The sequence below is a fragment of the Paenibacillus sp. J22P277 genome, assembly GCF_059383675.1.
Genome location: NZ_JBXENS010000007.1, coordinates 230,686 through 288,356, shown reverse-complemented (window position 1 = coordinate 288,356; position 57,671 = coordinate 230,686). Strand labels below are relative to the sequence as shown.

Here is a 57,671-nt window from a genome sequence, read left to right as displayed (position 1 = left end):
CGCTGGGATTTCAGCGGACTGACGAATTTCCGCAAAGCCTTGATCGATCCCAAGGTCGGGCTCATCGTCGCCAATACGGTCTTGTTCGTCGTATCGACCTTGGTGATCCAGATCGGCTGGGGCTTCGTCATTGCAGTGACGACGACCCACTATGTTCGCAATCAAACGGTCGGCTCCGTGTTCAGAACGATCTGGCTGCTCCCCCGCGTATCGCCGGGCGTAGTCGAAGCGCTGCTCTGGACCTGGATTCTGAGCCCGAGTAAATATGGCGTATTGAATACGCTCATGCATGCGTGGTACGGCGCGGAGCCCGTGGCCTGGCTGGATAAATATCCGCTGCTGATCAACATTCTGCTGTCCGGGGTCATGGGCTCCACCCTGTCCATGATCGTCTTCTCCTCCGCGCTGCAGGCCGTGGACAAATCGTATTTCTACGTCGCCCGCGTGGACGGCGCGACCGAATGGAGCATGCTGTGGAAGCTGATCATCCCGTTCCTCCGCTGGCCGCTGACCTTTCTGGCCGTCTGGCAGGGACTCGGCCTGCTGACCAGCTATGAATCCATTCTGCTGCTGACCGACGGCGGGCCGGACAACCACTCGGAAACCTGGGCGCTGTATGCGTTCCATACGGCATTCTTCACGCTGGATTTCGGCTATGGCTCGGCCATCTCGCTGTTTATTCTGCCGATCATCGTCATTGCCATGGTCGTGTCGTACCGGTTGTTCGGCTTCCGCAAACTAATGGGAGGCGCCCGTTGACGGGCCGCGAAGGGAGGGAAGTGCATCATGCTTAGCAAAACGGTTGAAGCCGACACGCTGCCGGCTCGTCCGGTCCGATCGGCGAGCTATACGCCGCCAGCGCGCAGCGGCCGTCTCAAGGGATTGCCCAATCTATTGTCGATCGTACTCTTGACCGTCATAACCCTGCCGCTGCTGTTTATTTACGTCTGGCTCATTCTGATCTCGTTCGGCGACGAGATGGTAAACGGCATTCTGCCGCATGGATTCACCTTCCAGAACTGGAGCTTTCTCTGGTCGGAGCTCAGGGTCAACGGCATGGTTTACCCGAGCATCTGGGGCATATTCGGCAATACGCTCATCATCGCCGTCGGCTCCTCCGTGCTGGAGGTGTCCGCAGGCTTAATGGCGGGGTATGTCGTATCCCGCAGCAATTTCCCGGGAAGAAACGGGCTGCTGCATTCCACGATGCTCACCCATGCTTTCCCTGCCGTGACGTCGCTCATCGCCGCCTTCTATATCCTCAACGAGCTGGGGCTCATCAATACGCTCGGCGGCATCATTCTGCTCAAAGGCTTTGCCGGGCTCGGCATGTCGACCTGGATCATCAAGGGCTTCTTCGACGAGGTGCCCAAAGAGCTCGAATGGGCCTCCAGCGTGGACGGCAGCAGCCGGATCAAGACGTTCGTCGCGGTCTATCTGCCGCTCGTCTGGCCGGGCATCGTGGCGGTCTCCCTGTTCGCTTTCCTGAGCGGCTGGAGCGAGTATATCATGGTCTCGGTATTCCTGTTCGACGACAATATCAATACGCTCTCGCTGATCGTCCGAAGCCTGTTCTCGGAAACGTCCACGGCCAGCTACGGCGTCGTGATGGCGGTGGGCAGCTTCTACATGCTGCCGTGTCTGATTCTGTACTTCTTCTCCCAGCGCGCGCTGATGAGAATGAAAATGTAAAGGAGGCTTCGTCATGCGCATTGAACTGCAGCATGTGTCCAAACGCTACGATGCGGAAGCGCCGTCCGTCAAGGATTTGAGCCTATCGGTTCAGGACGGCGAGCTGATGACGATTCTCGGCCCGAGCGGCTGCGGCAAGTCCACCACGCTGCTCATGATCGCGGGCATCTTCCCGCCTTCGCAGGGCGATATCCTGTTCGACGGGCACCGCGTGAACAACGTGCTGCCGAAGGATCGGCGAATCGGCATGGTGTTCCAGAATTCCGCACTCTATCCGAATTTGAACGTTTCCAAAAACATACAGTTTCCTCTGAAAAATATGGGCGTCGGCCGCAAAGAGCGGATCGAGCGCTCCGAAGAAGCGGCGCGCATGGTGCAGATGAGCGATTATTTGCGCCGCAAGCCTAGCCAGCTTTCCGGCGGACAGCGCCAGCGCGTGGCCATCGCCCGCGCGGTCGTGAAGCGGCCGGGGCTGCTCCTGCTCGACGAGCCGCTGTCCAGCCTGGACGCCAACCTGCGGGGAAATATGCGCGAGGAAATCCGGCGGCTGCAGAAAGAGCTCGGCATTACGACCGTCATGGTGACGCATGATCAGGAAGAAGCGCTCTCCATGTCCGACAAAATCGCCGTGATGAACGCCGGCCAATTGCAGCAGATCGGAACGCCGCTGGAGCTGTACAACGCGCCGGCCAACTGGTTCGTCGCGAATTTCCTCGGCATGCCCGCAATGAACGACCTGGCTTGCACTTGGCGCACCGACGGCTGTCTGCTGATCACGGAGACCGGCCAGGCGATTCCCGTGAACGGCGGCTCCGGCTTCAGCGCGCTGCGTCAGGATCAACCGATGCGGCTTGCCTTTCGCCCCCATCAGGTTTCCTTGATTACGTCCGCCGACCAGTATCGGGACACCGATGTAAGAGGACGCGTCGCATCGGTTGAATTTACCGGAAGAGAACGGCTCGTCCATATCCGGATCGGCAATACGGCCATCAAGTTGTATGCCGATATGACCGAAGCGCTCGATGAACAACAAGAAATCGCTCTCCGGTTGAACGTCGATTATTATTTGTTCGACCGGGAATCGGGCGAGAACCTCCGGCTTTTCGCCGCGAGCGGTCAGCCGAGATCAAGCGAAACAGGAGATATGTCCTTTGTTAAACAAGCAGCCTACTCCCTCTAATCAACAGAGCACCCCGATCCGCTGGATCGTCTCCGATCTGGACGGTACGCTTCTGGATTCCAAACAACAAATTCCGCCCGAGCTCGTTCGGCGCATCGCCCGTTTCACGGAATCGGGCGGACGCTTCACGTTCGCGACGGGAAGAACATTAAGCGCGGCTCAACCGTTCATCTCGCTGCTTCATATCACTTCGCCCGTCATCCTGTTTAACGGCGCCCGCATCTACGATCCGGTCACGGGCGCGTATCTGTCGGAACATTATCTTGATTCTGCCTCGGTCCGCCATGTGATGCGCATGTACGAGGAGGCCGACAACGCCGGGCAGCTCGATCTGCTGCTGTTCCATCGGGAGGGCATCTTTAGCTTCAGCGAGGTGCTCTCCGAGCAAGTAAAAAAGCAAATGCATAAGGACGGAGTCGTGATCGAGACAGCTCCGCCGCAGTGGATGGATTCCGTCTCCGACAAAGTGACCAAGCTCATGCTGCTTGGACCCGAAGCGGACCTTATCCGCTTCCAGCAAGCCGCCGCCGCGGTTCCGCTGAACACCGTGCGCTCCGAAAGCGAGCTGCTGGAGGTGCTGCCTCCCGGAATCAACAAGAGCATCGCGTTATCGGCGATGATCCGGCTGCTCGATGCTGAAGCGGACGGCTTCGCCGTCGTAGGCGATAATTTGAACGATCTGGAGATGATCGGCTCTGTGCGTAACGGCTTTGCCGTCGCGAATGCCAATCCGGTCGTCAAGGCCGCCGCCGCGCATGTGCTCGCCCGCAGCAACGAGAAATCGGCGCTGCTCGACGTAATCGATTTCGTAGAGTCCACCTGGCCGCCGGGACACGGTTGGCCAAGCACGAAATAATACTAACGAATACTCAAGTTCAAGGAGATGCGACAATGATGATCAATAAAACCGATGCTGCGATTTTGCCCGACTATGTGCTGCCGCCGGGAACGATTTTCCCCAGCTCCGCTCCGCGCTACCCCAATATCTGGGTGCTGGTGCACGAGTCGCTGGCGCTAAGCTACCGCGCTGCGATTACGCTCGTGATGCAGCAGCTTGAAGCCTGCACCGACATGTACAACGACTTCGGCTATGCGCATTCGGCAGAGGGCTGCGACGCCTTCGCCCGCCGACGCGGCCTTCAGCCGGTGCGCCTCGGTCCGGACGGCTCCAGAAGCCACGATCACTGCGTGCATCTGCGGTTTTATTACGCGCCGCTGCACGCCGGCAATCCCGTCGAAACCTCGGAAGGCCGCTATTACCAAGTGGCCGCCAGCGTGCATTATGAGGTCGACCGTCCCAAGCAGTTCCATCCGTATATCGACGAATGTCCGTATTGCGGATGCACCGGCGAATACGAAGCCTATATGGGCGGCACCATTCGGGATAAGAACGAGAAGGTTCACGATCCGATCGGCGTGGAGCTGATTTTGCACGGCACTATCCGGGGCGAAGCTATCGTCGCTTTCGACGGGCTGAACCGTCTGGCCGACATGTACGACGTCCGCATGAACGAATACGTGCCGGGTCCGGATCGGGCCGACATCACGACCGCCAAGGTCGGCGTTGTTTTTCTAAGACCGCAACAATAATTGCTCCGCATCAAGCTGCAGGAATGGAGGATATCGATGAGTACGCTTCGTTATGGAATTATCGGGATCGGGAATATGGGCGCAGGACATATCAAGCTGCTGATGGCAGGCAAGATTAAAGGAGCCGTCCTGACGGCCGTATGCGACGTGTTCGAGTCCAAACGCGACTTGGCCCGCGCGCAGCTGCCGAACGTGCAGGTGTTCGAGGATGCGGCGGCGATGATCGATTCCGGTCTCGTGGATGCCGTCATCGTGGCTACGCCGCATTACGACCATCCGACGGAAGCGATTCGCGCTTTCGGCAGAGGCATGCATGTGCTGGTCGAGAAGCCGGCCGGCGTCTACGTCAAACAGGTACGCGAAATGAACGAGGCGGCCGCGAAGAGCGGCACCAAGTTCGGCATCGTCTATAATCAGCGGATGAACCCGCTCTATCGGAAGCTCCGCGACTTGGTCGCTTCCGGCGAGCTGGGGGAAATCCGCCGCACCAATTGGATCATTACCAACTGGTACCGCTCGCAGGCTTATTACAATTCCGGCACCTGGCGCGCGACCTGGGGCGGTGAGGGCGGCGGCGTCCTGATCAATCAATGTCCCCACCAGCTGGATCTGTGGCACTGGACCATCGGCATGATGCCCAAGCGGATTCGCGCTTTCTGCCAGATCGGCAAACACCGCGACATCGAGGTCGAGAATGAAGTGACCGCCTACGCGGAATACGCGAACGGCGCAACGGGCGTGTTCGTCACGTCGACGTCGGAAGCGCCGGGCACGAACCGGCTCGAAGTGTCGGGCGACCGCGGCAAGATCGTCATCGCGGACGAGAAAATGACCTTTTGGCGGCTGCGCGAATCGGAGCGCGATTTCAATGCGCGCAACACCCGCCCCTTCGGCGCGCCGGAGGTCTGGAAGATCGAGCTGCCCGATCAAGGGCCGAGCCCGGAGCATGCAGGTCTCGTACAGAATTTCACGGATGCGGTGTTGCACGGCGCTGAACTCGTCGCTCCCGGCGAAGAAGGGATCCATGGGCTTACCCTCTCCAACGCCATGCATCTGTCCACCTGGCTGGATGACTGGGTCGAGCTGCCCTTCGACGAGAATCTGCACAAGGCAGAGCTGGACAAACGTATCGCGGAATCCCGCTTTCAACCAAATCAAGCTTAGGAGTGTTTCCCATATGAAAAAGAACCAAATCGCCGCGCAGCTCTATACCGTGCGCAGCTTTACGAAAACCGCCGAGGATCTGGACGCAACGCTGCAAAAGATCAAGGCGATCGGTTACGATGCGGTACAAGTGTCGGGAATCGGTCCGATCGCGCCGGAGACCGTACTGGAAATGTGCCAGCGACACGGACTGACGATCTGCGCGACGCATGTTCCGTTTGACTGGCTCATGCAGGATTTGGACAATGTGATTAAGGTTCATCATTCGTGGGGTAGCCGTTATGTCGGCATCGGGTCGATGCCTCCGGCCTATCGTACCGGCCTCAGCGGCTATCAAGTGATGGCCCGGACGCTGTCCGAAATCGGCGCAAAGCTGTCGGCGGCAGGTCTTACGCTGATCTATCACAACCATAAGTTCGAATTCGAGAAAATGGCGGGCAAAACCGGTCTGGAATGGCTATTGGACGAGACGGACGCCGCGCATGTCGGCTTCGAGCTGGACCTGTTCTGGGTGCAAGCCGGAGGCGCTAATCCGGTGAACTGGGTTCGCAAGGTCGACGGACGGATGAAGGTCGTTCATCTGAAGGATATGGCGATCGTGAATGATACGAATACGTTCGCGGAGATCGGCGAGGGCAATCTGGACTGGCCGGCCATTCTGGAAGCCTGCCGCGAGACCGGCGTGGAGTGGTACGTGGTAGAGCAGGACGTATGCCCGGGAGATCCGTTCGACAGCTTGGCGATCAGCTATCGCGCGCTCAGCGACTGGGCCGATTAAGCGCCGTCCATTCGTCCTGAATGCAGGGATTGTCCCGAAAGCATTCAACCGACAAAGGAAACTGCCCGATGTGGGCGCAAAAGGACCTCGATTTCCACTGCAACGTGGAAGTCGAGGTCCTTTTCTCATCGCAATTCGTTTGTCATTCGGTCGAAAAAAATCTCGAATCGACTTTCGGGACAGCCCTTAGCCCCTGCGCGAGGTCCCGTTTCCGTGTTTCGTCAGATCACGGACTTCAGGCGCCGTCCGCGATAACCGGCATCACCGTCACTTGATCGACGGCGAGGCTGACGGACGCGCCGACGCTCTTGAGCGCAAACCCGATCCCGCCGCTCGTCAATGACGCATCGCCGAAGGTCGCGGCCTCGACTCCGTCGATGGTCAGCGTGAATTGGCTGCCGACCGCCGTCAGGTTGTAGAGGTGCTCCTCCGTCATATCGAAGCCCGGAATCGCGGCGCCGATGTCGATGGTCGCTCCGACCTGCGCGGGCGTCGAGGAATTCGGATACTTCCACATCTCGACGTTCTTCGTATCCTTGAACTCGAGGAAATAGTAGCTCGTCGAAGAGCTGTACCGGAACATCGTCCGGAAACGGTTGGAAGCCGCGTCGAACGACAGGCTGAAATCCTGCGTGCCGTACGGAAGCGCGCTCGACTTGACGACGGCCCGCTGCGGTCCCGTCAGCGTCGTGGATCCGGTTAGCTTGGCCGCGGCTCCGCTGCCCTGCGCCGTCCAGGCCGTGCTGCCGAAGAGGTCCCAATTGCCGAGTCCGGCGGCGAAGCTCTCTTGGAACAACGGCTGTACCGCTACCGTAACCGTGCAGGATGCCGTGAACGACCCGTCCGCCGTCGTCGCGGTGATGACTGCGGTGCCCGGACCGGCCCCCGTCACTTTGCCGGTCGCGTCGACGGACGCCACCGCCGGCGCGCTCGAGGTCCATGCGACGGTCTTGTTCGTCGCGTTCACCGGCTGGAAGTTCGCGATCAGGTTCGCGGATTGGCCGGCCGAGAGCGACAGCGACGCGCTGTTCAGAGCGACGCCCGTTACCGGTACCGGTCCGGTATCGTTGCTGCTCGTCACCGTCCAGTTCGCGAAATCATAGGCCAACTGCTCGCCGCCGCGCGTGGCCGTGAAGAGATCCGAATTCTGATCCTGCTGCAGCCACGGCGTGTCGAACAGCTTGAACGACGCGTAGTCGATCGGCGTGCCGTTGATTTTGTGCGTGCCGGCGTAGGAGCCGGAGGCCTGGTCGAACGTCAGGTCCATCGTGTCCCCGCCGAGGCTCGTGTAGACCAGGCGCGGGTTGGCTTCGTCGATGTGCGTGCTGTCGACCGACGTCGTCGTGAGCACCGCGTTCTTGAAGCTCGCGAAGTCCGCATAGTCCGAAGCGTCCGCCGTCTCCAGCACCCAGCCGTTCTTGTCCGCGCGGCTGCGCAAAATATTATAGTCGTTGTACAGGCTGGCCGTCGGATGCGTCGACGCGTTCGTCTTGACCTTGTTGCCCGGGTCGGTCGTCGACTGGTGGTACCAGGTATACGGCTTGATCATCTTGAATGCGAAATACATCGAACCCGTATCGTTGAACACCCAGCCGGACTGTTCCTGGCGCGTCGCGATCGAGCCGGTGTCCGGGAACAGGGCGTTCAAATAATTGTCGGTCGCGTTCGCGCCGCCGAGCGACTTGTAGACGGCGATCGCGGCGCTGCCGTCCTGCATGACGCGGTGACTCTCGGGCTGATCGTAGTTACCGATCGCGCTGCCGTTCTGGTCGGCGTTGACCCGGAACAGCGCGTCCGGCTGCGGCGACTGCCAGCGCAGGACGGCCTGCATGTTCTCGATCCAGTTGTCGACGCGGTTATACGTCACTTCCGTTGCGAGGCCCCACGCCGGCTTCACGAATGCCTGACGGTATACCTTCATGCCGCGCCCGCTCGAGTTCTGCAGGTTCGTCTTGCGCGACGAATAATCCTTGCTCGTGTCGCGGCCGATCTCGAGCGCCATGTCCGGCGGCGAATAGGTCATCGACGGCGCGACCACGAGGCCGATGTATTCCAGGAACGGCCGGTACGCTGCCGGCACGAGGCTATCGGATTCCCCGATGCCCTGCTGCGCCCGATTCTGGCCGAAATACATCCAGGACAAGGCGGAATGGTCCGCGCCCCGCCACGTCGGGCCGCTTGCCGAGCTGCCGTCGCCTTTGGAGCGGCTCGTCGACGACAGAATCGTGCCCGCGTCGTTGATCCAGTCGTTCGCCCATTCGAACCACATGACGTCCATGGCCATTTTGACCTTTTGCTTGAAATCCGGCTCGTCGGTATATTGGTAGATGGCGTTCAGGCAGAAATAGGTCATGAACGAATATTCCAGGCTCTCGTATTCCGCCCAGCCCTTGTGCACCCCGGCGTCGATCATGTTCTCGATGTTGGCGCGGTTGATGCTCTTCAGTTCGGCGCCGGATTTGCCGTTCAGGTCGACGACGTCCGGCAAATACTGACCGACGAGGTAGCCCGCCGCGTAGTTGCTCATCCGCAGGTTTTCGGTTTGCGGCAGCTGCGCGTAGGCGTACTGCGCGAAGTAGCTCTTGACGTGATTGATCATCGTCGGACTGAATTTGCTGCCGTCCAGCAGATAAGCGTACATTTTGGACACCGTCTTGTACTGCTCGGCGTCGTAGGTCTGGAACAAGGTGTCGAGCTTCTGAAGGTTGAGGGCCGTGTTCTGGTTGTCGTACAGCTGCGTGGTATATTGCGCGATATTGAGCGGTCCGCCTTCCTCGGACACGGTTTTGGCTTTGTTCCACAGCCACTCCCGTCTCGTCTCGACCGTGCCCGGATAAGGCGAATAGTCCGCGGAAGGCGGCGGAACCGCGCCGATGCTCACGTTGGAGAACGTCGCCGTGGTCAGACGATTGACGTCATGGCTCGTCAGCGCGAGACCGAAGTAGACCGTCTCCGGCAGGTTGACGGTTTCCCGCTTGACCAGCGTCCAGAGCGAGCCGTCCGCCGAGTCGTACGCCGTGATGACGTTGCCGACGCGCGTCAGCTTGACCCAATACGGCGCGGGCGCGACCGTGCCCGACGTCAACATCGAATTGCCGCCCTGCTGCAACCGGTCCTCGAACACGACGCCGTTCGCCGGAGAGACCGCCATCATCGCATGCGGCGACTGGCTCGTCATGTTCTGCCGGATCATGATGCCCGCCTTCGTCCAGGCCACGCCGTTCTGGATGCCCGAGACGCGCGCCACGATCTGGCCGTCTCCCTGCCATGGACGGTAGACGTAATGGAACGCATCGTCCGTGCCCCAGATGTCGGCGCCGGATGCCTGCACGCTGTACGTATCCGCTGCCGCGTCGTAGCTCGCGCCGCCCGCGATGCGCACGGTGCCGATGTCGAGGTCGCCGAACGGCGCCGGCAGGCCGCTATGCGACGGCGCCGTCGTCACGGCCGCTTCCGCGCTGAGCGCGGAAGAATTGCCCGCGGCGTCGCGCGCCTTGACCGTGTAGGCGTAGGCCGTATTCGGCGTCAAGCCGGTCACGGCGTAGCTCGTCGCGCTGCCCCCCGCCATCGCGATCAGCAGGCCGTTCTGATAGATATCGTAACGGGTCACCCCGACGTTATCGGTCGCGGCCGTCCAGGACATGCTTACGCCCGTGTCCGTCGCCGTCGCCGCGACGTTCGTCGGCACCGTCGGCGCTTCCGCGTCGATGACCGCGCCCGGCTTCAGCTCGTACACGGCCAGGTCGTCGACGACGATGGCTTCGTCCGTGCCGCCGGTATTGGCGCGCACGCTGAAGGACAGCCTGAAGGTCGTGATCTGCTTTTGCCCGCCGTTCGGCACGATGTGGAACTTGTAAGCGGGCAGATCGGCGTCGTTAACCGCTTTCAATTCATTCGGCACGGTATTCGTATACGCCGCGGTGCCCGTGATGCTCGTCGCCGCCCCCATCGGGAAACGCGGCACCGAATAATTGTCGTCGAACGGCGAGAACTCGATTTGCGCGTAGATGTCTTTGTTGACCGGACTCGTGCTGGCCGCGCTGCGCAGGAGCTTGTACTCCAGCACGAAATCCACGGGCGCGCTGCCGATCGGCATCCGGTAGATTTCATTGATCCGCGAAATCAGCGTTCCGCTCGTCTGGCGGTACGACACGCCGGTCGGCGTGCTCGCTCCCGCCGAAGCGTCGCGTATCTCGAGCGCGTTGTTGCCGCCAATTTGGACGATCTGCTGCGCGCCTCCGGATCCAGCCGTATCGAGCGTGAACGGACTCGTGCCGCCATCGAAGGTATTGTCCATGTCCGCCGCCAATAGATTGACCTTCGGCACTTCTTCCTCCCCCGAAGCATGCAGGACAGGCATGCTGCTAAATGCGAGCATGCCTGCAAGAAACCAGCTGACGATCCTCTTTTGCTTACCCCTTGCCATTTTTCTCGGCCTCCTCTTTGTTCCGGGCTCGTTCCCGGTTCCATGCTTGGCGGATCGACCCGCCAAGCATGCGTCCTTCATTAAATTCCCTCCTTGCGTCAGCCTTACGATTGTTCCGCGCCCCCATCCCATTCCTTCGCGCCTTTGAACAAGGCTTTCGCCTCGATGATAGCCGGACGGCTCGGGCGCCGTATAGTTTTAATACCGGAGACAGGTGCTGAAACGGCTGAACACCCGCCAATAACCCGGTGCTGAAAGCGGAAATGAGGTTCTGATTGCGGAAAACGCTTTCTTTGGAAAAAATTTTATTTCGATTAAAAAGAAAAAAGCCTGCCGCATGGCAAGCTCCGCTTCGCGATCTAATCGTCATTCACCTAAGATCCGCCACAGTCAACCACGCCGCAAGACGTCGTTCAGACAAACTGCAAGTACCCCCAGAGAAGCAAAACGGGAATAGCGGCAAGGAAACACGCGCCCGCAATCGCGTTCCTCCCACGCTTGTCTTCGCGGGTTTCCGTAAGCTCGTTTGCCCGTTGCCGATCACCCGATACGAGCGCCCCGCTTATAATAACGGTTATGATAATCAAACCAAGCCCCAGATAACCTGCTGCTTTTTGACTGAAGTCGCGATCGATAAGGAAAGAAAGCGCAGCGATAATCAAGGCGGCCAGAAGGCCGCAGCCGAGCGATATTTTGGCTACCTTCAACCCCATCCCCCTCCTTGCCCTTATAATAGCATACTAACGCTCTCGGAGGCCGTAAGGACGCTTTCGGATCGAGGTCTCGAACTTTGAAGACGAGTATCATCAAAAAAGTTTATTCTCTAACTGAACCTTTTTCCCTGCAGGAGCGAATTAACGGTTGTAACACGTTCAGGAGGGGCCTCTATGAATGATAAAGAATTACTTCCATGGCTTGAAAAAGCTACGTTGGGCGACGAGTCGGCCTTTCAGCTTGTCTATCAAGCGACTCACCAGGACGTCTATCGGACGGTTGCTTTTCTCGTCTGCGGAAAACAGGACATCGAGGACATCGTGAATGAAGTTTATTTGCGCATGTGGCGGTCGTTTCATACGTACGACTCGAGCCGGCCGTTCCGATTTTGGCTGCACGGGATCACAGTGCGTCAGGTCCAGGACTGGAAAAGAAAGGCTTGGCGGCGAATTCGCCTCTTTGAACGAAACCGCCGGATGACTCGCGAGCCGTTCGACTGGACGGACAGAACGGTTCTGCAGTCCGAAATGCAGCATGACCTGATCAGCCTCGTCCGTCAGTTGTCGTACAAACTGCGAGTGGTCGTCATCCTGCGTTATTTTCACGACTATACGCTGGAAGAAATCGCTGCCATGCTGCACATCCCCGTTGGCACAGTGAAATCCAGGCATCATCTGGCACTGAAAGAACTCCGAGCACGATTCAAAATGACGGGAGGTGACGCGTATGTCTATTGACAAGCAATTGCGCGAAGAGCTTCGCCAGGCAGCCGATTCGATGAACTGCCCTCCCGGCCTGTACGGGCGCGTCCGACAGTCCTATCGACGCTATGCAAACGAAAAGAGAGGTGGATCTCCCCTGAAAAAACGCATACTGGCAGGCATTGCGGCAGTAGCAATCCTTGTTCCGTCTGCCGCATTTGCCGCCTCTTATCTGGCCGATGATATTTTCGGTTCTTCTGCGACCATTGAACAGCACGGCGGTACGCAGGAGGATTATCAAGAGATCGAGGAAATGCTTCAGACCGCCAAAGGCAAGCTAACGGAAGACGAGTTCAAGGAGTATACGGTGCTGACTGAGCAGTTAATGCAATTAAAGCTAAAAATCACCGATGAAAATGGAGTCATGCATGAGGAGAAACTGACTAAGGAAGAACAGCAGCGCTTTACACAGCTCGCCTACAGGCTTGCCCCGTACTTCGAGAAAATTAACGGGGCCGCCAAACCGTAAGAAAATGAAGCAGGACCCGTCCGTCCGATGCGGACCGGGTCCCTTTCTCTTGTAGCAACGAGCTTTACAGCATAAGCTTTGCGGCTTGAATCTTATTGCCGCGTTCCCTTCTTTATAAACGCGGCAAAGGCCGCCAATTTCGGCAGCCCCGGCTTACAGTTATGCACTTGCAATGTTGGCAGTACGCGAATGTCGGAGCTTCTCTCCGGCCGCGACGCGCCGCCCTTACACGACCGAGACCGGCTGCTCCGCATAACGCCACCACAAAGCAGCGCCGACGCCGCCGGCGTCCTCGCCGAGCTGCGCCTGCTTGAATTCCACGCCGTCCACCAGGCCGGGGATGCCGTACTGCCGCACCGTTTCCCGCATCGGATCCAGCAGCAGCCGCCCGCTGCGGGAGACGCCGCCGCCGAGGATGACCAGCTTCGGGTTCATCAGATGGATCATCGAGATCATGCCGATGCCGAGCGCCGCGCCGGCTTTGGCGAGCTTATCCGCCGCGTACGCGCTGCCTTGCGAGGCGGCCGCGGCGACATGCTCGGCGGTCAGCCGTTCCGGGTCGCCGCCGGCCAGCCGCAAGATCGCTTCGCCGCCCGTTTCGCCGGCGGCGATCTCGTCCCGGACGATCCGGGCGATGGAATTGCCGGAGGCGTACAGCTCGATGCAGCCGCGGTTGCCGCAGGCGCACAGCGGTCCGTGGCGGTCGATGCTGATATGGCCCAGCTCCGCCGCGCTGTTGGAGGCGCCGAGCACCAGGCGGCCGCCGCTGATGATGCCGCCGCCGATACCCGTCGAGACGGTGACGAAGATCAGATCCTTCACGCCCGCGCCGGTTCCGGCCATCCACTCGCCTAGCGCGGCCGCGTTGGCGTCGTTGATCACCTGCACCGGACAGTCGAAGCGCGCGCGGAACATGCGGCCAAGCGGCACGTTCTCCCATCTCAGATTGGTAGCCAGCACCACGGTTCCCTGCCGCGGGTCCAGGATGCCCGCCACGGCAATGCCGATGCCCCAGATGGCGTAGGCGGACGGAGAAGCGAACGTCTCGGCCAGCAGCCGTCTCACCATCGCCTCCATCCGGTTGATCGTGTCCGCCGCCCCCCGCTCCGCCAGGGTTTCCTCCTTGGTCTTGGCGATCAGCCGCCCGCCCGCGTCCACGATGGCGGCAAGCATCTTCGTCCCGCCCAGATCGATGCCGATATAGATGATTTCCATAGCTTCGATACCTCTTTCCTGATGCAGCTTCAGCAGATGTCTGTAGGAATGTCCGCCCTTATTCCGATCGGCCCCGTTCAAGCGCCGCTTGCTTGATGCCGCGTATAACGTCCGGGTCGATCCACCCGGAAGCCGCCATATTCTTCCGGACGCCCCGACCGAAATGCACCTCGCTTACGCCCGTCCGCCGCAAGAAATCGGCCACGTTGCCCGGCGTCAGACCGCTCCCGGCCAGCAGCCGGACCGGCGTGCCCCGCAGCAGGCCGGATAATCGCGCAATCTCGTCCGCGGCCTCGACCGCGCTGGGCTTGCCGCCGGACGTCAGAATCCGGTTCACCTTCGGCAGGGTCAGCACGTCCGCCAGCGCTTCGTCCAGATCGCGCGCTTCGTCGAACGCCCGGTGAAACGTCACGTTCATCTCGCCCGCTTCCTCGAGCAGCGGCAGCAGCGCGGCCCGGTCTACCCGGCCTTCTGCGGTAAGCGCGCCGATGACGATCCCTGCCGCACCCGCAAGCCGGGCCTCCCGGATGTCCCGCCGCATGACGCGCAGATCGGATGCATCGTACGCGAACGAACGGCCGTGCGGCCGGATCATGACATGGACCGGGAGCGCGGAGAGAGACACGGCCTCCCCGATCAGCCCGATGCTCGGCGTCATGCCGCCTTCCTCGAGGCCGGTCACCAGCTCGATGCGGTCGGCTCCTCCCGCGGCGGCGCGAACGACGTCGTCCCCGCAAACGGCAATTACTTCAAGCAGCATGCCTGAGCTCGCCTCCCCATTCTAATGAATAACCCGTAGTATCAGCCCTTTACCGCCCCTTGGGACAGGCCGGCTACGATAAACCGTTGAATGAAAGCGAACAGGATCGCGACGGGAATCAAGGAAAGCACGCCCCCCGCGCTCATTTCGCCCCAGTTGATATCGAATTTCTGCACGAAGCTGTTGAGGCCGACCGGCACCGTCTTGACGGCTTCGCTGGTCGTGAACATGACGCCGAAGAACAGGTCGTTCCACGCCGCCGTGAAGGCGAACACGAACGTCGCGACGATGCCCGGCAGCATGATCGGCAGGATGATCCGCACGACCGTCGCCAGGCGGCCGCAGCCGTCGATCATCGCCGCTTCCTCCAGCGCGACGGGCACCCGTTGGAAGAAGCCCGATATCGTGATCAGACAGAACGGAATGTTGAGCGCCGTATACGTGATGATCAGCGCGGTCAGCGTATCGAGCAGCTCGAATTTCCCGAACACGATGAAGAGCGGAACGAGCATGACCATGACCGGCACCATCTGCGTCGCGAGAAACAGCAGCATGATCACGCCCTTGCCCCGGAACCGGTAACGCGCCAAGGCGTACCCGCCGAGAATCGATACGGCCAGCACCAGCAGGCCGCTCGAGATGCTGACGATGAAGCTGTTGGCGAAATATTTCGGGAAACTGGATGTCTGGAACGTCGTCGCGTAATTATCCCAGGTCAGATCCTTCGGCCAGAACGTCAGCTTCGCCCCGTAAATCTCCAACCTCGACTTCAGCGAGGTCACGAACATCCAGTAGAACGGCAGCAGCGTCCCGAGCAGGAACAACAGCAGCACGACGAACCTGGACAAGCCGGGCAGTTTCTTCTTCATAGTTAGCGGCATTATAGATCACCTGCTTCCCTGTATTTCGTGATGCGCAGGAAGACGATCGTATAGAGCGAGAGGAAGACCAGCATCAGTACGCCGAGCGCGGAAGCCTGTCCGTAATCGGCGGAATAGCCGATTTTGCTGAACACGTACGAGGGCAGATTGTCCGAGCTGTTCGCGGGACCGCCGCCGGTCATGATGTAGATCAGGTCCGCGGAGTTGAACACCCAGATGACCCGCAGCAGCAGCGTCAGCACGAGCGTGGGCTTGATGTACGGAATCGTGATCTTGAACAGCTGCTTGATCCGCCCCGCCCCGTCGATGTCGGCGGCTTCGTGAATCTCGTGGGGCACCGATTGCAGCGCCGCCAGAATCATGATGCCGAAGAACGGCACGCCGTACCAGATCATCGCGATAATGACCGGAATAATCGAGAGATGCGGAATCGCCAGGAATGCGACGGGCTTGTCGATCATCCCGAGCTGCAGCAGCAGATGGTTGATCAGCCCGTTTTGCTGGTTGAACATCCACTTGAAGATCATCCCGACCAGGAAGGCCGATACCGCCCACGGCAGGAAGACGATCGCCTGGTAGACGTTCTTGCCGCGGAACTTCTTGTTGAGCGCGAGCGCCAGGGCGAACCCGAGCACGAACTGCAAGCCCACCGTCGCGACCACCCAGAACAGCGTATTGAGCAGAATCCGCGGCAGGTTGGCGTCCTTGAGCAACGCCTTGAAGTTATCCAGCCCGGAGTAGCCGATATGGCTCGGATCGAACAGCACGTAATGCATGAACGCCAGCTGTACGGCTTTGACGATCGGATAAGCGAAAAACGCGAGCACGATCAGCATGGCCGGAAGGAGCAGCAGGTAAGGCTCCATTCTGCGAAGCAGCCACCTGTTCCTTCCGGAGGATCGCATGTTGTTGGACGCGGACATCTTCGTTCACCACCTTGCTGAGATGAAAAGGCGCATGGCCAAGATGGCTTGGCCATGCGCGCCCCGTGTTCGCCGCGGCCGAATTAAGGCTGCGGGTTGTCTTTCAAGTAAGCGGCCTGCTCGGTCGTAAGCCAATCGGCCAGATGTTTGACGGTCGTATCCAGATCTTGCGCGCCGGTCATGTACTTCTGCGTCTCCTGCACGGAGAACGTGCCCGTGAATTCGCCCAGGCGCGTCAGGTAGCTCGGAGGTCCGGCGAACACGATGTTGGAATCGGCCATGGAACCGGCGTAGCCCGCGATCGGACCGGTGCTGAAGAACGGATCCTTCAAGCTCTCCGCGTAGATCGGAATGCTCGTGTTCGCTTTGCTGTACGCCAGGTTGTTCTCCGGCGAGCTGAGGAATTCGATCAGCTTCCAGGCTTCGTCCTTATGCTTCGTGTTCGTGGACATGGCGTAGGCGGCCGTGAAGCCCCAGAAAATGTAACGTTTGCCGTCATCGGCTTTCGGCATCGGCACGACGTTCCACGTATCCGGCTGCATGTTCTTCTGCGCGACGGCGATGACCTCCGGCGTCTGGTTCAGAATCGCCGTTTGGCCGGTCGTGAAGCCCTGCACCATCTCGTTGAAGCCCCAGTTGACCGATTCCTTCGGCGATTCGCCGTCCAGATACAGGTCGTAGAATTTTTTGAAGGCCGCTTTGCCTTCCGGCGTGTAGAGAATCGACTTGCCGTCCTTATCGAACCAGCTGTCGGAATGCGTAGCCGCCATGACGTATTCCATAGCGCGGATGATGCCGTTCGCGCCGCCGCGGAACGAGATGCCGTATTGGCCTTTGCCGTCGTCGGTCAGCTTCTTGGCATAATCGAAATAATTGTCCCACGTCTCGATCGTCGCGGGCAGTCCTTTATCCTTGAACCAATCCGTGCGGATGAACAGCCCCTGCAGCAGGAAGGCATCCGGGATCGCGTACACTTCGTTCTTGTATTTGTTGCGGGCCTGCTTGGCCGCCTCGCTCAGGTTCGCGACTTGGTCCCATTTGTCGTAGAACGGCTGCAGGCTTTGGATATAACCCGCGGAAGCCATGCCCGCAAGCGAGGTATCGTCAATGCTGATGACGTCCGGAAGAATGCCGGCCACGCCCATCGTCATCCATTTGTTGTTCGCCTGATCCCACGGGACAGACGTGTATTCCACGGAGATGTTCGGATTCGCCGCCTCGAATTTCTTGAGCAGATCCTGAATGAAAGCCGTCCGTTCCGGACTCGGCAGCGGATCGAGGTACGAGAGCTCGACCTTCTCTTCGCTTGAACCCGCATTCGCGCCGGATCCCCCGTTCGCCGCGGAATCATCGCCTTTGTTCCCTCCGCAAGCCGTCAATACCGCCGACAGCAGCATGACCCCGACCATGCCCGACAACCATTTCTTTTTCCCCATTCTTTATCTCTCCTCTCCTATTGTCGCCGTCTCCGCGTGCCGGAAACGGCTGCTTACGTGATCTATGATAGATGCAGCGTAAATTCGGCTTGATTGCGTCCGACGACGCGCTTGTTGTCGTTGCGGATGTCGGCCGGCGCGAGCGCGTGCATCCGGTCGATCGTTGCTTGATCGTCGTAGCCGATCTGCTCCAGGATCGACGCCGCGATCAGCGGCCATTCGTCCTCGGAGCCGTCCAGCACCTTGTAGGCGAACGCGAGCCGTTCCTTCTTCAAGCCGAAGCAGTACACGCCTTTGGCGCCGCCCTTGGCCACGATGTTCGGATCGAGCAGCAGGCTGGAGCAGATCCGGTCCGTCCCGGCCACCATCTCGCTGTGCGCGTTCATCCGGCGGACGATGGTGACGACGGCTGCGCGGATCTCGTCATTGTCGATGAGATCCGGGCAGGCCAGCTTCAGGAACGCGGTCGCCAGCGCGTTCAGCGGCAGCGCGAAGACCGGGAAGCCGCAGCCGTCGGTGCCGAGACCGACCTGTTCGACCGGAATGCCGGCGAGATAGGCCAGCGTCTCCAGAATTTCGCGTTGGGCCGGATGATCCGGTTCTCCGTAGCTTTCCATGGGATAGCCCATCGCCTTGCACAGCGCCAGAATGCCGAGATGCTTGCCCGAGCAGTTATGGTAGATTGCCCGCTTCGGACGGTTGGCGCGAAGCAGGTCCTCCGTGGCGTATACGCTCAGCGGGTACGTGGGATGACAGATCAGCTGCTCCTCGGCGATGCCCGTCTTGCGCATGATCGATTCCAGCGCTTCGACGTGAAAAGGCTCCGCCCGGTGCGAACCGATCATGATCGCCCCCTCGGCATCGTTCAGCCCGAATGCCGCGTCCGCGCCGTGCCGGACCACCGGAATCGCTTGGAACGGCTTTCCGGCCGAGCGCAGGAACGATACCGCCCGCGGATCGCCGACCGCGTATTGAATCTCGCCTTTATCGTTCACGCCGCAGATATGGCCGACGTGCACGCATTCCTCGATGCCCCCGCGGTATTCCCTGACCAACGTTTCTTCCATGCCGCGTCCCTCCCGTTAATGTTGTTGAAGACCGTTTCCCAAGTACCGCTGCAGCGCCAGCTTGGCCGCGCCGATCATGATCGCGTGTTCGCCGAGCTGCGATCGGGTCAGCTGGAACGTGCCGACGAACGGTTCCCAGATGAATTCCTTCAGCTTGCCGCGCACGCGCTCGAGAATCTCGGGATCGATGTCGATAAAGCTCCCGGCCATGATGATCGTGTCCGGATTATACGTGCAGACGACGTTGTTGATCGTGATCGCGATATAGGTGCAGGCGCGGTCGATAATGTTGTCGGCCCAGGTCTCGCCGCTCTTCATCAGCGCGACCAGCTCCGCGATGCTTGCCACCGGCTTGATCTGACCGGCCTCCTGCAGCATCGCGAGGTCGGTGATGTACGTTTGGAGGCAGCCCCGCTTGCCGCATTCGCATAATTTGCCGTTCGGGTCGATGGTGGAGTGACCGATCTCGCCCGCGATATTATTGGCGCCCCGGTAGATCTTGCCTTCGATGACGATCGCCGATCCGACGCCGCTGCCGATGCTGATGAGCGCCGTCTTGCTATCGCCCGATATGGCGGCCGTGCCGCTCTCGCCGAGCGCCTTCACCTTCAGGTCGTTGTCCAGCACGACCGGCAGGCCGAGCTTCCCTGCCAACATCGGGGCGAAGGTTACGTTCGACCACCCCATCTGCGCGGAGAAGACCGCCGTGCCCGTCGCCGGATCCATGACGCCCGGCATGCCGACGCCGACGCCGATGAGCTTGGACATCTCCAAGCCCTGCTCGCCGGCCATGCCGGCGATAATGCCCGCGATCGTCTCGACGATGGATTCCGGCTGCGCGGAGGCGCGGTCCAGCTCGCGGTGATGCTGGGCGACGATATTGCCGTCGAGATCGATCAGGCCGATCCTCGCCACGTCCCGGTCGACCTCGACGCCGACCGACATGATCGAATGAATGTCGATGTCCAGCATCGTCGCCCGCCTTCCGACCCCGGACGAATATTGATCCGTTTCCCGGACCAGCCCGCCCTCGATGAGATCGCCGACGATTCTGCCGATGGCCGTGGCGCTCATGCCGGTCAGCTTGGACACCTCCGCCCGGGATACGGGACGGTGCTGACGGATCATCTCGAGCACGAGCAGCCGGTTCATATTCTTGATGTATTCCTGATCGTGTTTATTTGGAAGGATAGTTAACATCTCCTCTCCAATTAATAATTGGAAGTAATTAACTATTGCGGTATTCGAGTGGATATAGCCGCGTTTTAAAGACTATAACGACGATTTCGAATCGTTTTACTCGATAATTGATAACATCATGTTATTAAAATAAGTCATCCGGAACCCTTTGTCAACTAATTATTCGATTTAATGTTATATTACCTAACATAAATCGTGAGGGATATCGGTTTGCTGCTCTATCGAGGGTGAACATCGCCTGGTCAACGGACGGATGTTCTTCACGACCCCCGCGCACGAATAAGGGGCCGTCCCTTGGCCGTAACGGCTTTCGGGACAGCCCCTTCATTCAACTGCTGCCTATAGGTTGCGCTCAAAACGCGCAAGCCGGATCACGTCCCGCAGAAGGTACGGTACGGCCGGGCGGACGGCTCGGGCAGCGCGGCGTATTCGGTCTGTTCGGAAGCATGCGCATACGGCTTCGACAGGACGTCCAACAGCCGCTCCAGCACGCCGAAGTCCCCTTGTTCCGCGGCTGCCAGCGCTTCTTCCACCCGGTGGTTGCGCGGGATGACGGCAGGATTGCTGACGCGCATCAACGCATGCGACGATGCCTGCGCGTCCTCCGGCTGCCGTCCAGTTCTCGCCTGCCACCGCTCTTGCCATTGTTCGAACTCAGCGGAACCGAACATGGCCGTATCCGACGGTTTGCCGAACGTCAGCGCCAGGAAAGTATTGGTATAATCCGCGCGATGCTTCTGCATCATAGCAAGAAGGTCGTCGATCAGCGCCTCGTCCTCCGGCTCTTCGTTCGCGATCCCCAGCTTCGCCCGCATGCCCGCGAGCCAATGCCGCTGGTACGACGCGATAAATGCCGCAATCTCGCCCTCCGCCAGTTCGACCGCCCGTTCCTCGTCCTCGTGCAGCAGCGGCAGCAGCGATTCGGCCAGTCGCGCCAGATTCCATGCGGCGATTCGCGGCTGATTGCCGTAAGCGTAGCGGCCTTGCCTGTCGATGGAGCTGAAGACGGTGGCCGGATCATACGCATCCAGGAACGCGCAAGGGCCGTAATCGATGGTTTCGCCGCTGATGGTCATGTTGTCGGTGTTCATGACGCCGTGAATAAAGCCGACGAGCTGCCACTTGGCGATCAACTCGGCTTGCCGGCCCCCTACTCCCCGAAGCAGGGCCAGATAGCGGTTCCCTTCGCCATCCGTATCGGGGTAGTGGCGCTGCAGCGCATAATCGGCCAAAGCGCGCAGCTCGTCGACCGTCCGCATGTTCGCCGCGTATTGAAAGGTTCCTACGCGCAGATGGCTGGCGGCCACGCGGGTCAAGACGGCGCCGGGCAGCTGCATTTCGCGGATCACCGGCTCGCCGGTCGCCGTCACCGCGAGGCTTCGCGTCGTCGGAATGCCGAGCGCGAACATCGCTTCGCTGATGATATATTCGCGCAGCATCGGTCCGAGCGCCGCCCGGCCGTCGCCGCCGCGGGAATAAGGCGTCCTGCCCGAACCCTTGAGCTGGATGTCGAAGCGCCCGCCGTCCGGCGCGATCTGCTCGCCGAGCAGCAGCGCGCGGCCGTCTCCCAGCATGTTGAAATACTCGAATTGATGTCCCGCATAGGCTTGGGCCAGCGGACGCGCGCCCTCGGGAATCCGGTTCCCGGCCAGCACCGCCGCGCCGTCGTCGCCCTGCAGCGCCCTGGCGTCCAGCCCGAGACGCGCCGCCAGCGGCTCATTCAAGATAACGGTCTTCGGCGAACGGACGCGCGCCGGACTCTGTTCGGCATAAAACGATTGCGGCAAAAGGGCATAGCTGTTGTCGAAATTCCACCCGGCCTCCTGCGGCTTTGCTTGGTTTTCTGTCATTGCATCTCCAATCCTTTCCATACTTAGATGGTGCCCCTTTACGTATCCTGCGATTCGTTCGTATCATCGGTCGATGCGCGACAGCCGCCCGTCCAGTCGATCGAAGACGATCCGCCCGGGCTTGCTATGGCCTGCGGCGCACGATATCCAGCAGCTCGGCAGCGGTATGGCAGAGGTAATCCGGACCGGCTTCCGCCAGCAGCTTCGCGGAATCGTAGCCCCAGGACACGGCGATGACGGTCACGCCGATCTTCTTGCAGGCTTGGACGTCGCGAAGCTCGTCGCCGACATAGACGATCCGGTCCAGCCCGATGCCCATCTCGCGCGCCATGCCGCGGATCGCCTTGTCCTTGCCGAACATATTGGAAGCGGAATGCACCGCGCCGAAGACGTCCAATCCGTTCAGCTCCAGGAAGCCGTGGATATTTTCCTTCGCGTTGGAGGAGAGAATGCCCATCGTATAGCCGCTTTCCTTCAGCTCGGCGAGCGCCTCCCGCATCCCTTCCGCCGCCTGCAGCGCGGCAGAAGCTTTATGGTATTCCCGTTTGCCTTCTATGACGAGTCCCGGCAGCTTGTAAACCGGTACCTGAAGCGCCTTGAGGCGATCGGGAATGGAGAGGTCGGACAGCCGCGCGATGTCCTGGTCGTCGTCGATCTTCCGGCCGCCGTGCTTGGCGGACAGCTCGTTGAACAAACGGATCGCCAGCAGCTTCGATGCCACGATCGTCCCGTCGAAATCAAATATCAAAACCGGTTTCACGTTCGCTTTCCCGCCTCTCGTTCATTGCATACTCCCAGTATCCCCTTGCGGAAGGCTTCGCGCAACAAAAAAACCCGGCTTCGCCTCTCCGAGGGCAAAACCGGGCTTTTCACTCTTGTAGGAGTCCGCGAACGGACCAAGCGGGTTCTAGGCCAGCGCCTCTGACCAGCGGTACTGCGGACGCCAATCCAAGGTTTCCTTGGCCAAGCGATTGCTGAACAGCGGTTCTCTTCCCGCGAAGTCCGTCCGCAAATCCGCCACGTCCGGGTAGCATGCGCGAAGCAGCTCGGACGTCTCGAATTCGCTCAGCGTGTCGTCGCCGGTGATATTCAGCGCCACCGCGCCGTCCACCTCCGCTTGCAGCGAAGCGACGCACGCGCCGGCGGCATCGCGGATATCGACGTAGCTCCACAGGATTTTGGCGAACTCCTCCGGCTTGCCGATGCCGCGTCGCAGCCGCGCGTATTCCTCGGGAGCGGCGATCAGCGAGAAGCGGAGGCTCACGACGGCCATGCCGGTGCGGCGATGGAACATCGCCGCCGTCAGCTCGCCCACCGTCTTCGATAAGCCGTAGCCTTCCTGCGAGAGCTGCGGATGAGCCTCGTCGATCGGCAAATACTGCGGCGGGAAGGGCTTGATCGCCCATGCGAAGCCGTAGCAGGACGTGCTCGAGCCCATGACGACCCGGCGGATGCCGAGCATGGACGCCGCTTCCAGAATGTTATATGCGCCCATGACGTTGTTATCGAAAATCATCGGCACCGGGAACCCGGTCGGCGACGGGATCGCGGCCAGATGAATGACGGCGTCCGCGCCCTGCAGCGCGCTCGCGACCTGGCCGAGGTCGTTCATGTCCACGATGAGCTGCCGGCAGGGCAAGCCCGCGGCATGCTTCTGATCGAGCGAAACGACCTTGTACTGCTGCCGGACGAGCTCCCGGACGACGTACTGGCCCAGCTTGCCGCTGCCCCCGGTTACCGCGATCGTTTGCATCATGCTTCTCCAACTCCTTTTGTCGTCGTTGCGTTACGGCCTTACCAAGGTGCCGTCCGCCTTGCGGTCCAGCTTGTACGGCTGGTGATAGCTCGCGCGCTTCCAGTCGTCTCCCGGCAGCAGAAGCGCCTTCTCCTCGTCGAAATCGATGCCAAGACCCGGCTTGCCGGAGACGTACAAGTACCCGCCCCGCCGCTCGACGAGTCCCGGGAACGCTTCGCGCTCCTCCGGCTTGAAGTGGTTGATTTCCTGGATCCCGAAATTCCATACCGCCATGTCCAGATGCACGGCCGCCGCTTGGTTGACGGGATCGTTCTCCCCGCCTTCCTGCCACGCGGTGCGAACGCCGAACGCTTCCGCGAGCGTCGCGATCTTGCGGGCCGCGCTGATGCCGCCGACCTTGGATACCCGCACCCGGATAAAATCGATCAGCCGTTCCATGATCAGCGGCGTCCACTCCTGCGGATTCGCGAACAGCTCGCCGACCGCCTGCGGGGTCGCGCTCTGCTGGCGCAGCTGGCGGTACCAGCCGACATGCTCGGGCGGCAGCGCGTCCTCGAGGAAGAACAGGTCGTACGGCTCCAGCCGCTTGGACAGGCGAACGGCGCCGATCGGCGAGACATGCTCGTGGACGTCGTGCGTGAACTGCACCGCGGATCCGAATTCCACCCGAAGCTGCTCGAACATGGCGGGAATCGCCTGCAGGTAAGCGTGTTCATCGAAGACCGCTTCCTTCGCCCAGGCTTCCTCGGGCACGTTCGCTTGCCCGCTCGGGATGAAGCCCCCGCCGCCGTAGCCCCCGAGCTGCGCCCGGATGACGGTGTAGCCCTGCTCCCGGAAACGGTGAACGTCCTCCTTCAGCTCCGCGATGTCATGCCCGCCCGCATGGCCGTAACACGGCACGGCCGCCCGGCAGGCGCCGCCGAGCAGTTGATAGATCGGCAATCCCGCCTCCTTGCCTTTGATGTCCCACAGCGCGACGTCGATCCCGCCGATCGCCGTTTGCAGAATCGAGCCGTTCCGCCAGTACGAGCTCAGCTGCATCGTCTGCCAGATATCCTCGATGCTGCCGGCTTCCCGGCCGATCAGCTGCGGCGCAAGCAGTTGTTCGATGACCTGCACGACCGCTTCGGGGTTGTACAAATCGTTGGCGGAGCCGATGCCGTACAGCCCGTCTTGGTCCGTCATCACCTTCACGACGGTCCACGTTCCGTTTTTCCTCGTGCGGATGCACCGGATCCCTGTTATTTTCGCCATCCCCATGCACGCTCCTTCTTTATGTTCGTTCATGCGATTGCCTCCCGTCCTGGCGGACGGGAGGCGTTGGTATCGGCTAAGTTCGTAGTGGAGTTCGTTAGCTGCATGCCCGCTTAGCCTTCCGGCTGGTCTGCGTTCGGCTGCCTAGCGTTTGGCTATTCAGCCATTTGATAGAGACGGTAGAGCAAGACGGCGCTCTCGGCGCGGGTCAGGCTGTTCCGGGGATGGAGCAGTCCGTCGCTGCCTTGAAGCAATCCGGCCGTTATAAGGGATTCGACGCCGGCGCGGGCATAGCCTGCCACGTCGGCCGCATCTTTGAAGTCCGCGAGCGCTCCGTCCGAGCCGGACGGCAGCTCCTTGCCGGCGGCGCGGTAAGCCCGCTCGACCAACGCCGCGGCATCCTGCCTGCCGATTAGGCTCTGTTTCTTACTTCGCTTGCGATGACAAGTACGCGTCGATTTGCTTTTGCGTTTCGGTCAGGATTTTGTCCAGGCCGTTGCCTTTTTGCTTCTCGACGTAGGAAGCAACATCTTTGTCCGGATCCTTCACGATGCCGAATTCGAGCGGTTTGCCCGTCTCGTCGGCCGCTTGGTCGCGTTTGGCGAGCTCGTTCTTCATGGCGTCTTCGGCGATGAACAGCCCGTCGATCGGGGAGTTGACGTTCTCCGGCTCGGCCGCGAACTCGGCCTCGTGCACCCAGAAATCCTTCGGATACGTCGAGGTCGGACGCATGAATTGCGGCTTCCAGAACGCCCATTGGCCGCCCCACTCCATATAGTTGCTCGTCGTCGTGTTCATGCCGTCCGGATAAATCGCCGTTTCGCCGTCCAGCTTGTAGGTCTTGCCTTCGATGCCGTACTGCACGAGGTCGTACAGCTTCTGATCGGTCTCGATCATGTCGAGCAAGCGCAGGACGCGGTCGGCGTGCTTGGAGTTGCGGTTGATCGCGACCACGTTCGCCAGCGCCGTACGGTTAACCTGTTTCTTGTCCGGATAGAGCAGGGACATCTGCTGCTTGTAGGACGGATCCGAGAAGCCCGGGTCCGCGTTCGCCCATTCATGCGACGTCAGCGTCAGCAAGGTCTTGCCGTTGCGCCATTCGGCGGCGCCGTCTTCCTTGTCGATCATCGCGTCGCGGTTGATCAGCTTGTCGTCGTACCAGACCTTCGCCATCTTGGTCGCTTCGAGGTAGAACGGCTGCTGCTCGACCGGTTGGACGGTCAATTTCGGGTCGTTGAGATAGAAGCCGAGTCCGTGGAAGTTCAGGTCGACCCATTCGTCGCGGATCATGTAGATCGCGAGCGGCGTCGAACGCGACAGCTTCTCGTTCGGATACGCTTTCTTCAATTGACGGAGCAGGCCGTCGACGTCTTCGATCGTCTTGATGGAGTCCGGCGCGATCGTGATGCCCGCCTTCTCCGCGAGATCGGACCGCCAGCCGGCGAACAGCCGCTGGTTCATCTTCATCGTCCATGGCAAGCCGACGATCTGGCCGTTCACCGTAGCGGCCGACAGCGTGCCTTGCTCCTGGTACTTCTTGTACAGATTCGGCGCGAATTCGGGCAGCAGGTCGTTCAGCGCCATGTAGGAGCCTTTCGCCGCCATCTGCTTGTAGGACAGCCAATCGCCGTCGAAATTCATGTCCCAGCTGTCGCCGGAAGCCGCCATGACCAGCATTTTATCCTTGAAATCGGTGAACGGGATAAAGTTGATGTTGAACTTCACGTTCAGGCCTTTGCTCTTGACGTAGTCGCTGATCGCGGTCCATACCTCGTCCGTCGCCGCTTTCTTGTCGCCGCCGAAATAGAACTTCAGCGTCACTTCGTCCTCCTGCTTGCCGGCATTGCCGTCCGGCGAATCGGCCGGCGCGGTCGCGCCGTTATCGCCGCCGGCGTTGCCTCCGGTATTGCCGGTATTGCCGCCGTTCCCGTTGCCGCCGTTATTGCCGCCGCATGCCGCCAGCATGACCGTGACCAGCATCATGACGGCGAGCAGCATCGGAATCCTTGACTTCCGCTTCCTCATGTAATCCTCTCCCCTAATGGTTTTGATTATATCGCTATACGACCGAAGTCGGTATAGTCAGCCTTTGACCGCGCCCACCATGAGCCCCTTGACGAAATAGCGCTGGAGGAACGGGTACAGGAAGATGATCGGGCCGATCGTGACGACGGTCAGCGCCATCTTCATCGATTCGGACGGGATCTGCGGCATGATGCGCTGCATCGCCGCGGCATTGCTGGAGTTGCGCAGGAAATCGACGTTCGAGATGAGCGTCCGCAGCAGCAGCTGCAGCGGCTGGAGCTCCTGCTTGTCGATGAACATCAGGCCGAGGAACCAGTCGTTCCAATACGCCAGCGCCACGAACAAGCCGATGGTCGCCAGCACGGGCACGGACAGCGGGGTAATGAGCCGGCCGAAGATGCGGAATTCGCTCGCGCCGTCCATTTTGGCGGACTCGTAAATATCCTCCGGAATCGACTGCATGAAGTTCCGGATCAAGAACATGTTGAAGGCGTTCGCCATCGGCGGCAGGATCATCGCCCAGATCGTGTCCTTCAGCTCCAGGTAGCGGACGCAGATGATATACCACGGCACGAGGCCGCCGCTGAACAGCATCGTCAGGATGACGTAGATGGAAAGGATGTTGCGGTACTTGAACGAGCGCCGCGCCATGACGTACGCGCCCATGCTGTTGACGATCAGGGACAGGATCGTCCCGACGACCGTGACGAGAATGCTGATGCCGTACGCGTCCACGATCCGGTTGGAGCCGAGGAACAGGATCCGGTACGAATCGAGCGTAATATGCCGGGGGATGAGCCCGTAGCCGTAATTGACGATGTCGTTCTCCGTGCTGAGCGAGCCCGAGACGACCATCACGAACGGGAACAGGCAGGCCAGGCTGAATAAGGAAATGACGAGCATGATGAGCGCTTGGCTAAGCGAAAATCGTTTGGCAACCATTGACCGATGCCTCCTTGGGTTTATTTAAAAGCGAATTGAAGAAAAGCATGACCTGCGGTCGGTATGGGTCTCCACTCGCTGTCGTAGTTGGATTTCTTTGATCTTATAAATTATCAATAGGTAGAAATCCAACTACAAAGGCGACCACTTCGTTGTTCCGACTCCATACCGACTCTTTGGTCACTTCTTCAAAACACTTTTAAAAATTTGCGTTTTAGAAAATAGCCGAGTCCCGGTCCACCTTGCGGGCGGCGTAGTTGCTGGCGAGGATGAGCACGAACGCCACCACCGATTGCAGGAAGCCGGCCGCGGATGCCATGCCGATGTCCCCGGATTTGCGAAGGCTGCGGTAGACCAAGGTGTCGATGACGTCGGTCGTCGGGAACAGCAGCGAGGCATCGCCGACCATCGCGTAGAACATCCCGAAATCCGCGTTCATGATGCGGCCGATGGCCAGGAGCGTCAGGATCATGATCGTCGGCTTCAGCATCGGAATGCTGATGTACCGCATCTGCTGCCAACGGGAAGCCCCGTCGATCGAGGCTGCCTCGTAATACGAGTTGTCGATCGAGGTCAGCGCCGCCAGGTAGATGATCGTGCCGTAGCCGGTGACTTTCCAGCGGATCGCGATCGTCAGGATGAGCGGCCACAGACCGGCTTCGCTGTAGAAGTCGATGCCCTGAAAGCCGAACCATTCCAGCAGCCGGTTGACCGCGCCGTTCTCGAAGTTAAGCAGGTTGTAGGTGAACACGCCGACGACGATCCAGGAGATGAAGAACGGCAGGAAGGTCAGCGATTGGGTAATGCGCTTGAAATATTTGTTCCGCAGCTCGTTCAGCATGAGCGCGAAGCCGACCTCGAACACGAGTCCGACGCCGATGAACAGCGCGTTCAACAGGATCGTGTTGCGAACGGCCCGGTACGCCGCGTCCGAGGACAGAATGTAATCGAAGTTGTTCAGCAGCGGGTGCATCCAGTCGCTGCCCCAGATGCCTTTGCTGAAGTCGAAGTTCTTGAACGGAATGATCAGACCCGACAAGGGCAAGTAATTGAACAGGAAGAGCAGCGTCGCGACGGGCAGAAACATAAGCAGCAGCTGGCGATTGCGCACGAGCTCGCGGAGGACTCCGTTTCGTTTCATGGGCCTTTACCCCTTCTCTTTCGTTGATAGCTTAATGATAAAGGACGGTCCCGGCCGCTTCTATGAGCGGATCTTATCCTTTGCAGGGTTGTTTTAGCCTGTTCCCGCTTTTTCGGGAAATCGCTTCCTTTTCAGAGACGCGCAAAAAAAGACCGCCCCCCGTCATCCGCGATGACGATGGACAGCCCTTGTTCTGCCAACCCGCTTCGCCGGCCGGCCGGCGCCCCCCGGCTGCTAGTCCTTGCCCGGGATATAAATCTCGATGCGTCCGTCTTCGTCGTCCAGCGCATGAATATCGGGCCAGTATTCGATGTCGATCGGCCGCATGCCGTAGGTGTCGTTAATGTATGCATACGTGTCGCCGATCCGGGATTCCGGGCCTTCGTGCACGAATTTCGCGTAACGCCCGCGAGATAGCGTATGCGCGATCATCCCCTCCGGCAGCGCGCCGAATGCGTCCACTTCAACCGCGATCACATGCCGAAACGGAATATCCGGCGTCCAATGGCCGTCTTGCGGGTAAATTTGTATTAAGTAGATTCCGGAATCGTTGCCGTGCTCGATCTCTTGTCTGCGGCCGGCCAATTCCTCGCGCAGCGTTCCGACGATTCTCGTTGCCAGCACGTTGTTCAGGCTTTCGACGATCGAATAGCCGACCAGCTTGAGCTCTTCTCTTTCCATCGCGTCGACTTGATAAGCGTTCATGAGGATTCCACTCCTTGTCGTATGGAAAATAATTACATATTTACTGTAACGAATATGCGTTTGCTTGTAAAGGAGCTTCTGTCGTGTCGCGGCGCGCCGCATGAACAACCGATGCCACGCCCGCCAAATCGCCGCAGCGGCGGCGCCTTTGGCCATCCCGATCGGCGAAACGCGAATAGGCAATTCGCCTTGCCGGTTAAGGGTCTTTCGACTCCGTTCGCAGTCCTGGATTTTTTTCGAAATTTTTCTTATAAAGGACTTCATTCCCATTACCTCGTGACCGATATAAGGATTAACGACCCAATATCGTGACCTAGGTCATGAAAATTCAGGAAAGAAGGTTTACTTATGAGAATCCTTAACCGCAAACCCATCAACGGCACTTTGGTGCACGCAGGCATTAAGACGCATGCTTCCATATTCGGCGCTGCGGCAACCGCGGAGGGCGCATCGGCGGAGCGCGGAGCAAAATTCAAGACCGGCATGATCAACGGAGCGCTGCTTGTCGCGCCATTCTGGCTTTTGGTCGCCTGGCTCGTATTTCACAACTAAGCCGAATCCCCCGCTAGCACACGCGACCCGGGCTGCCAGGCTTATGCGCCAGACAGCCTATCCGAACCCGAAGACCTTCCCTATACCCGTTCCCTTCACTTCCTTTGCCCTAGTTCCCCGTCCTTGATGATCGGATGCCTCAGCGTGATCCGGGTACCTTGCCCCGGCGACGTCTCGATGCTCAGCCTGCAGTTCTCGCCGAAATAGAGCTTCAACCGATCGTTGACATTGCGCAGGCCGACGCCCTTGGCGCCTTCGGCCGATTTCGCATGCGGATCGGAGTTCATCTCCAGCTTCTCGATCACGTCGGGCGGAATGCCGCTGCCGTTGTCGACGAGATCGACCACGAGCTCCTCGCCGTCCCGGCGCGCGGAGAGCAGGATCTTGCCTTGTTCGAAATTATCGCGGATGCTGTGCTGGATCGCGTTCTCGACGAGCGGCTGCAGCAGCAGGCGCAGGAAGGGCACGTCCTTGAGCTCCCCGTCGACCGAATACAGGATCCGGATCGTCTGGCCCATCCGCGCCTGTTCGATCTGCACGTACGCCTTGACCTGCTCGATCTCCCGCCCCAGCGTCGTCACCTCCTTGCCTTGATTGAGGCTCAGCCGCAGCAGGTTGCCGAGCGCGGACACCATCTCGCTGATCTCGCTTCGGCCGTGATTCTCCGCCTTCCAACGGATCGACTCCAGCGTGTTGTACAGGAAATGCGGATTGATCTGGTGGCTCAGCACCTGGAACTCCAGCTCCTTCTTCTGCCGTTCCGCCCGCGAAGCATCCTCGATCAACCCTTCGAGCCGCCGGATCAGACTCCCGTAACCGCGATACAGCCAGCCCACCTCGTCCTGCCGCGACGACGTCGGAATGATCTGCTGCAGATTGCCCGCTTCCAGCCTGCGCATATACCGCACGAGCCGCGCGATCGGCTGGGTGAAATACGCCGTGATGTACAGCACCACGCCGATGCAGCAGATCAGGTAGATGATCAGGAAGATGACGAGCAGCCGGTTGATCTCCGCGATCGTGCCGGTCAATTCGTCGAGCGGCGTCAAGCTGGCGATCGTCCACGGATAGCTGTCCATCCGCACGTAAGTCGCCAAATATGTGCTGCCGTCGATCGTGACGGTCTGCGATCCCTGGGCCCCGCCGGCGATATGCCGGACGAACCGCTCGGACGGGAACGGACTGCCCGTCCATTGATTGGCATGGGAATCGTAGACGACCGTCCCCGATTCGTCGAGCAGCAGTAGCTTCTGGTCGACCATGCCGCCGCGCTGGGAGAAGAACCGCTTCAGCTGATCCTCGGACAGATCGGTCGCGATCAGCCCGCGGGGAATCTGGTCGTACAGACCGGAGAAACGCTTGATGTACGTCAGCAGCGGCCGTTCGAAGTAACCCTTCTCCGGCATCGACAACCGCCACGTCGGGCTGACCGTGGCGAGCGATTTGCGGAACCACGGCTCGTCCTGCACCCGGTCCGGCTCGCCGATCGTGCTCATGTAGTCCGTGTATTTGGACGGATCGATCGGATACACGTGAATCCGGAACGCGTCGATCGTCGACGTCTTCTGATAGATCAGGCTGACCATGTTCAGCGTGAACGTATCCTCGGACGCCGGATCCGCCGGGGGCGGGGCGCTCAGCAGATTCTGCAGCTGCTTGTTGCCGATCAAGCCGTTGATCTGATTGTTCAGCGACTCCAGGTAGTTCTCGAAATTGCCCCGCGACTGCTGCAAATAGTTGATGGAGGCGGTCATGTTCGCGTTCGAGATGCCTTCGATCGCCTTGATATGCGCATAGTACGCGAACAATAAAAAAGGGACGATAATGATCATGAAGAAGATCAATATCATCCGGTTCCGGAAGGAAGACGCGAGGCGCAGGGACACCGGGCTACTCATGGCCCGCGATTCCCTGCAGCCTGCGGTATTCCTTGGGCGTGTGGCCCGTTTGTTTCTTGAACAGCTTCGTGAAATGAACGGGGTCCTTGTAGCCGACCTGCGTGGACACCTCGTACACCTTGTACTGCACTTCTTCGAGCATCCGCTTCGCCCTTTCCATCCTGATCTCGGTCAAATATTCGAGGAACGTCATGCCCGTCTCTTTCTTGAACAGCTTGCTCAGCCACACCGGCGTCACGTGCACCTCTTCCGCCACGCTCTGCAGGGTCAAGCCGTCGGCGTACCGGCCACGGATGAATTTCTCCGCGGCTTGAATGATCTGGCACGGCGACACGCTCTGGGTCCGGAAGCCCGCGGCGACGGTCAGCAGAAACTGCTCCGTCTGCTCCTTGAGCGATTCCAGCGTATCGAATTGCTCCAGCCGCTCCCACACGGCCATCGGATTGCGTTCCCAGGTCCGGTCCGCCCAGCCGTGCTGCCACGCCTTCTTGAACAGATCGAGCAGCCATTCGAAGATGCGCTGCTGGATATCCTTGATCTGCGTGAACGACCAACACTGGACCATCTCCACGAACGGCTCCATCGCCGCCCGGATCTCGTCGTCCGTGCCGTAGCGGATCAAGTCGAGCACCTCCGCCGGCTGCCGGATCGAGAGATTGTCCTGCTCCGCCTCGACCTCCCAGCCGACCCCGGTCAGCAGCCGGTTGCCGCCGTAGACGGCTTTCTGCTCGAGGATTTCCTCCGTCTCCGTATACACGGCATTGAGACCGCTTGCATAATCGGTCGCGGAGCAGAGCGCCACGCTCACGTTGACCTTCACGAACTGATGGATGCGGCGGATGCAGAGCTGGCCGAGGTCCTTGTACAATTCCAGCCGCGCGGCGTCCGGGCAGGCCAGCAGCAGCACCCAGCGGTTCTTGGCGTCCTCGTAGAGCACGGAACGGTAATCGCAGTCTTCCTCCAGCGTCTGGCGGACGACGTTGCCGATGCTGAATAGGATCAGATTCCGTTCATTGCGGCTCTCGACGGCCCGCAGGTCGTCGACCTCGATCAGGAGCAGCGCGAGGCGTTCGCCCAAGAGCCAATCCAGCTCCAGCGTCCGCAGCCGGTGCGCGATCCTCGTCTCCCGGTAGGCGTTGTATTTGAATTCGACCAGTTCTCGCAGCACTTCCTCGCGCATCTTCGGCAGGGCGCTCTGCACATGCGATTGCAGCAGCATCTCGTTGTCCCGGTCGCGCTTCTCCTTCTGGAGCTGATCGATCATCCGCTTTAAAATCTCGCCGAGATCCGACGTGTTGATCGGCTTCAGCAAATAATCCATGGCGCCGAGCTTCATCGCGCTGCGCACCATCTCGAAATCGTCGTAACCGCTGATCACGATCGCCCGCCAGCCGTCGGCGCGTTCGGCCGCGTACTGCTCGATCAGCTCGAGTCCGGTCATCCGTTTCATCCGGATATCGGTCAAGATCACGTCGGGCTCCCGCAGCCTGGCGAGCTCCAGCGCGGTATCGCCGTCATCGGCGGTGATCGCTTCCTCGATGCCGTATTCCCCCCAAGGAAAATTCCGGCGCAGTCCTTCGCGGATCTCCCATTCGTCGTCTACGATCAGCACCAGCATCGCGCTCCCGCCTTTCCCGTTCTTTTTCCCGATCATATAACGCGCGATGTTCGCGGTACAAGTAGTGAATCTTATCTTTATAGGGGGGATTCTATCTTGTTTGATTTACCCCGCTCGCCGAAGGCGACATCGATTCCGATTCGACTACTAACTTCCAGTATAGTAGGAACCGGCAATGGCGCAAGTGAAAACTGCTCCTCTTCCCGCCGACGCAAAAGAGACTTCTCTCGCGACGAGAGAAGTCTCCGTTTTCCCGCACTACCCGCCCTACTCCTCCGCCTCGTCCCGATTCAGCCGGTCCTCCTCGTTGTCCCGGATCGTCTTCTGCAGCACGAGGCACGACACGATCAGGAAGGCGCCGCCGATGGCGTAATAGCCTTTGACGGCCAGCGGCTCCTCCAGGTTGAAGATCCCGACGTACTGCGCCAGGATCGCCAGCCCGAAGCCGGCCCAGGACAGAAACGTGAACGCGGACGTATTGCGGCGGCGGTGGCCGGGGTTATGCGCCGCGAGAAAATTGTCCTCGTCGTTGTCCCGCGCGACCTTCTGCAGCAGGAACGAGGTGACGATGAGCAGCACGCCCGTGACCGCGTAGTAGCCTTGCACCGACAGCGGCTCTTTCAAATTATAAATGCCGACGAATTCGAATCCGCTCGCGAGCACGAACGACGCCCAAGCCATGAACGTGTAGGTCGGGGTGTTGCGGCGGCGGTAAAAGTGCATTTTCGCGCGAACCGGCATCGTGGTGTTGAAGTTATCCATATCCATCTTACTCATCGTAATGAGCCTCCCGTATAACCTTTGCGGTTATGTGTTATGGCCTCATTGTAATCCCGTTCGCCGCGCGCCAGAAGTACCAACTATTTCTGGTACCTGGTACTAAGCCCGCTCGCTCTGCCTTCAGCGCCGGCGCATGAAAAAGGAGCAGGCCGACTGGCCCGCTCCCTCCATCGAAAGGAAATCCGTTATCTGACATGCGCGACGATATCGATCGGGTACCGTCCGGCATTCCGGCCGTACAGCGCCAGGCCGCCTTCGCCCGCTTCCAGCGTCAGCTTGAAGGCGCGGCTGCGGTCGAGCTTCGCCGTCACGCTGCTCGGCAGCACGACCTTGCACAGGTAGCCGTAGGAGCCGGCTTCGTCGAGCTGGTTATGAACCTCCTGGTACTGGTATGAGAGCACGCCTTGGCTGTCCGCCGGATTGTCCGGCAGGAGGAACGACGCGACCTTCTCCCCGTCCACGAGAACGTCGATCCGCGATTCGTGCAGCTCGTTGTCGGTCATGTAGTACGTGTTGGAATTGTACTCCACCGCGGCATCCGCGCCGTGCATGAAGTCGATGCCGTGCGCGCGTTCCCGCGCGCCTTCGACGTTGCGCGCCAGCAGCCGCTTCGAGCTGGCCTCGAAGTAAAGCTCGACCTGCTGCACCAGCGCTTGCTCGGCCGCGTCCGGCAGCTCGACGTCGTAGACGAACTTGCCCGCCTGGCCGCCGTTCGTCTTGCCCGCCTGAATCGCATTCCACTGGTGCGCGAAGGTTTGTTCCGCGTAATCCGTCACCGGCACCGCGACGAAACGTCCGTCCGCGTCGTAGACGGGCATTTCGCTGCCGCCGCGCACGTCGAACGTAATGAAGTTGCGCGTCACGACCGTACCGGCCGCATCCCTTAGCGTGACCGCCAGCACCGCGACGGCATCCTGCTTCGGCAGATCGAACGCGATCGGCGCGCTGATCGGCTCCACGCCGTAGCCGTTCCAATCCAATTCGATCGCGCCGCGGTCCCCGGTTACGCGGGTGCCGAGGTTATCATGCCACAGCTCCCAGCCGAGCGTCAGCTTCTGCCCGTGGTAACGGTCCGAGTAGCTCGACTTCAGCACCGGCACCGACACGCGTTCGCCCGCTTGCGCCGTCCGGCACGGCGGCGCGTCGATGACGATGAAATCCGGCGCGTGCAGGTCGGCCAGCGTCATGCCCGGCACGAAGCCCTCGTAGCCGAAAAATTTCTCGCGGCCGTCGAGGCGATAGTAGCCGTTGAACTCGTTGGTCACGTCGCGCAGCTCGGTGAAGACGAACCCGCACATTTTGTCATGGCGGCGGAATTCGTTCATCATGTAGCGGTAATGCCAGGCGAGGTCGCTGTCGCCGGCGCCGCTCACGAAGCCCCAGACGTTGCCGCACTCGCTGTTCATCAGCGGCGCGTCGGACTGCACGTTGTCCCCGATGCAGTTGAAGGAAGAACCCGGGAACGTCTTCTCCACGACCTCGGTCACATGCGCGCGCACCTGTTCGTAGCCGTTAATATAGAAATGCCATGTATTGATATCCGACTCCACTTTGTCGTAGTTGCACGGCGAGTTGTCCTCGACGATCCGCGTCGGATCGACGCTCTTGGCCCAGCGGTAGATCGAGCGCACCCACTCCTGCGTCTCCGGCAAATACGTGGCTTCGGCTTTGCCCCCGTCCTGGCTCGTCAACGCGATCGTCTCGGCGTCCGTGCGCAACCCCCATGTTTCATTAAACATGATCCAGGAGAAAATCGACGGATGGTTGAAATCGCGATCGATGATTTCCTTCGCCTCGCGCTCGTAGGCCGCGCGCGTCGGCTCGTCGGGATTGCCCCAGAAGCACGGCATGTCTTCCATGATCAGCATGCCGAGCTTATCCGCCCAATACAGCTTGCGCGGCTCCTCCGGCTTGATGTGAATTCGCACGAAGTTCAGGCCGAGGCGCTTCGCCAGGTAAATCTCGTCGCGCATTTCTTCGTCCGTCGGATACGTGAAGAACCCCGTCTCGTGGAAAGACTGATCCAGCGTCCCGTTCAGGTAGACCGGCTTGCCGTTCAAGGTCACCCAGCGGTAGTCGCGATCGCCGAACCGCGCCGTGCCGATCTCGCGAATGCCGAAATACGTCTCGACGGCGTCCGTGCCCTCATTGCTCGCAAGCTTGATCTCGCCCTCGTACAGGTACGGGGATTCCGGGCTCCACAGCTGCGGATCCTCGACCTGGAACGTCGCGCTCACGCTGTTCACGCCCTGCGCCAGCGTGACGTTCTCCGCATGCGAGACCGCCCCGTCCGCAAAACGGAACTGCAGCGACGCTTCCGTCGTCTTGCCCGCCGCGATCGTCAGGTTCGCCTGCACGCTGCCATCGAGGCGGGTGATGAATTTCGCCTGCTGAATGTACGCTTTCGGCCGCGACTCCAGCCAGACCGGCTGCCAGATGCCGCGGATCTCGCCGTAGCCCTGCTTGCCGCGCGTCTGCGATTTCAAGTCGAAATCCTCCGCGCGCACCATGATCGTATTGGCCTCGCCCGTGTTCCAGATGCCCGTCACGTCGAACTCGAACTCGCCGTAGCCGCCCGAATGGGAACCGGCGTGCAGGCCGTTGATCCAGACGTCGCAGCGGTAGTCGACCGCGCCGAAGCGCAGGAAGACGAGGGAATCCTTCGCTTCCGGGGACCAGGTCACTTCGCGCTTGTACCAGCCGATGCCGCGTTCGTTCCGGCCGATGCCGGACAGCGGGCTTGCCCACGAGAACGGCACGACGATCTCGCTGCCGAACTCCGCGGAAGCCTGCGTGGAACCGTTCTCATTTTCGGGATCGAGCCGGAACGACCACGTTCCGTTCAAATTCAGCCAATCGCGGCGCTGCCAATCCGGACGCGGGTATTCGGGACGCGGCAGGGAAGTCGCCGCCGTTTGCAAAGCTTGAGCTGCCATTAGGAGAGCACGACCTTTCGGGTAAGGTGGATTTTCATTCATTCTCGCCTTGATTCTAGCATTGGTATATAAATTTATCAATATGTATTATACTTTTACAATATAGCGGTTTTCGAGTACACTACTCCTATACCAAAACGACCGCCCGAAGGACTGATACCGCCCATGAACGAATCCATGCAAGACCTGCTGCGTTATCCCTCCTCCCGCATCGTCGACGTGGCCAAAGCGTTGTCCGGCGACGTCCGCGTGCGCATCTTGGAGGCGCTCGGCGAGAAGCCGATGAGCATCAGCCAACTGGCCGAGGCGCTCGGCGTCGCGCAGCCGACGATCTCCATCAACGTGCAAATTCTCGAAAGCGTGGACCTCGTCTCGTCGGCGCTCGGGGCGAACCGCGAAAAAATCTGCTCCGCCACTTGCCGCTCCATCCAACTCGACCTGCCCGTGAAGCTCGGCGAAGGGCTGCATCGCACGGAAGAGCTGCACATGCCGATCGGCATGTTCTCGCATTGCTCCGTCCAGCCGACCTGCGGCATCGTGACGAAAGATTGCGTGCACGTCGGCTCCGTGGACGATCCGCGGTCCTTCTACATGCCGGAGCGGTTCGAAGCGTCGCTGCTCTGGTTCTCCGGCTCGGGCTACGTGGAGTATTATTTCGCCAATCCCATGCCGCCCGGCGTGACGATCGACGAGCTCGGCTTCCGCGCGGAGCTTTGTTCGGAGGCTTCCTCCTTCCAGATGGACTGGCCTTCGGACATCTCGCTCTACATTAATGATATGCTCGTCGGCACCTATACGAGTCCTGGGGATCTCGGCGACCGCAAAGGCAAGCTGACCCCGGACAAATGGCGCAGCGGCACGGAATACGGCCAACTGACGGAATGGCGCGTGACGAAGGACGGCAGCCTGGTAAACGGCGCGCCGTCCGCGCCCGCGACCGTCGGTTCCCTCGGCCTGCAATACAACAAGCCGATCCGCGTGCGGCTCGAGGTCGGCGAGGACGCCGAGAACCGCCGCGGCCTGAACCTGTTCGGCTCGGATTTCGGCGACCATCGGCAGGATTTGGTGCTGTCGTTCATCCGGTATTCGGAGTAGGACGAACGCGGATTGTGTGTACGCCCGAGACATGTGCTAGGCGCCGGTCATGACTATGGGCAACAGAGACTAGCCGAACGGCCGGATTTCGCGATATACTGAAAGCAACGAGACGAAGAACGTCCCGCTCCATGCCGCGCATGGAACGGGGCGTTTTTTTCATTTTTGGGGAGGAAACGGAAGATGAGTTTCGAACAGGCGCACCGCGAATTTTTGGCGTATCATTTGAAGAAGCGCAAGGGAGAACGAAGAGGGAGGCTGGAACGGGGGCACAAGGAGGCCGAAGAACGGTTTTGCCGCAACGTGTGGTGGCCGGCGTTAGGCCAATTCGACGATTTGCATCCGGAATTCGAGGTGCTCGATTGGCGGGGGCTGGCCTATTATTGCGATTTTGCCTGGCTTACTCCCTCGGTTAAGCTCATCATCGAGATCAAAGGCTTCGGTCCGCACGTAAGAGACATGGATCGGCAGAAGTACTGCAACGAGTTGAACCGAGAAACCTTTCTGTCGGCGATGGGTTTTCAAGTCGTCTCCTTCGCCTATGACGATGTCGCGAATCGGCCGGAACTTTGCCTGACGCTGCTGCGGATGCTGCTCAGCCGCTACCGGACGCACGATTCCCCCGTCGAAGACACGCCAAGCTTGATGGAACGGGAAATCATCCGCTTCGCCTGCGCATCGTCCGGCCCGCTGCGCCCAATCGACGTGGAAACGCATCTTCGCATCAACCACCGGACTGCCGTCCGAACGCTGCAATCGCTATGCCGCAAAGGCATGTTCACGCCGGTCACAGGGAACTCAGGAAAACACGTCGTGCGTTACGAGCTGCACCCAAGCGCGATTATGCGGCTTTAACGTGTGTTTTGTATAAACCTGGTTCGCCTAACCGGATCGTGAACAGCGAAGGTCTAACTGATACGCAAGATCCCGCTGATACGAAATTTCCTGCAATAATGCAGCAATTTTCGCCGAATCGATTAGCCAGCCATTAATTCCTGCAAATATGCAGCAAATTGGCGCTGTTTTGGCATTCCAGACCAATAAGCGGCGATATTCCTGCATTTTTGCAGCATTCCTCTCAAAATCAGGCTATTGCTCGGAAATTCCTGCACTTTTGCAGCATTCATCTCAGAACCATACTTTCGTTTCGCAGAGTCCAGCCTTATGAGCAAATTCCTGCAATAATGCAGCAATTTTCGCCGAATCGATTAGCCAGCCATTAATTCCTGCAAATATGCAGTAAAATGGCGCTGTTTTGGCATTCCAGACCAATAAGCGGCATATTTCCTGCACTTTTGCAGCCATCCTCTCAAAAACAGGCTATTGCTCGGAAATTCCTGCACATTTGCAGCAATCTTCTCACTACCATACTAGCACTTGGCAGAGTCCTGCCTGATAAGCAAGCAAGTTCCTGCAATAGTACAGCAATTTTCGCCAAACTCGACTTGCCGCCCTTTAATTCCTGCGAATCTGCATCAATTTGGCGTTATTTTGTCATTCTGATCCGAGGAGGGGCTATATTCCTGCACAATCACTGCAATCGTTCCTCGCGAACCCTGTAAGCCCACCGACTTATCTCCCTTACGATATCCCGCTGTGGATAACCCGGTCTGTGGATATGTTTATTAGTTCTGAAGGCTTATCAATTTCTTAACAATCGCGCATGTGCATGATGGGGATAAACCTGTGCATAACTTTTCCGTCCATATTCCCTTCCGGCTTCCCGGCGCTGGGCGCAGCCTCTGTCCCGTCCGGATTATCGCGCGTTTGCGTATCCTCCCGCCTTTGCGGTCGAGACGGTCCGGGAGGAGAGCACGAAGCATGTGAACTGAGTGCCCCCGAGCGCGCCCTACGCTTCAAGCTCCGCCGCTAGCGGCCGTAATAATCCAGATTGGCCCGCTTCGCCTGCTCGCGGTAAGCCCCCGGCGTCACGCCGTAGCTTTTGGCGAACTGCCGGCTGACGTACGCCGCGTCGCCCATGCCGCATTGGGCGGCGATCTGCGCGAGCGGCAGCTCGGACTGCTCCAGCAGCCGTTTCGCCTTGCGCAGGCGAAACTCGCGCAGCAGCTGCATCGGGGTCAGCCGGAATTTCGCCGCGAAGATCCGGTCCAGGTAATTGGCATTCATGTGCACGAGCTCGGCCAGCTGTTCGCGGGAGATTTTCTCTTCCAGCTTCGCGCTCAGGTACATGACGATCTGCTGAAACCGTTCGTCGTTCTTGGAGCTCTGCAGCGTTCGCGGCGCACTGCCGCCCAGTTCCCAGCTCCGCAGCAGGTAGAACAGCAGCAGCCGGCACAGGCTCGCGATCTCCATCTCGCGGAAGAGCCCCTCCCTGCCGTTCCAGGCGGCCATCAGCTGATCGAATGCCTGGATGTACGGCCCGGGATTGGCGATCGTCGTCACCTCGCCGACGGGATAGAGCCGGAACAGGTCCATCCCGTGCGCGTTGGCGGCCTCCACGACGAACCAGCGATGATTGCCGCCGCGGTCGGAGCGTTCCGAGAAGGGCAGATGCGGGGCATGCAGCATGACTTGTCCTTTGCGCGCGGTCTGAGCGTGGTGGCCGACCTGCGTCTCCACCTGCCCCTCCGCGATAAAACTGACCACCCAATGGGGGTAGACGATATCCTGCAAATCGAGCTCGTCATAGAAAGCATGGCCGACGACCGAAGGCCGCACCCGCCACCCGTCCTCGAAAAACGTCCCCGTCATCCCCCTCGCCACCTCCCTCGCCTACGCCAGGCACGCCGGGAGGCTCCTCCCGGCGTGCGCGCGATGCAGCTATTTGAACCAGCAGCCGACCTTATATTCTGCTGTTCTATTCTGCCTGTTATATTCTGCTGTTCTATTCAGCTCTTCTATTCTGCACTTCTATTCGGCAATTCTAGTATTCGGCGGTTCCGCTCTTCCATCCTTCAAATCTTCGCCTCGCAGCAGCCGTTCGAATTCCGCCTCGTCGGCGGCGTAGACGAGCTTCCCGCCGATGCCGGCCTGCCGCTGCCGGCGGCAACCGATGCAAAAGCTGAGACAGCGCTCCAGCTTTACGTCCCCGCCGGCGTCGACCAGCGCCTGCAGCGCGGCGCCGTAACGGAACGCCTGCAAGTTGTTCGCGCAGCAGCGAATCGGCTCAGGCACGGGATTCCGTGCCCTGCTGAACTTCGTCCTGCGTCACGAAGCCCGCGTAGGCGCTCCGTCCGTCCCGCGCGATGACCGGCCCGTTCAGGAATTCCTTGCCGTTGTCCGGATTGTAGGAGCCCACGACGGAATATTGAATGACGTAGCCTTTGCGGGTCGTTTGGCTTTGGTTCGGCGTGCTGCGGTGAAAGAGCAGCGAATGGAACGCGACCAGGCTGCCTTTCTTCAATTCCACCGCAATGCCCGGGTCCTCCCCTTGATAGCAGACATAGCCGATCTCCGAGTATACGTGCTCGACGAAGCCTTGCTTGTGCGAGCCCGGCTGAACCCAGATGCAGCCGTTATCGACCGTCGAATCTTCGAGCGCCAGCCAGCAGGTCAGGTAATGAACCGGCTCGGTCGGCACGTACCCGTTGTCCTGGTGCCACGGGAAATCCCGATTCGCCTCCGGACGCTTGTACACGGACTGGTCCCAGTACAGCCGCGTATCAGGACCGAGAATGGTCGTCGTGAGATCGACGAACCGTTCGTCCGCGATGAACCGCTGGATGTCGGGATGCTGATAATTCAAATGGCTCGTGAAATTAATCTGGTTGGCCGCGCTGATGAAATCCCGGCCCTCGCTCAGCCTGCGCGCGGATTCCTCGTCGAGCTTGTCGATATGCTCGCGAATGACGTCGATCTCCATTTCATTAAACAAATGCTCGAGCACGATATACCCCAGCTCGTCGTACTGCTTCAGTTGCGCTTCGGTCAGCTTCGGCATGCCATCATCTCTCTCCCATGGATTGTCGCCTCCCATGCCGGCCGAAGCCGTTCCCTCGCTTGGGATGCATGCGGCGTATCGGGTTGCTGCATGCTTCCATTTTCCGCGATGCGCGCGTTTCGCTCAATGGCTTATCTCCGCCGGTTCATTGTATTTTTTCCACTTCTTGCGAACGCGGTCGGAGCGGCTCGTCGAATCGCCCGAAGCCGGCGGGTTTGCATGCATGCCGCCATTCGCGGCATAGGACGGTACGCATGCCGCCTCGGTCCCTTGTGTTCTTCTTGTCGTTAGGGTTATAATACGACAATAGCATTCATTATCGGAAGTAGACATCGATATATATTATAGTACCCGAAAAGATACCAAGGAGGAGGAACCGGCGTGGACGAATGCAAAGCCAATACGGCGCTAGATATTCTTATCGGCAAATGGAAACCGATCATCCTTTATCATCTGGGCCAAAGCGGCACGCTCCGTTTCAGCGGATTGCAGCGGGCGATCCCGGAAATCACCAAGAAGATGCTCACCGCACAGCTGCGGGAACTGGAATATCACGATATCGTGCACCGCGAAATTTACATGCAGATTCCCCCGAAGGTGGAATATTCGATCACGGAATACGGCCAGACGTTGTTTCCGATCATCGAGATGATGCACAACTGGGGACAGAAGCATGTCGATCATTTGGAAGAGAAGTACGGGGACGACAGCGAAGAAGCCATTCGCGAAAACATAAACTAATACGAAAACCGCTGCCCGGGGCTTAACCGGACGGCGGTTTTTTTGAATTCCGGGCGGGCACAGGGCCGACTTGCGGCAGATAGGACCGCCATTCTCCCCGATGTTTAGAGCGCGAACGAAGCGAAAGGCCCGCGCCGCTCATAACCTGGACACCGCTCAGCTGCGATTTTTTACGTTCTTCGTCCAGTTTTCCCCGGTCACCGAATATTTACGCGGACATCAACGAAAACCACGCCGCAGTCAGAGCAGCATGGTAAAGCTTCGGCAGCTAAACCAATCTAAACCCGCTGCCGTTAGCAATCCGCCCGCCGGCGACGAGATGATCGCGTACGATGCGCTGCAGCGACGTATGCGCCTGCATGGCCGGTACATCGGCAAGCCGCGTGCCGTAGCCGAACACGCGCTCCAGCGTCTGGCTCTCGTCCGACGGATCCGGGAGCAGCCGGTAGTCGCTCTGGAACCGGACGATATTCGAGGACGGCGGCAGCAGCTCCCGGAACTGCGGGGCGAGCAGCCACGATTGGCAAACGAAGGCGCGGAACGGCTTGTCCGGGAAATGCGCGGCCATAAAACGCAAAGCGGTCGCGTAGGAATCCCCGCAGGCTTCCGGCGACAAACGGTCGCCCTCGGGAACGTGGACGTTCAGCACGGGATCGCCCTTTTCCAGCGCGAGCTCCCATTCATCCGCATCCAAGCGCGTCGGCAAGCGGTTCGCGGCTCCCGCCTCCGATATCGGATGCCCTTCATGATGCCGACCGTCGAATGAATAAGCCGACTCCCACGCGCCCTCGGGATCATGCAACCCGCACGTGCCGTCCAGCTGCCCGTCCGCGCGGTACCGAATGCCCGCTTCCGACAGCACGGCGACTTCCCCGGTCTTCCCGTGGCGAAACGCCTTCGCCTCGAGCGGATTGGGGATGCAATGGAACTGCAGCCGGCCCAGCCGGAACAGTTCCCCGCTCAGGTGTTGGTGCAGCCAATCGAGCTCGCTGAGTCCCCAGCGTCCATGGCGTTTGCGGTGGACTTCCATCCACAACGCGATGTCCTGCACGGTGTCGACCAAGACGCCGGCAGGCAGCCCCAACCGACGATAGCTCGCCCCCAGCAGCGGGATGGCCCCCGCATAGACGACGGCCGCCAGCGCCGCGCCGTCCGCGCCGAACGCCAGCAGCTCGCGGTTGACCGTCTCCGAAGCTTGTCCGCCCTCCAAGAACAGCGCATGCCGGAACCGCCTAGCCGCTCCCGCCGATTCGGCATCCGCCCCGATCCGCTCGGCCGCCTCGCTCAGCGCTCCCGTCACCTCGGCCGGGAACCGAACCGCCGCGCATATCCGCGTCATAACGTCCGGCTCCAACCAATTGCCGGCCTTGTTTAACGTCGTTAATTCCGTTATCGCTTGATCGTTCATCTTCTTCCTCCTCGTCGGCCCTCACCGTTGGCCCATCGCCCATCAAACTCCCTTGCCCCACAATAGCAATTGCGGCGCAAGACGGCAAGCCTGTCCTTGTCCGAGCGATCCGCGGCTGCCTTGCGTAAAGTGCCGAACGATCAAGATGGGTCATGCAACTTTCCCCCGCCTCCGAGCGTCCAAATATTGTATGCATATCCAACGACTGTTTGGATCAGAACTTGATTTATACCTGTTGCACGACAAGGAGGAACGGCGTTGAAGATAGGGATAATCGCACTCATTGCCGCGATTCTGCTGGGCGGCTGCTCGCGTTCGAATCCGTATTCTTCCCGGCCGAGCAGCTCGATCGACTGGGTCGACTTCGTCAAGCTCCATGGGAAGTCCTACACGGGAATGTTTCAAGGCGTGATCGGCGACCCCGCCGCGGTCACCGCTCAGGTCGTCGGGGAAGTGAGCTTCAAAGTGGCGGATGTCGTGACCGACCCCGGTTATCGGACCAAAGACGGAGATGCTTCATTTCTCGAAATCGGAACGAAGCTGTACCGCGTCGATGGATTTGAAGCCGACGAACTGATCGCCGCGAAAGACGAGACGCGAATCGGCGGATATCGGTTGTACAGGGGAGATGACTTCAGGGAAACGATTCGCGACGATTACAAGGACGTGCCTGCAGACAAGGTCATCCGCATCGCATTATTTCGCGGCAACGAGACCATCCCCTATATGACGCTTCAAGGCGAAGACATACAAACCTTCACGCGGTTGTTGGACGGCGGTACGGAGATGAAGTCCTACACTCCCCGGAGCGGAGAGCAAGATCCCGCTTATTATCAGATGGTCTTTTATGTAAATCGTCCGATTGCCTATGCATTCTCGATTGCCGACGACGGCGCGCATGTGTACTTTTCGCCATGGGATACAACAATCGTAGACGAAGAGATCCGCAAATGGATTCATGAGTAATAAGCCGCTCATTTCCTCGTCTATAACCAGAAAGCCTTCGCCAGAAGTAGGCGAAGGCTGTGCATGGAGTCGAATATTTTATGCGGATCCCGGGACCGCCCGAGCGGCAGGCAGCTGCGGGTAGAGCCGCTTGGCGATCAGCGTCTGCAAGATCATGATCAGGCCGCCGACGCACCAATAGAGCGGCAGCGCGGCCGGGGCCGAGAACGAGAAGATGCCCATCATGACCGGGGACAGATAGACGAGCCAGCCCATGGCTTTCTGGCCGTTCTGCGGCGGCTGCGCGGACTGCGCGATGACGGCTTGCGCCAAGTACACGCCCGCCGCCAGGAAGGGCATGAACGGATCCGGGCTTCCCAGTTGGAACCACAGGAACGTGTGATGCGCAAGCTCCGGATTCGATCGTATCGCGTAATACAGGCCGGACAGGATCGGAATTTGCAGCAGCATCGGCAGGCAGCCGAGGCTGAACGGGCTGTAGCCGTGCTTGCCGTAGACGGCCATCGTTTCCTCCGTTTGCTTGCGCTGCTTATCCGGATCTTTGCTTTTGGCGTATTTGTGCTTGATCGCGTCGATCTCCGGCTGCATGGCCGCCATCTTGGCTCTCAAGCTTTGCTGTTTCTTGTACTGATTGATCATGAACGGCATCAGCGCCAGCCGGACGATGATCGTGATCGCGACGAGCGCCAGGCCGAAGCTGCCTCCGAACCACCCGGCGAAATGGTCGATCAGCCAGGAGAAAGGCGAAACGACGTAATGATGGAATACTCCGATTTGAGCGTACATGTCAGGCATGCGAATAATCCTCCCTGTTGATGTTGTGCGACGGGCATCAACAGGGACGCGCACGGGGATGAATCATCGTCGGGCGCCTCTTTGCGCTTGGTCAACCGGGTAAGCCGCTGCCTGCGGGCGTGAAGCGTGCCGGGCGGCTGCTGCGGCTCGGCCGGCGAGAAATCCGCTTCGGCGGCCTTCGTCCAGCCTGCGGCGGCAGCTCCCGGAACTCCGAGCAAATAAAGATACGCCAAGGAAACGAGCGTGCAGATCGATAAGGCGTACAGCAGCGCGTCATGAAGCTCGAACAATGATCGTCACCCCCTCGCGTGTAATATCCGTCTATTCTAGTCCTAATCGCGGGGGAACGAATCGGTCTGAAGACGGAGGGGGCATGGTTCCGTTGGCTGACCGCCAGGCAACGAATCCGCAACTTACGCGGCCCCGGCTTAGACTTCTCTGGTAGGTAGTACAGCCCTACAGCCCGAAAGAACCCTTAACGACAATAAGAAAGGCGATGATTCGATTGAAAATGAAATGGCTGGCAGCTGCGGCGCTTGTTCTCTCGCTTGCAGCTCCTTCGCTCGCAAGCGCGGGCGCGCCGGCATATGCCCGACTGACCTGGGCTAACGGCGGAACCCAAATGGCCGGAGGCGCGATCATCAAGAACGGCGCGGTCTACCTGCAGGCGGATACCTTCGAAATGGCGGGCTTGCGGCTGCAGTGGGACAAGTCGCATCAACGCGCGGATTTTATCGGGTACGGCAAGAGCGCGGCCGTTCGCGTAGGGAGCACCTTCGCCGTACTGGACGGCAATCCGGTCCGAGGTATGCCGGCTCCCTTCTCGTACCAGGACAAGCTGTACGTCAGCGCTCGATTCATCGTCATGACGCTCGAGGGCGGCTCCCTGGCTTGGGATGCGAAGAATCGCGTGTTCAGCGCCGGAGACTTGCATACGTATGCGGGCGTCAGCCAAACCTACGGCGGCCGAACCTACAGTATCGTCAAGGCCACGGGCGAATTGTTCGCGAACGGCGGCAAGCACGGCGCTTCGGTCAAGCTGGCCGATCTCGGCTCCCCCCTTTACGACGGCGTCTCGATGAGCTTCAAGCCTACGAAGGGCGGGCTGCTCTACTTGACGATCGTGGACAATTACGGGGAGCCTCATCTGCACAATCATGCGTTCACGCTTATCCTGAAGAACGGTTCCGTCATTCGGAAGGCCGACGTAAGCTATTGGCAGCGCTATGAGAACAACGTGGCCGCGTACGGCGATCATCTGCTGCTGACGGACGGCAAAACGCTGCGCGTCGTCGAGGATGGCACGGGAAACGTCGAACAAACGCTCGATCTGGTCAAACTCGGCGGCGAGGACGACGATTACTTCGTCGAAGGCATCGCGGACGATTTCCTGCTGATCCGCCCGAACGGATCCGGCCTGCTCACGCTCGTCGATCGCCGATCCGGCGCCAGCGTCAAGCTGTACGGCAAGCTGCTCAGCGCCGAAGGCATGGCATACGCAACGACGAACGACATGCCTTACCGCGGCGATATGCTGCATTACGTGAAACGAAGCGGTTCCGCGCTGTACTTCGAAGACAACGGCCCGTTTGCGAAAAGCAACGAGCCGTTAACCTATTCGCTGCCTAATCCGGCCGAAGACAGCGCGGTCGGCACATACGCCGCGAAGCAAAATTAAAAGCCTCGGTCCCATGCGATCGGGGACCAAGGCCGCTTAACGGATTACGATTTTATTTTCCTCTGTCTGCGGGCAGAGGCAGTTTCACCCCTGTCCTCGGACCGCGACCCGGAGTCGAACGCCGCGAACCAAGCAAGCCTAGCTTAACCAGCAGGTAGATGGCCTCCGAAATCGTCGGGGGCTTATTTGCAATTCAGCCCCTGCTCGCCCGCTTCAGCACGCGGATGCCGCTGATCTCCAGCGCGATCGGCGACGCTGCCGGGACGCCGGCAAGCAGGTCGGCGTATGCCGCCCCGTCCAGCTCCACCGTCTGCGCCGCGCCGCTGAAGTTCATCAGGAAGACGTAGTCGCTCTCGCCGTCCGTGCGCAGCTGCGCGGTGACGCCGGCCGGGAGCGCCGAGCCGATCGCCCGGAGTGCGCCGGTCTCCTCGAGTATGCGGCCGATGAAGTCCGCGAGGAACGGCTCCTTGTTGCGCGACGCCACGTAGTACGCCTTGCCCCGGCCGAGTCGGTTGACCGTCAGCGCCGGACGCCCCGCGTAGAAATCGCTTCCGTACACGGCCAGCGCTTCCGCGCCTTCGAGGTGAATCAGGTCGCACAATTCATAGGCTTCGTACGAGCCGCCAAGGCCAAGCGCGTTGCCCTCCACGAGCTTCACTTCGTTCGTCTGGCCGTCGTGCAGCGCGTCGATCTCTTCGGACCGGATGCCGAGCGTCTTGCGCAGCGGTCCCGGAAACCCGCCGAGGAAGCATAAGTCCGTCTCGTCCGCGATGCCGGACCAATAGGTCGCGACGAACGTGCCGCCCGCTTCGACGAACCGCTCGATCCGCTCTCCCACGCCCGCTCTGACCATATACAGCATCGGCGCGACGAGTACCTTATACCCCGCGAAATCAGCGTCCATGCCGATGATGTCCACGGGAACGCCCGCCTCCCAGAACGGCCGGTAGAAGGATTGCATCGTCTCCTTCAGATGCAGCCCCGCGTTGCGCGGTCCTTGCGAATCCTGCACCGCCCAGCGATTCTCCGTATCGTGGATGATCGCCGCGTCCGGCCTGACGCTCGTGCCGACGATCTCCGCCAGCTTCTCGAGCGCTTCGCCGACCGACGCGACGTCGCGGAAGACGCGCGCATGCTCGTGGCCGGCGTGGTCGACGACCGCGCCGTGGAGCTTCTCGCTCGCGCCTCGGCTTTTGCGCCACTGGAAGTACTGCACCGTGTCCGCGCCGTGGGCAACCGCCTGCAGCGATGCGAGCAGGTGCATATTCTCGCCCTTCAGCTTGCTGACCGGCTGCCAGTTGGTATTGCTCGGCGTGCTCTCCATGAGCATGAACGGCCGGCCGCCCTTGAGCGCGCGATAAAAGTCGTGATTGAACGCGGTCCAGGCGCCGACGGCCGCATCGCCTTGGCGGTCGTGCCACGTCGGATACGAATCCCACGAAACGACGTCGAGCGCGTCCGCGAACTTCCGGTAGTCGAGTCCGTCGAAGTCCTCCATGAAATTCGCCGTCGCCGGCATATCCGGCTCCAATTCGCGGATCGGCGCCAGCTCGTGCTTATAAAAGTCGACGGTGCGGTCGGTGACGAAGCGCCGCCAATCGAGGTTCATCCCGTGCACCTGCGTCTCGCCGCGCGGAGACGGCGGTTCGAGCTGCGACCAGTCGGTGAACGTATGGCTCCAGAAGGAGGCCCACCACGCGTGATTCAGCGCCTCCAGCGTGCCATACTTCGCGCGAAGCCATTCGCGAAACGCGTCCCGGCACAGCTCGCAGTGGCAGTCTCCGCCATACTCGTTCGAGATATGCCAGCCGATGACGGCCGGATGCTTCGCGTACCGTTCGGCGAGCTTGCGGTTGATGATCGCCACCTTCTCGCGGTAGATCGGCGACGTGTAACAGTGATTGTGCCGGAAACCGTGCAGGTTGCGCACGCGGTTCGCGCCGGTGCGCAGCACCTCGGGATATTTCCGCGACATCCAGGCCGGCCGCGCGCCGCTCGGCGTGGCGAGGAACGCATAGATGCCGTTGCCCGCGAACGAATCAAGCAGGCGGTCGAGCCATTCGAACGTAAACGCGCCTTCTTCCGGTTCGAGCGCGGTCCAGGCGAAGATCCCGACCGACATCACGTTCGCGCGGGCGAGCTTCATCAGGCGAATGTCTTCGGCCAGGATGTCCGGATAGCGCTGCCACTGCTCCGGGTTGTAGTCGGCCCCGTGAAGCATTCGGGGAACTTTGCTGCTGATCGGGGGATATTTGTCGCTCACGCTGTCACCTTTTCCACTCATAATTCGTTGCGTCCAGCAACTTCCTCTCTTGCAAGCGTTGTAACGCTCACTAGAGCTTCCGAACGTTAAAATCGTCGAAATACGCTTTTTGCATATGGGAGTATACGCCCGCTTTGCCGGAGGTAAAGGCGGATGCCGTCCCGCTGACGAGCAATTGTCCGTCTATGAAGCCTTTGACCGCATTGCCGTTCGCTTCCATCCGGAAGGTATGGTAGCTTCCGGCCGAAGGATCCGCGATGACGGGCGATGTGCCCAGTATTGTCTCGACGCCGTTTTGCATTTTGATAAGCGAAACCACGTGATAGTAGCCTGAATAGCTCATATAATAGTAATTTTTGTCATCTACGTATCTCGCGATCAAGCCGACGCGATCATGCCAACTGTCGACTTTGATCTTGGCTTCGACGCTGTAATCCGTCCAGGCGCCCGGGGCCGGGCTTGGGCCGGGTCCCGTTACCGACCTGGTCCCGCCGGAGGCTGCGTTATCGGACAGGTAAGCCTTCGTGCCGCCGTCCTTGACGACATAAAAGCTCCCCCAGCCGCCAACGACCGTCCAGGCGCTCAGATCGGCGTCATCGAAGTTAGCCGCGAACAGCGTGCTCGTGGTCGTCGCCACGGCTTCGCAGCCGGCATCCGACAACCGGTCTTCGAGGTCGTACGCTTTCACTTCGTAATGGTACGTCGTGGAAATCGTCAGCCCCGTATCCTTATAGCTTTGAAAGGCTCCGTTGACGGCGGCGATCTCGCTGCCGTTCCGGTACACCTTATAGCCTCTGACGCCCGTCTCCTCGGCGGGCGCCTGCCAGGACAAGCCGATCTCGGAGGCCGAGAGCGGCACCGCGGTCAAGCCCGCGGGAGCGCCCGGCGCCGAACGGTCGTAATGCCGGACTACCACGTTATCGAAAGCGACCGGCCCGGTTGAACCGGAGACAAGGCCTGCCTTGCCTGCGGCAAGCGACGCGTCGACGGCGGTGACGACCGGATCGCCGTTCAGGTAGCCGACAAGCGTCGTGCCTATCGTCTCGAATCGCAGCTTATACGACGTTCCGGCTGCAATGGACGGCAGTCCGTCCGCCGTTTGGACGACGGTATCCGCTCCGCCGACGCGTTTCTTGATCGCGGCTTTGCCCGCCTCGGCCTCGTACGCAAACGCATAATAATCCTCGTTGTCCGCATATCCGGCCAACAGACCGACCTCGCCTTCGCCATTCGCCGCGTTGACGTCGGCTTCAATCGCATAGTCGCTGCCGTACGTCGCGTCGATCACGGATCGGCCTCCGGCTTCGGCGCGATACGCGGCATTCCCTCCGCTCGATACCACGCTCCATGGTCCCGCCGCCGGCGTCCAACCGATCGCGTCGCCGTCCTCGAACGCGTCCTCGAACATCGGGTCGTAGACCAGCTCGAACGCGAACCCTTTGTCCGTATCGAGCGGCACGGCAATGCCGTCGCCCGACGCCGTTACCGGTATCTCCTGCAGCCTGATGCCGTTCAGCGCCAGCTTGTAGGCTTTATAACCGGCTGCGGGCCGATCCGTCGCGAGCCGGACCTCGGCGGTCTGCTCCTTGGCGAGCGTAGGAAGCGAGCCTTTATAATAGTGCACCTTGCCGTTAGGCAGCTGAATCGTCTGCTCGCCCGTCGCCGCGACGTCGGTCGTGTAGATCAACAGCAGCCTGTCGCTGTCCCCGAGCGGATTGCCGTCCAGCGAGGAGGCAAGGAACGTTCCTTTGTTCACGTCGCCCGTCACCGACACGGAGCCGAGATCGAGCGCCTGATTGTCCATCGTTCCCGCTGCCGCAACGACCTTCGGCGTCCGAACCATGTACGTGTTCGTATTCAGATCGAATAGAAGCTCGCCCGTATCGGACAGCAGCTTGTTGTCGTCCAACGCGTCCAGCATGGCCGTCTTCGCCGGAGAAGCGTCCAGCGCATCGATCATCGCTTCCGCCGCTTGCCGATCCGTCATCGCGCTCGTAATCGCGATCTTGTTCGCCGCAGGGAAATCGCCCGCCGCGATCTGCGCCTTGGTCAGCTCGGGCGTGATCTTGTACACCGCGAACGGCTGTCCCGGATTGTCCGCATACACGGCTACCGTGTTGAACAAATGCGGGATATACATCATGTTGGCGATATAAGCCTCGCTCTCGGAAGCGGCCCCCGCGTCGCGGGCCCATGCCTTATCCCATACGAGGGCGAACTTCGGCGCGCTTGCCTGAACGGCGCCCGTGCGGTACAGCAGCGCGGCCTCGGACTCGGAGATAATCGCCAGCGGGTCGTTCGTGATCGAGAACGTCTCCGGCGTCCCCAGCTTGGCGTTGGAATACGCGTCGCCGGCGTGCATGCCGAACGAATACCGGTTCATCATATCCCAGCTCTGGAACGCTCCGATCGCGCCGTTGAAGATGCCGACTTCCTCGCGGCCCTTGGCCGGGAACGTATCCTGGAATTCCGTCAGCAAGAACGGCCTGCCGTACCCTTGCCTCAAAGCAAGAGACGGATAATAGTTTAAGAACAACCGGTCCGACCCGTAAGCCTGCGGATAGCTGGCGATTGTCGCGGCGTCGAACGACATGCTCAGCCGCGGGTATTTGAGCGCGTTGTATTCGAAGCCGTACTGCCCGTTGTTCACCGGAGCCGAGTCCGTGACGAATTGGTGATACAGATGCGTCTCGAAGACGTCGGACGCTTGGTCGCGCCAGAAATTCACGTTCGGACTGATGATATAGTTCAATCCTCCGACCGGCGCTTTGACCTGAAGCGCCAGCTTCAAATAATCGCGCATCCCGTTCGCTGCCGCGATGGTTTTCGCCGAGTAATAGGCGCTTAATTGGTCCTTGATCGTGCCGCTCGCGTTCCAATATAGATTGGGCATCGAACAGTCCGAGCAGAGTGGATCTGCGCCGCGATCTTCCAGAAAATCATTGAAATCCGATCGCAGCTCGTCGCGAAACTTGGCCGTCATTTTACTGAGATCCATATTGAGAACAAGCGATTCGTTCCATGGACTGACGCCCACGAGCACCGGATCGTCCTTCAAGGCGTGCCCGGTATACGGATTTTCATGATTAAGAAGCTCGCTTGCGATCGTCTTCCAAGCATCCATCGCCGCAGGCACGAACGGCAAAAGATAAGCCGAGTTGTAACCCGACCCGTAGGTGCTGAGATTCGGATCGCTCTTGAAATCGTACAATTGGAACAGATCGATCGTGACATAAATGCCATGGGCCTTGAGTCTGGAGATGAAATAGTCGACTTGATCCATCCGGTCTTCATTGATTTGCGGCGTCGCCGAATTCAACTTGAACACGCCGGGCGAGTCGTCGCCCATGGCATCGAGCGAATGCAGCCGTACGACGTTGTAGCCCAGCCGCGCCAGGCGCTCCGCCGTGCGCTCCGCATCCTCGCGAGAGCCGTAGTACATGCTCCAGGACAAATTCGCGCCGTACAGCTTCACCTTGCGCGCCGGTTCATTCTCGAAGACGTAATCGCCTGCGGCGTCGATCTGGATGAATCCATGCGATCCCGCGGGCGTATCGTTCAGACCCGACAGATCCAATGCGCTTCCTTGCGCGATCCACGGCTCCGTGTCGATCGGCTGCCAGCCTGCGGGGGCATCCGCCCGCGCCTTGCCGGCGCCGGCGCTCAATAAAGGAAACAGAAGAACAAAAGCTAGCAGTACGGACAGACTCTTGCTTCTCAACCGGTTGGACATCGTCATTTTTCCCCTTTGCGATCCGATTCCAGCGGTTTCACTCGCGCCTATGGATACGCGGACGCCACTGCCGGCGCCCGCGTATTTTGTCTCTATTGCCTTAAGGCTTGCTTTTGCCTTGCCTTACTTCTTCTGATTCGCCGGCCAGGCGAATTCGATGCCCAGCGACTTTTTCGCGTCTTGGAATTGCTTGTTCTCGTAGTCGTAGAACTTCTGATAGCCGAGCTTGGCTTCCATTTCGATCTCGTCGTTGAAATACTTCTCCACGTCGGCTTCCGACTTGGCGAGGATCATTTTGGCGCGCTGCTTCTTCCGGTTCTCCTCGATCTTCGCGTTGATGCCGCCTTCGTCGGTGCCCCCGAGCGGCGTGATCGACTCGAACGGCAGCATATCGTACGTATACGTCGCGAAATATTCGGAACTCGCTTGCTTGGCGATCGCGTCTTCCGTGACGGATACCGGCGCGGTGCGCTGGATCGGCATCCAATTGATCAGCCATTGGAGCGTTCCGTTGCCGTATTTCAGCTTGGCTTTGTTCGCGTCCTCGGCGTTCAGCGCATTGAATTCGTCGCTCAGCTTCACTTTGCCGTTCTCGTCGAAATCCCATGCCGCGCCTTTCGGCCCGTAGTTTACGTTCAGGCTCATCTCGTCCGTGGACAAGTAATCGAACAGCTTGATAATGCGATCCGGGTACTTCGTCTTGCTGTTGATCATCGTGAGCGTCCATCCCGACGCGTTGACGGGATCGACGTACGGCTTGTTGCCCGCATCGCCCGTTACCGGCCCCACGTGAACGAACAGGGCTTTGGGATCCTTCTGGTACAGCGCGCTCCAATCGAGATTTTTGTTCGTAATCGCGAAGACGGCGCCGTTCGCCACCTTCTCCTGCAGCTGATTCTGGTCGAGCGTCTGGCTGTCTTCCGGCATCAGGCCCTCCCGGTTCAACCGATTCAGGAATTTGTAGGCCTCCAGCATCTCGGGCGTGCGTTCGCGGTCGACCAGATTGCCCGATGCGTCTTCTCGCGGAGCGCCGAAGAAATTGCCGATCACCCAGCTTTCGAAATACGCCGGGGTTACCGTAAAGCCGTCGTATTTGGTCCCCGATTCCTTGACCTTGCGCAGCGCGGCTGCCAAGCCTTCCTTCGTATTGAAGTCCTCCGGCTTGATGCCGAGTTGATCCATGATGTCTTTCCTTGCGTACAAGCCTTGATTGCTGCGGATGCTGTCGCCTGCCTGGAACGTTTCCTTGGCCCAGAAGAAGCTGGCATAGCCGTAGAGGTGGCCGTCCGGATTGCGGAACCAGTCCTGCATCGACTGGGGAACCTTGAAGTCCGGGTCGTATTTCGCAATCAACTCGTCAAGCGGCGACATGATGCCGGACTTCTCCAGGACGCCGCGCTGCGGATTGCCCTTGTCGACGGTAACCACGTCCGGAATATCCCCGGAAGCGATGAGCGCGCTGAGCTTTTCGGGCGTGCCCGAGGAGAAATCGATCGAGATTCCGGTTTCGTCGGTAATCATTTTGTCCAGCAGGTTGTTGACCGGATCCCAATTTTTCTTGTAATAATCCTGATCGACGAACCAGGTGATCTTGATCGGCGACTTGTCGTCCGGCTTCTCGCCCGGCGATGCCGAAGCATCCGTCGTTCCGGACGCGGCGGTCGTGTCCGCGGGCTTGGCGGCGTTCCCGTTCGCGTTTCCTTTCGCGTTCCCGGCCGCGTTCTCGTTCCCGTTGCCGGAGGAACAGCCGGCAAGCATGCCTCCGAGCATAACGGCGGTCAGCGTGGCGCCGATCCATTTTTTTCTGCGTTGCATGTCGTTTTGCCTCCCCTTTGACTTGTTCATGCTATATGTTGCATCCGCCCCCCGCCAGCCCGTACGTGCCGGCTTGGCGCGAAGATCAACCTTTGACGGATCCGATCAGCACGCCTTTGACGAAGTACTTCTGAAGAAACGGATAGATGACCAGGATTGGAGCCGTCGTCGCCATCATCATGGCGAGCTTGAGCGTCTCCGGGCTGATCTGCTTCGCTTCCTCCGGCATGACGCTCGCCGCCTGCTCGCCGAACTTCATCGCTTCCGACGAATCCGTCACGATGCGCATCAGGAACAGTTGGACCGGTTCCAGCGCATCCTTGGTCGTGAACATCAGCGCGTCCGTATACGCATTCCAGTGGTACACCCCGCTGAACAGCGCGATGGCGGCCAAGACGGGCTTGGTAAGCGGCAAAATGAGCTGAAGAAAGATGCGGTATTCGCCGGCTCCGTCGATTTTGGCGGACTCGATGATCTGCTCCGGTATCGACCGGAAGAACGACATCATGATAATCATATCCCATACGCTGAACATGGTAGGAATAATTAAAACCAGGAAATGATTCAGCAGCCCGAGCTCCTTGTACAGCAAGTAATTCGGGATCAGGCCGCCGTAGAAGAACATCGTGAACAGCATGATGACCAGATAAGCGTTGCGGCCGGCCAGCGCTTTGCGCGACATGCCGTAGGCGACGAGCGCGGTGAACGCCACGTGCAGCGCCGTGCCGGCGAGCGTGCGCGATATCGTCACGAAGAAGGCGTGATAGATCGTGTGATCGGCGAAAACCGTCTTATAATTGGCTAACGTAAACGTGCGCGGCCAGAAATATATTCCTCCCCGCATATAGTCGAGGCCCTGGTTAAACGAGCCGACAAGCGCGAACCAGAACGGGGCGATCGTCAACGCGACGACGACCAACATGATGCAGACGTTCATGGCATCGAACCACTTGTCTCCCCTCGAGCGGATGTTCATCGTGAATCCTCCTTCTTCGCAGCCTAGAACAAACTGTTATCGGATAGCTTGCGGGACACGTAATTCGCGCCGAAGAGCAGAATGAGCGCCACGAGCGATTTGGCCAATCCGACCGCCGTCGAATACGAATAGCGCATCTGTCCGAGCCCGACCTTGTATACGTACGTATCGATCGTCTCGCTGACGTCGAGATTCAGCGGATTCTGCATGACCATGATCTGCTCGAACCCGGTATTGAGTATCGCGCTGACGGCGAAGATGAGCATGATCACGATGGTTCCCATGATGCTGGGCACCGTCACGTACCGCATGCGCTGGAACCTGCCGGCTCCGTCGATCTTGGCCGCCTCGTGAAGCTCCGGATCGACCCCCGCGATCGCCGCGATATAGATGATCGCTCCCCAGCCGATGCCCTTCAGCATCTCCGCGCCTACCATGATGAACCAGAACAGCTCGGGCTTGGCCATGAAATTGATCGGTTCGTCCACGACATGCAGCTTGACGAGCAGCAGATTAAGGACGCCGTTCGAAGGCGACAGCACGGTCAGAATCAACCCGCCGAATATGACCCAGGACACGAAATGCGG

General features: G+C 59.8%; 49 protein-coding genes and 1 pseudogene (2 of these 50 only partly in view). 15 read left to right on the top strand and 35 right to left on the bottom strand.

The window, feature by feature from the left end:
• The 7 genes in view from AC50YL_RS25215 to AC50YL_RS25185 are tightly spaced (at most 36 nt apart) and all read left to right on the top strand, a layout consistent with a single transcriptional unit that may run on beyond the window.
• Positions 1–759 carry the 3' portion of a carbohydrate ABC transporter permease gene (locus AC50YL_RS25215; protein ID WP_494835609.1) on the top strand. 192 nt of this gene lie to the left of the window's left edge, so the window shows 759 of its 951 coding nt (coding positions 193–951); the start codon falls outside the window, past its left edge; it ends in the stop codon at positions 757–759.
• Positions 760–786: 27 nt separating this feature from the next.
• Positions 787–1,692 (top strand): carbohydrate ABC transporter permease, encoded by a 906-nt coding sequence (locus AC50YL_RS25210; protein WP_494835608.1) that lies wholly within the window; start codon positions 787–789, stop codon positions 1,690–1,692.
• A gap of 13 nt (positions 1,693–1,705) precedes the next feature.
• Positions 1,706–2,872: an ABC transporter ATP-binding protein gene (locus AC50YL_RS25205; protein WP_494835606.1), complete on the top strand. Its 1,167-nt coding sequence runs from the start codon at positions 1,706–1,708 to the stop codon at positions 2,870–2,872.
• A complete protein-coding gene (locus AC50YL_RS25200) occupies positions 2,844–3,728 on the top strand; it encodes an HAD family hydrolase (protein WP_494835605.1) in 885 nt (294 codons plus the stop codon). Before AC50YL_RS25205 ends, AC50YL_RS25200 begins: the two co-directional genes overlap by 29 nt.
• Before the next feature lie 35 nt (positions 3,729–3,763).
• Positions 3,764–4,462: a hypothetical protein gene (locus AC50YL_RS25195; RefSeq protein ID WP_494835604.1), complete on the top strand. Its 699-nt coding sequence runs from the start codon at positions 3,764–3,766 to the stop codon at positions 4,460–4,462.
• Positions 4,463–4,498: 36 nt separating this feature from the next.
• Positions 4,499–5,626 carry a Gfo/Idh/MocA family protein gene (locus AC50YL_RS25190; protein ID WP_494835602.1) on the top strand — a complete coding sequence of 376 codons (1,128 nt, stop codon included), beginning with the start codon at positions 4,499–4,501 and terminating at the stop codon, positions 5,624–5,626.
• 13 nt (positions 5,627–5,639) lie between these two features.
• Positions 5,640–6,404, top strand: coding sequence for a sugar phosphate isomerase/epimerase family protein (locus tag AC50YL_RS25185; RefSeq protein ID WP_494835600.1), 765 nt, complete (start codon positions 5,640–5,642; stop codon positions 6,402–6,404).
• Between the two features lie 235 nt (positions 6,405–6,639).
• Here the strand turns inward: AC50YL_RS25185 and AC50YL_RS25180 are convergent, their stop codons facing one another.
• Both AC50YL_RS25180 and AC50YL_RS25175 read right to left on the bottom strand, forming a co-directional pair.
• Positions 6,640–10,830, bottom strand: coding sequence for an Ig-like domain-containing protein (locus AC50YL_RS25180; RefSeq protein WP_494835599.1), 4,191 nt, complete (start codon positions 10,828–10,830; stop codon positions 6,640–6,642).
• Between the two features lie 413 nt (positions 10,831–11,243).
• Positions 11,244–11,537 carry a DUF5316 domain-containing protein gene (locus tag AC50YL_RS25175; RefSeq protein WP_494835598.1) on the bottom strand — a complete coding sequence of 98 codons (294 nt, stop codon included), beginning with the start codon at positions 11,535–11,537 and terminating at the stop codon, positions 11,244–11,246.
• Positions 11,538–11,717: 180 nt separating this feature from the next.
• Here AC50YL_RS25175 and AC50YL_RS25170 point away from each other — a divergent pair, with 180 nt between their 5' ends.
• Both AC50YL_RS25170 and AC50YL_RS25165 read left to right on the top strand, forming a co-directional pair.
• Entirely contained in the window at positions 11,718–12,281 is a 564-nt protein-coding gene (locus tag AC50YL_RS25170; RefSeq protein WP_494835597.1) for a sigma-70 family RNA polymerase sigma factor, read from the top strand.
• Entirely contained in the window at positions 12,271–12,774 is a 504-nt protein-coding gene (locus AC50YL_RS25165; RefSeq protein ID WP_494835596.1) for a DUF3600 domain-containing protein, read from the top strand. The genes AC50YL_RS25170 and AC50YL_RS25165 overlap by 11 nt, the downstream gene beginning before the upstream one ends.
• 225 nt (positions 12,775–12,999) lie before the next feature.
• On the opposite strand, the gene AC50YL_RS25160 is transcribed toward AC50YL_RS25165, so the two are convergent.
• From AC50YL_RS25160 to AC50YL_RS25085, 16 genes are all read right to left on the bottom strand, one after another.
• Positions 13,000–13,989 (bottom strand): ROK family protein, encoded by a 990-nt coding sequence (locus tag AC50YL_RS25160; protein WP_494835594.1) that lies wholly within the window; start codon positions 13,987–13,989, stop codon positions 13,000–13,002.
• 58 nt (positions 13,990–14,047) lie between these two features.
• Positions 14,048–14,749, bottom strand: coding sequence for a copper homeostasis protein CutC (locus AC50YL_RS25155; protein ID WP_494835592.1), 702 nt, complete (start codon positions 14,747–14,749; stop codon positions 14,048–14,050).
• Between the two features lie 41 nt (positions 14,750–14,790).
• Complete coding sequence (locus tag AC50YL_RS25150) at positions 14,791–15,630, bottom strand: carbohydrate ABC transporter permease (RefSeq protein WP_494835590.1); 840 nt, start codon at positions 15,628–15,630, stop codon at positions 14,791–14,793.
• Positions 15,630–16,496, bottom strand: a complete 867-nt coding sequence (locus AC50YL_RS25145; protein ID WP_494835589.1) for a carbohydrate ABC transporter permease — start codon at positions 16,494–16,496, stop codon at positions 15,630–15,632. The genes AC50YL_RS25150 and AC50YL_RS25145 overlap by 1 nt, the downstream gene beginning before the upstream one ends.
• Positions 16,497–16,636: 140 nt before the next feature.
• Positions 16,637–17,989 (bottom strand): ABC transporter substrate-binding protein, encoded by a 1,353-nt coding sequence (locus AC50YL_RS25140; RefSeq protein ID WP_494835588.1) that lies wholly within the window; start codon positions 17,987–17,989, stop codon positions 16,637–16,639.
• A gap of 62 nt (positions 17,990–18,051) precedes the next feature.
• Positions 18,052–19,056, bottom strand: coding sequence for an asparaginase (locus AC50YL_RS25135; RefSeq protein ID WP_494835587.1), 1,005 nt, complete (start codon positions 19,054–19,056; stop codon positions 18,052–18,054).
• A gap of 15 nt (positions 19,057–19,071) precedes the next feature.
• Positions 19,072–20,208 carry an ROK family protein gene (locus tag AC50YL_RS25130; protein ID WP_494835585.1) on the bottom strand — a complete coding sequence of 379 codons (1,137 nt, stop codon included), beginning with the start codon at positions 20,206–20,208 and terminating at the stop codon, positions 19,072–19,074.
• Between the two features lie 419 nt (positions 20,209–20,627).
• On the bottom strand, positions 20,628–22,106 hold the full coding sequence (locus AC50YL_RS25125) for a protein adenylyltransferase SelO (RefSeq protein ID WP_494835584.1): 1,479 nt from the start codon (positions 22,104–22,106) through the stop codon (positions 20,628–20,630).
• Positions 22,107–22,230: 124 nt separating this feature from the next.
• A complete protein-coding gene (locus tag AC50YL_RS25120) occupies positions 22,231–22,866 on the bottom strand; it encodes an HAD-IIIA family hydrolase (protein WP_494835582.1) in 636 nt (211 codons plus the stop codon).
• A 147-nt stretch (positions 22,867–23,013) separates the two neighbouring features.
• Entirely contained in the window at positions 23,014–23,862 is an 849-nt protein-coding gene (locus tag AC50YL_RS25115) for an NAD-dependent epimerase/dehydratase family protein (RefSeq protein ID WP_494835581.1), read from the bottom strand.
• A gap of 30 nt (positions 23,863–23,892) precedes the next feature.
• Positions 23,893–25,149, bottom strand: coding sequence for an enolase C-terminal domain-like protein (locus AC50YL_RS25110; protein WP_494835579.1), 1,257 nt, complete (start codon positions 25,147–25,149; stop codon positions 23,893–23,895).
• A 122-nt stretch (positions 25,150–25,271) separates the two neighbouring features.
• Positions 25,272–25,505: an S-layer homology domain-containing protein gene (locus AC50YL_RS25105; RefSeq protein ID WP_494835578.1), complete on the bottom strand. Its 234-nt coding sequence runs from the start codon at positions 25,503–25,505 to the stop codon at positions 25,272–25,274.
• Positions 25,506–25,542: 37 nt separating this feature from the next.
• Entirely contained in the window at positions 25,543–27,141 is a 1,599-nt protein-coding gene (locus tag AC50YL_RS25100) for a DUF3502 domain-containing protein (RefSeq protein ID WP_494835577.1), read from the bottom strand.
• Between the two features lie 57 nt (positions 27,142–27,198).
• A complete protein-coding gene (locus AC50YL_RS25095) occupies positions 27,199–28,083 on the bottom strand; it encodes a carbohydrate ABC transporter permease (RefSeq protein WP_494835576.1) in 885 nt (294 codons plus the stop codon).
• A 214-nt stretch (positions 28,084–28,297) separates the two neighbouring features.
• Entirely contained in the window at positions 28,298–29,224 is a 927-nt protein-coding gene (locus AC50YL_RS25090; RefSeq protein ID WP_494835574.1) for an ABC transporter permease, read from the bottom strand.
• A gap of 234 nt (positions 29,225–29,458) precedes the next feature.
• Complete coding sequence (locus AC50YL_RS25085) at positions 29,459–29,929, bottom strand: GyrI-like domain-containing protein (RefSeq protein WP_494835573.1); 471 nt, start codon at positions 29,927–29,929, stop codon at positions 29,459–29,461.
• Between the two features lie 348 nt (positions 29,930–30,277).
• On the opposite strand from AC50YL_RS25085, the gene AC50YL_RS25080 reads away from it, so the two are divergent.
• Positions 30,278–30,481: a hypothetical protein gene (locus tag AC50YL_RS25080; protein ID WP_494835572.1), complete on the top strand. Its 204-nt coding sequence runs from the start codon at positions 30,278–30,280 to the stop codon at positions 30,479–30,481.
• 95 nt (positions 30,482–30,576) lie between these two features.
• Here AC50YL_RS25080 and AC50YL_RS25075 read toward each other — a convergent pair whose 3' ends face one another.
• The 5 genes and pseudogenes from AC50YL_RS25075 to AC50YL_RS25055 form a co-directional block, all read right to left on the bottom strand.
• Positions 30,577–32,379 carry a cache domain-containing sensor histidine kinase gene (locus AC50YL_RS25075; protein ID WP_494835571.1) on the bottom strand — a complete coding sequence of 601 codons (1,803 nt, stop codon included), beginning with the start codon at positions 32,377–32,379 and terminating at the stop codon, positions 30,577–30,579.
• Positions 32,372–33,997 carry a response regulator gene (locus AC50YL_RS25070; RefSeq protein ID WP_494835570.1) on the bottom strand — a complete coding sequence of 542 codons (1,626 nt, stop codon included), beginning with the start codon at positions 33,995–33,997 and terminating at the stop codon, positions 32,372–32,374. The genes AC50YL_RS25075 and AC50YL_RS25070 overlap by 8 nt, the downstream gene beginning before the upstream one ends.
• Before the next feature lie 267 nt (positions 33,998–34,264).
• Positions 34,265–34,456: a YiaA/YiaB family inner membrane protein gene (locus tag AC50YL_RS25065; RefSeq protein ID WP_494836011.1), complete on the bottom strand. Its 192-nt coding sequence runs from the start codon at positions 34,454–34,456 to the stop codon at positions 34,265–34,267.
• 84 nt (positions 34,457–34,540) lie between these two features.
• A pseudogene (locus tag AC50YL_RS25060) lies at positions 34,541–34,678 on the bottom strand (YiaA/YiaB family inner membrane protein); the annotation flags it as partial.
• 284 nt (positions 34,679–34,962) lie between these two features.
• Positions 34,963–37,713, bottom strand: coding sequence for a glycoside hydrolase family 2 protein (locus AC50YL_RS25055; RefSeq protein WP_494835568.1), 2,751 nt, complete (start codon positions 37,711–37,713; stop codon positions 34,963–34,965).
• 165 nt (positions 37,714–37,878) lie between these two features.
• Between AC50YL_RS25055 and AC50YL_RS25050 the strand changes: the two genes are divergently transcribed.
• Both AC50YL_RS25050 and AC50YL_RS25045 read left to right on the top strand, forming a co-directional pair.
• Positions 37,879–38,808 carry an ArsR/SmtB family transcription factor gene (locus AC50YL_RS25050; RefSeq protein ID WP_494835567.1) on the top strand — a complete coding sequence of 310 codons (930 nt, stop codon included), beginning with the start codon at positions 37,879–37,881 and terminating at the stop codon, positions 38,806–38,808.
• A 183-nt stretch (positions 38,809–38,991) separates the two neighbouring features.
• Positions 38,992–39,663, top strand: a complete 672-nt coding sequence (locus AC50YL_RS25045; RefSeq protein WP_494835566.1) for a DUF559 domain-containing protein — start codon at positions 38,992–38,994, stop codon at positions 39,661–39,663.
• A gap of 122 nt (positions 39,664–39,785) precedes the next feature.
• Here AC50YL_RS25045 and AC50YL_RS25040 read toward each other — a convergent pair whose 3' ends face one another.
• The 4 genes from AC50YL_RS25040 to AC50YL_RS25025 all read right to left on the bottom strand — a co-directional run bounded on the left by AC50YL_RS25040 (position 39,786) and on the right by AC50YL_RS25025 (position 42,709).
• A complete protein-coding gene (locus AC50YL_RS25040; protein ID WP_494835565.1) occupies positions 39,786–39,935 on the bottom strand; it encodes a hypothetical protein in 150 nt (49 codons plus the stop codon).
• Between the two features lie 742 nt (positions 39,936–40,677).
• Entirely contained in the window at positions 40,678–41,520 is an 843-nt protein-coding gene (locus AC50YL_RS25035; protein WP_494835564.1) for a helix-turn-helix domain-containing protein, read from the bottom strand.
• Positions 41,521–41,679: 159 nt separating this feature from the next.
• Positions 41,680–41,943 carry a hypothetical protein gene (locus AC50YL_RS25030; protein ID WP_494835562.1) on the bottom strand — a complete coding sequence of 88 codons (264 nt, stop codon included), beginning with the start codon at positions 41,941–41,943 and terminating at the stop codon, positions 41,680–41,682.
• The gene (locus AC50YL_RS25025) at positions 41,936–42,709 is read right to left on the bottom strand and encodes a phytanoyl-CoA dioxygenase family protein (protein ID WP_494835560.1); all 774 of its coding nucleotides are present in this window, start codon (positions 42,707–42,709) and stop codon (positions 41,936–41,938) included. Before AC50YL_RS25025 ends, AC50YL_RS25030 begins: the two co-directional genes overlap by 8 nt.
• 381 nt (positions 42,710–43,090) lie before the next feature.
• Here AC50YL_RS25025 and AC50YL_RS25020 point away from each other — a divergent pair, with 381 nt between their 5' ends.
• Positions 43,091–43,450, top strand: coding sequence for a winged helix-turn-helix transcriptional regulator (locus AC50YL_RS25020; protein ID WP_494835559.1), 360 nt, complete (start codon positions 43,091–43,093; stop codon positions 43,448–43,450).
• A gap of 268 nt (positions 43,451–43,718) precedes the next feature.
• Here the strand turns inward: AC50YL_RS25020 and AC50YL_RS25015 are convergent, their stop codons facing one another.
• Positions 43,719–44,858, bottom strand: a complete 1,140-nt coding sequence (locus AC50YL_RS25015; RefSeq protein WP_494835558.1) for an acyltransferase domain-containing protein — start codon at positions 44,856–44,858, stop codon at positions 43,719–43,721.
• 258 nt (positions 44,859–45,116) lie between these two features.
• On the opposite strand from AC50YL_RS25015, the gene AC50YL_RS25010 reads away from it, so the two are divergent.
• Positions 45,117–45,824: a hypothetical protein gene (locus AC50YL_RS25010; RefSeq protein ID WP_494835557.1), complete on the top strand. Its 708-nt coding sequence runs from the start codon at positions 45,117–45,119 to the stop codon at positions 45,822–45,824.
• A 78-nt stretch (positions 45,825–45,902) separates the two neighbouring features.
• Here the strand turns inward: AC50YL_RS25010 and yidC are convergent, their stop codons facing one another.
• Positions 45,903–46,619: a membrane protein insertase YidC gene (yidC, locus tag AC50YL_RS25005; RefSeq protein WP_494835556.1), complete on the bottom strand. Its 717-nt coding sequence runs from the start codon at positions 46,617–46,619 to the stop codon at positions 45,903–45,905.
• On the bottom strand, positions 46,553–46,909 hold the full coding sequence (locus AC50YL_RS25000; protein ID WP_494835555.1) for a hypothetical protein: 357 nt from the start codon (positions 46,907–46,909) through the stop codon (positions 46,553–46,555). The genes yidC and AC50YL_RS25000 overlap by 67 nt, the downstream gene beginning before the upstream one ends.
• Before the next feature lie 221 nt (positions 46,910–47,130).
• Between AC50YL_RS25000 and AC50YL_RS24995 the strand changes: the two genes are divergently transcribed.
• Positions 47,131–48,297 (top strand): stalk domain-containing protein, encoded by a 1,167-nt coding sequence (locus tag AC50YL_RS24995; protein ID WP_494836010.1) that lies wholly within the window; start codon positions 47,131–47,133, stop codon positions 48,295–48,297.
• Between the two features lie 193 nt (positions 48,298–48,490).
• Here AC50YL_RS24995 and AC50YL_RS24990 read toward each other — a convergent pair whose 3' ends face one another.
• The 5 genes from AC50YL_RS24990 to AC50YL_RS24970 form a co-directional block, all read right to left on the bottom strand.
• Positions 48,491–50,581 carry a beta-galactosidase gene (locus AC50YL_RS24990; RefSeq protein WP_494835554.1) on the bottom strand — a complete coding sequence of 697 codons (2,091 nt, stop codon included), beginning with the start codon at positions 50,579–50,581 and terminating at the stop codon, positions 48,491–48,493.
• Positions 50,582–50,630: 49 nt separating this feature from the next.
• The gene (locus AC50YL_RS24985) at positions 50,631–54,293 is read right to left on the bottom strand and encodes a fibronectin type III domain-containing protein (protein ID WP_494835553.1); all 3,663 of its coding nucleotides are present in this window, start codon (positions 54,291–54,293) and stop codon (positions 50,631–50,633) included.
• A 123-nt stretch (positions 54,294–54,416) separates the two neighbouring features.
• Entirely contained in the window at positions 54,417–56,108 is a 1,692-nt protein-coding gene (locus tag AC50YL_RS24980; RefSeq protein WP_494835551.1) for a type 2 periplasmic-binding domain-containing protein, read from the bottom strand.
• 85 nt (positions 56,109–56,193) lie between these two features.
• Positions 56,194–57,084 carry a carbohydrate ABC transporter permease gene (locus AC50YL_RS24975; protein WP_494835550.1) on the bottom strand — a complete coding sequence of 297 codons (891 nt, stop codon included), beginning with the start codon at positions 57,082–57,084 and terminating at the stop codon, positions 56,194–56,196.
• A 23-nt stretch (positions 57,085–57,107) separates the two neighbouring features.
• On the bottom strand, positions 57,108–57,671 hold the 3' portion of the coding sequence (locus tag AC50YL_RS24970; RefSeq protein WP_494835549.1) for an ABC transporter permease. Its footprint extends 399 nt past the window's final position; 564 of the gene's 963 nt are visible here — the last part of the coding sequence; the start codon falls outside the window, past its right edge — the gene reads right to left on this strand; it ends in the stop codon at positions 57,108–57,110.

Excerpts from the sequence above, each read along its gene's own strand:
- AC50YL_RS25165 (WP_494835596.1), top strand. The coding sequence starts at position 12,271 with ATGTCTATTGACAAGCAATTGCGCGAAGAGCTTCGCCAGGCAGCCGAT.
- AC50YL_RS25140 (WP_494835588.1), bottom strand. The coding sequence starts at position 17,989 with ATGGGGAAAAAGAAATGGTTGTCGGGCATGGTCGGGGTCATGCTGCTG.
- AC50YL_RS25045 (WP_494835566.1), top strand. The coding sequence starts at position 38,992 with ATGAGTTTCGAACAGGCGCACCGCGAATTTTTGGCGTATCATTTGAAG.
- AC50YL_RS25075 (WP_494835571.1), bottom strand. The coding sequence starts at position 32,379 with ATGAGTAGCCCGGTGTCCCTGCGCCTCGCGTCTTCCTTCCGGAACCGG.
- AC50YL_RS25185 (WP_494835600.1), top strand. The coding sequence starts at position 5,640 with ATGAAAAAGAACCAAATCGCCGCGCAGCTCTATACCGTGCGCAGCTTT.
- AC50YL_RS25115 (WP_494835581.1), bottom strand. The coding sequence starts at position 23,862 with ATGATGCAAACGATCGCGGTAACCGGGGGCAGCGGCAAGCTGGGCCAG.
- AC50YL_RS25180 (WP_494835599.1), bottom strand. The coding sequence starts at position 10,830 with ATGGCAAGGGGTAAGCAAAAGAGGATCGTCAGCTGGTTTCTTGCAGGC.
- AC50YL_RS24995 (WP_494836010.1), top strand. The coding sequence starts at position 47,131 with ATGAAATGGCTGGCAGCTGCGGCGCTTGTTCTCTCGCTTGCAGCTCCT.
- AC50YL_RS24990 (WP_494835554.1), bottom strand. The coding sequence starts at position 50,581 with ATGAGTGGAAAAGGTGACAGCGTGAGCGACAAATATCCCCCGATCAGC.
- AC50YL_RS25025 (WP_494835560.1), bottom strand. The coding sequence starts at position 42,709 with ATGCCGAAGCTGACCGAAGCGCAACTGAAGCAGTACGACGAGCTGGGG.
- AC50YL_RS25155 (WP_494835592.1), bottom strand. The coding sequence starts at position 14,749 with ATGCTGCTTGAAGTAATTGCCGTTTGCGGGGACGACGTCGTTCGCGCC.
- AC50YL_RS24980 (WP_494835551.1), bottom strand. The coding sequence starts at position 56,108 with ATGCAACGCAGAAAAAAATGGATCGGCGCCACGCTGACCGCCGTTATG.
- yidC (WP_494835556.1), bottom strand. The coding sequence starts at position 46,619 with ATGCCTGACATGTACGCTCAAATCGGAGTATTCCATCATTACGTCGTT.
- AC50YL_RS25125 (WP_494835584.1), bottom strand. The coding sequence starts at position 22,106 with ATGACAGAAAACCAAGCAAAGCCGCAGGAGGCCGGGTGGAATTTCGAC.
- AC50YL_RS25205 (WP_494835606.1), top strand. The coding sequence starts at position 1,706 with ATGCGCATTGAACTGCAGCATGTGTCCAAACGCTACGATGCGGAAGCG.
- AC50YL_RS25210 (WP_494835608.1), top strand. The coding sequence starts at position 787 with ATGCTTAGCAAAACGGTTGAAGCCGACACGCTGCCGGCTCGTCCGGTC.
- AC50YL_RS25145 (WP_494835589.1), bottom strand. The coding sequence starts at position 16,496 with ATGGAGCCTTACCTGCTGCTCCTTCCGGCCATGCTGATCGTGCTCGCG.
- AC50YL_RS25130 (WP_494835585.1), bottom strand. The coding sequence starts at position 20,208 with ATGAACCGGCTGCTCGTGCTCGAGATGATCCGTCAGCACCGTCCCGTA.
- AC50YL_RS25160 (WP_494835594.1), bottom strand. The coding sequence starts at position 13,989 with ATGGAAATCATCTATATCGGCATCGATCTGGGCGGGACGAAGATGCTT.
- AC50YL_RS24985 (WP_494835553.1), bottom strand. The coding sequence starts at position 54,293 with ATGTCCAACCGGTTGAGAAGCAAGAGTCTGTCCGTACTGCTAGCTTTT.
- AC50YL_RS24975 (WP_494835550.1), bottom strand. The coding sequence starts at position 57,084 with ATGAACATCCGCTCGAGGGGAGACAAGTGGTTCGATGCCATGAACGTC.
- AC50YL_RS25170 (WP_494835597.1), top strand. The coding sequence starts at position 11,718 with ATGAATGATAAAGAATTACTTCCATGGCTTGAAAAAGCTACGTTGGGC.
- AC50YL_RS25110 (WP_494835579.1), bottom strand. The coding sequence starts at position 25,149 with ATGAACGAACATAAAGAAGGAGCGTGCATGGGGATGGCGAAAATAACA.
- AC50YL_RS25085 (WP_494835573.1), bottom strand. The coding sequence starts at position 29,929 with ATGAACGCTTATCAAGTCGACGCGATGGAAAGAGAAGAGCTCAAGCTG.
- AC50YL_RS25150 (WP_494835590.1), bottom strand. The coding sequence starts at position 15,630 with ATGCCGCTAACTATGAAGAAGAAACTGCCCGGCTTGTCCAGGTTCGTC.
- AC50YL_RS25100 (WP_494835577.1), bottom strand. The coding sequence starts at position 27,141 with ATGAGGAAGCGGAAGTCAAGGATTCCGATGCTGCTCGCCGTCATGATG.
- AC50YL_RS25195 (WP_494835604.1), top strand. The coding sequence starts at position 3,764 with ATGATGATCAATAAAACCGATGCTGCGATTTTGCCCGACTATGTGCTG.
- AC50YL_RS25190 (WP_494835602.1), top strand. The coding sequence starts at position 4,499 with ATGAGTACGCTTCGTTATGGAATTATCGGGATCGGGAATATGGGCGCA.
- AC50YL_RS25035 (WP_494835564.1), bottom strand. The coding sequence starts at position 41,520 with ATGACGGGGACGTTTTTCGAGGACGGGTGGCGGGTGCGGCCTTCGGTC.
- AC50YL_RS25095 (WP_494835576.1), bottom strand. The coding sequence starts at position 28,083 with ATGGTTGCCAAACGATTTTCGCTTAGCCAAGCGCTCATCATGCTCGTC.
- AC50YL_RS25040 (WP_494835565.1), bottom strand. The coding sequence starts at position 39,935 with ATGAATGCTGCAAAAGTGCAGGAATTTCCGAGCAATAGCCTGATTTTG.
- AC50YL_RS25070 (WP_494835570.1), bottom strand. The coding sequence starts at position 33,997 with ATGCTGGTGCTGATCGTAGACGACGAATGGGAGATCCGCGAAGGACTG.
- AC50YL_RS25050 (WP_494835567.1), top strand. The coding sequence starts at position 37,879 with ATGAACGAATCCATGCAAGACCTGCTGCGTTATCCCTCCTCCCGCATC.
- AC50YL_RS25135 (WP_494835587.1), bottom strand. The coding sequence starts at position 19,056 with ATGGAAGAAACGTTGGTCAGGGAATACCGCGGGGGCATCGAGGAATGC.
- AC50YL_RS25055 (WP_494835568.1), bottom strand. The coding sequence starts at position 37,713 with ATGGCAGCTCAAGCTTTGCAAACGGCGGCGACTTCCCTGCCGCGTCCC.
- AC50YL_RS25015 (WP_494835558.1), bottom strand. The coding sequence starts at position 44,858 with ATGAACGATCAAGCGATAACGGAATTAACGACGTTAAACAAGGCCGGC.
- AC50YL_RS25090 (WP_494835574.1), bottom strand. The coding sequence starts at position 29,224 with ATGAAACGAAACGGAGTCCTCCGCGAGCTCGTGCGCAATCGCCAGCTG.
- AC50YL_RS25080 (WP_494835572.1), top strand. The coding sequence starts at position 30,278 with ATGAGAATCCTTAACCGCAAACCCATCAACGGCACTTTGGTGCACGCA.